A 49550-nucleotide genomic window follows, 5' to 3' on the forward strand; every position below is an offset into this window, starting at 1 on the left:
GGTCGACGTCCTCGGCTGGCGCGACGTCCCGGTGACCGCCGACCTCGTGGGGGCGGGGGGGGGGGGCGGGCGGGGCCGGGGCGCGGGGGGGGTGGGGGGCGGGCGGGGGGGGGGGGGGCGCGGCCCCCGCGGCGCCCCCCCCCCCCCCCCCCACCGCGGCGACCTCGCGCAGCGCCTGCGCCCGCGAGGTCGCCTCCCAGCTGGTGATGGCGGCCCCGTCGTCCTCGGTGGCCAGCTCGACGATGGCCAGCACCCGCGCCGCGGTCTGCAGCACCCGCGCCGCGCGCGGGGAGGTCCCCGGCGGGAGGGCGTCGCCCGCCAGCGCGCCGTCGCGCACGGCGGCGATGCGGTCGGCGGCGTCCTCGCGCCAGCGGGCCACGTCCAGCGAGGCCAGCGCCTGCGTGGCCGTCGCGAGGGCGAGCCGCAGCTCCCGCTCGGAGTCGGCCAGGCTGGTGCTCTCCGGCGCGCGGCGCGCCGCGGCCGCGCGCAGCGACCACGTCACCAGCGCGCCCGGCTCCCACGCGGAGCCGAACTCGGTGACCTCGGGCACCAGCGCCCACCGCTGCAGCTGCCCGGCGAGCTCCACGACGACGCACTCGCCGGCCTCCAGGGCGGCCACGTTGAGCGCGGCCGGCCCGGGCAGCCCGCGCGGGTCGCCCGGCACGGGCAGCGCCAGCAGCAGCACCGCGGGGCCGGCGGCCGCGGCGCCCGCGGCCAGCGCGGCCAGCAGCGCGGGCAGGTCGGGCGCGTCGGCGCCGCCGGGCACCTCGGGCCGGGCCGGCGGCGAGCCGGGCAGGGGCGGTGCGTCGTCGACGCGCACGGCGTGCGGTTCGTCGTCGCGCACGACGGCGGCCACGGCCGCCCGCAGGCCCGCGGTGCCGGTCAGCACGGCGGTCCCCCAGGCGGCCAGCCGGGCGGAGCGGGGCAGGTCCAGCACGCCGGGAAGCCTACGACGCCCGGCCCGGGGCCTCGGCGGGCCGCCGCAGCGCCCTCGCTAGGGTCGGGCTCCATGAGCGACGTGCTGGACCTGTCCGCGGTCACCGTCCGGCGGGGGAGCAGCGTGCTGCTCGACGCCGTGGACCTGCAGGTCGCCGACGGCGAGCGCTGGGTCGTGCTGGGCCCCAACGGGGCCGGCAAGTCGACGCTGCTGTCGGTGGCCGCCGGGCGGCTGTTCCCCACCTCGGGCACCGTCGGCGTCCTCGGCGAGGTCCTCGGCAGGGTGGACGTCTTCGAGCTGCGCCCGCGCATCGGGCTGGCCAGCACCGCCCTCGGCGCGGCCGTCCCGCGCGCGGAGCGGGTGCGCGACGTCGTGGTGACCGCCGCCTACGGGGTGACCGGCCGCTGGCGCGAGGAGTACGACCCCGACGACGAGGCCCGCGCGCTGGAGCTGCTGGGCCTGCTGGGGGTGGCGCACCTGGCCGAGCGGGCCTTCGGCACCCTCAGCGACGGCGAGCGCAAGCGCACCCAGATCGCCCGCGCGCTCATGACCGACCCCGAGCTGCTGCTGCTGGACGAACCCGCCGGCGGCCTGGACCTCGGCGGGCGCGAGGACCTGCTGCGCCGGCTGACGGCGCTGGCCGCCGACCCGGCCGCGCCCACGCCGGTGATGGTCACCCACCACGTCGAGGAGATCCCCGTCGGCACCACGCACGCCCTGCTGCTGCGCGGCGGGCGGGTCGTCGTCTCCGGCCCGGTCGAGCAGGCGCTCACCTCGCCGGCGCTGTCGGACGCCTTCGGCCTGGCCCTGGAGGTCGAGCGGCGCGACGGCCGCTTCAGCGCCCGCGCCGCGACGGCCTGAGGCCGCGGTCAGGGCCCGGTCAGGGCTTGAGCATCTCGGTGACGTACCCGCAGGCGTTGCCCTCGTCCACGCGGCGCGAGTAGCGCAACCGCAGGTGGTGGCCGTCGGCGGCGGACTGGAAGAACTCCAGCCGGCCGGCGTCCACGCCCCACAGCCGCCACGTCGGGGCGACGGCCCCCGGCTCCAGCCGCAGCAGGTCCCCGGCGTCGCCGAGCGCGTCCGAGAGCCACTCCTCGTCGTGCAGCGGACCGCTCTGGCGGTCCACCAGGGCGTCCGCGCGCGCCTCCGGCGACAGCCGCCCGAACGCCTCGGCCGTGCGGACCTCGTCGGCGGGGCGGACCGTCCCGCGCACCCGCACCTGCCGGCCCAGCAGCGGCCAGTGGAACACCAGCGCCGCCACCGGCACCCGCGACAGCTGCTTGCCCTTGGGGCTGGTGGTCGAACCGGAGACCCAGAACGCCGACTCGTCGACGTCCTCCAGCAGCGTCGTGCGCGCGTCCGGGCGCCCGGCCGCGTCGACCGTCGCCAGCGTCATGGCGTGCGGGGCCGGCACCCCGGCCGCGGCCGCGTCGCCCAGCCAGGCCACGAACAGCTGGACGGGGTCGTCGGGAGCGGTGTCGGGGTCGAAGCGGGGGGCCACCGTGCGCGGCCAGGTCAGGTTCCCCAGGAGGTTGCGGAGGTCGTCGCGCGTCCCGGTGCTCACGGGCCGACGGTACCCGCGCCCTCAGGGGCCCGCGTTCCAGAGGTCCCGGTAGTAGGCCGTCCGGGCCGGGTCGGGGGCCACGCCGTAGGCGTCCAGGAAGGCGTCCTCCCAGCCGGGGCCGTAGTTCCAGCCCACGCTCATCGTCGCCACCGCGAGGTCGGCCCACCGGTCGGCGACCCCCAGCGCGGACAGGTCCACGTGCCCGCACGCCTCACCCGTCGCCGGGTCCAGCAGCGTGTTCGGCGAGCAGGCGTCGCCGTGGCAGACCACCAGGCGGTCCACCGGGGGCGGCCGGCGCAGGCCGCTGACGTCGCCGACGGCCGCGGCCAGCCGCTGCTGCACCGACCAGGAGAACGGGCACCCCCGCACGGGCAGCGCCTCGTGCAGGCGGCGCAGCCCGCGCCCCAGCGCCGGCACCGCGACGTGCGGGCGCGCCCGCCAGTGCGCCAGCACCGCGTTCTCGCCGGGCAGCCCCCGCGTCAGCAGCCACGACCCGCTCGCGTGCCGGCCGGCGGCCAGGACCTGCGGCACCGGCGTCCACGACCGCGCCCACCGCAGCCGCTCCTCCTCCGCGGCCAGGTCCAGCGGCGCGCCGGCCGGTGCCCACTTGGCGAAGACGGCCCCGCCGGGCACGGGCACCCGGAAGGTGCTCCCGCCGGCCTGGTTGACCCACACCGCCTCCGGCGCCCCCACCGCCCCGGGCCGCCCGGGCGCGCCGTCGAGCTCCCGGGCCAGGACCCGCAGCAGCGGCCCGGGCACCGGCACCGGGCCGCGCGGGATCCCCCCGGGAGTGCTGGTCGCGCCCACCCCGGCACCGTAGGGCCACGGGGCACCCCCGCGTCGAACCGTTCCCCCCTCCACCTCGTGGTGGGGTCAGCGACGGAGGAGGACGCGGACCGATGACCGATGCCGACGAGGAGCTCGTGCGGGCGCTGCACGACGAGCACGCCGGTGCGCTGTGGAGCTACGTGGTCTCCCTGACCGGGGACCGCGTCAGCGCCCACGACGTCGTGCAGGAGACCCTGCTGCGCGCCTGGCGCCACCCCGAGGCCCTCGACCCCGCCCGCGGCTCCACCCGCGCGTGGCTGTTCACCGTCGCCCGCCACCTCGTCGTCGACGAGCGCCGCTCGGCGCGCTCGCGGCGCGAGACGGTGGCCGCCGACCTGCCCGAGCGCTCCGTCGTCGACGAGTCCGAGCAGGTGCTGCAGCAGTGGGTGGTGGCCCAGGCCCTGACGCGCCTGTCGCCCGAGCACCGCGCCGTGCTGCGCGAGTGCTACTTCCGCGGCCGGTCGGTGGCCGAGGCCTCCCGCGCCCTGGGCGTGCCCGAGGGCACGGTGAAGTCCCGCACCCACTACGCGCTGATGAACCTGCGGCTGGCGCTGCAGGAGATGGGGGTGAGCCGCTGATGGCGCACGAGCCGATGCCCGGGCACCTGCCCGAGCACCCGTTCGCGACGAGCGCGGGCCCCTACGTGCTGGGCGCCCTGGCCCCGGCCGAGCGGACCGCCTTCGAGGAGCACCTGCGCGGCTGCTCCTCCTGCCGCACCGCCGTGGAGCAGCTCGCCGGCCTGCCCGGGCTGCTCTCGCGCACCCCGCCCGAGGTCGTCGAGGCCCTCGCCGAGGACGACCCGGCCGCCGCCGTGCGGGAGGGGGCCGGCCTGCCCGCCACCGTGCTGCCCGCCCTGCTGCGCGCGGTGCGCCGGCGCCGCCGCTCGCGGCGGGTGGCGCTGGCGGGCGGCCTGGTGGCCGCCGGCGCCCTGGTGGCCGCCGCCGCCGGTGCGCTGGGGCCCTGGGCCGGGCCCGGCGCGCCCACCGCCGCCCCGACGGCGTCCGCGAGCCCGACGGCGTCCGCGAGCGCCGCCGCGCCGGGCGGCGGGCAACCCATGCAGCCGCTGGTGCCGGTGCCCATCAGCGCCACCGTGCAGCTGACGGAGGTGGGCTGGGGCACCAAGGTGGACCTCGTGTGCGCCTACGCCCGGGCCAGCGCCGAGCAGTCCCACCGCTACGCGCTCGTCGTCGAGGGCGTCGACGGCGGCACCGAGCAGATCGGGACCTGGACCGCCGTGCCCGGCCGCGACGCCCAGCTCAGCGGTGCCACCGCCCTGCACCCCGAGCAGATCGCCACGGTCGAGGTGCGGACCACCGAGGGGACGGCGGTGCTGCGGCTGCGGGAGACCTGAGGCCGCCGCGTACTCCGCCCGGACGCCGGTGCCTGCGCGGAGGCGGGTCAGGGGGCGGGGGCGCCCGCGGCGGCGTCCATCTCGTCGGCCACCCGCTGCACCATCGCCACGTACCAGTCGGCGTGGTTGTAGCGGAACAGCGCGCCCGCCTCGCCCGCGCGACCGGCGCCGGCGCCGGCGCCGTTGGCGCACAGGTACGCCGCCGCGGTGAACACCGCGTCCTCGGGGTCCCACGCGCTGCGCTCGCCGTCGCCGTCGCCGTCGACGGCGTACGCGGCGAACGTCGCGGGCATGAACTGCATCGGTCCCTGGGCGCCGGCCGAGGACGGCCCCACGTCCACCCCGTGCCCGCTCTCCACCTGGCCCACCGCGGCCAGCAGCGAGGTGCGCATCCCGGTGCAGGTGGCCGCCGCCCGCGGGTACAGCCCGGCGTAGTCGGCCGGCACCGAGCGCGCGTGCACGGAGGTCGTGGACGCCGTCGCGGTGCGCTCGGCGGCCGCCGCCAGCTGCGCGGCCCGCGCCTGCGCGGCCGCCAGGGCCGCCGCGGCCTCCTCCGCGGCCTGCAGCCGGGCCGCCTGCGCGTCCAGCGCCTCCACCCGCTGCCGGGCGGTGGCCAGGGCGTCCTGCAGCAGCGTCAGCTGCCCGCTCACCTCCCGCAGCCCGGCGACCGCCCCCGTCGCGGCGTCGTCGGCGGCCCGCGAGGCCGCCGCGGCGCCGGCGGCCAGCGCCTGCGCACCGGCCTGCGCGTCGGCGTCGCCGCGCCGCGCGGCGTCGACGCCGCGCACCGCCAGGGCGGGGTCGGTGCCGGTGCTCACCGAGCGCAGCAGCGCCAGTGCGTGCGAGCGGCCCAGCCCGCTGCCGGCGTCCATGTAGATCGAGCGCACCCGCTGGGTGCTGCGGGCGCGGGCGCCGGAGGCCGCGGCGGCGGTGCGGTCGGCGTCGACCTGGGCGCCGATGCTGGTGCCGACCGCCTGCGCGAGGGCCTGCTGCTGGCGCTGCAGCGCCGCCCCGGTCCGCTCCAGGTGCTCGCCGACCTCCTGCACGGCCTGCTCGGCGGCCTGCGCCTGCGCGCGCGCCTGGGCGGCCGTGGCGGGTGCGGGCTCGGCGTGCGCGGGCGCGGCGCAGAGCAGCGCACCCGCGGCGGCGCACACCAGCAGCGGGGCGGCACGGCGGTTCGCGCGGCGGATCACCCGGTGGCCATCGACCGCGCGACCGGCCACCTTGAGGTGATTGTCCTCGCAGCGGGTGACCATGCGATTACGGTTATATGCTCCGTCGTCACGGGAGCGACACGGTCCGTCCTCACACCGCGGGGACGGCCGAGGGGGGTCGCGGTGAGGGGACGGGCGTGAGCGGCAGGGCGCACCGCAGTCGATGGCACCGCCGCCTCGACGCCGTGGGCGCCGATCCCGGCCTGCTGCAGCTGGTGCTGCACCCGGTCGTCGACGTGGCCGGCGGCCGCGTCGCCGGCTACGAGGTGCTCTCCCGGTTCCCCTCCGACGTGCCCACGGAGGAGTGGTTCCGCGCCGCCCGCGCCCTCGACCGCGACGCCGACCTGGACCTGGTGGTCCTGCGCGCCGCGCTGCCGCTGCTGGAGCGCCTGCCGCACGGCACCTTCCTGACCGTCAACACCAGCCCCACCTCGCTGGCCGACCCGGCCGTCGTGAGCACCCTGCTCGAGCGCGACCTCACCGGTGTCGTGGTCGAGCTGACCGAGCACAGCGCCTGCGACCCCGCCACGCTGGTCGAGCCCCTCGCCCAGCTGCGCGAGCGGGGTGCGCTCATCGCCCTCGACGACGTCGGCACCGGCCACTCCGGCCTGCTGCGCATGGCCGTGGTGCGCCCGGAGCTGCTGAAGGTCGACCTGCAGCTGGTGCGCGGCCTCGAGCACGACCTCGTCAAGCGCTCGCTGGTGCAGCTCCTCGGCGAGTGCGCCTCCCGCCTGGACGCCTGGATCGTCGCCGAGGGCGTGGAGTCGGTCGCCGAGCTGGACGTGCTGCGCGCCATGGGCGTGCCGCTGGTGCAGGGCTACCTGCTGGCCCGGCCCGCCGCGGGCTTCGGCACCCTCGGCCCCGAGGCGCGCCGGGTGCTGGCCGACCCCGCCGCCCCGGCCGGCGGGAGCCGGCTGGCGGCGGGGGCGGGCCCGCGGCGCACGGGCGACCTGACCCGGCGCACCAAGACGGCCCGCTCGGTGGACGGGGCCGTCTCCGTCGTCGGCGAGGACCCCGGGCCCGTCGTCGTCGTCGACGCCGAGGACGTCCCGCAGCTGCTGGTGCTGCCCGGCCACCACCCCGGCGAGGCGCCGCAGGTGCGGCCGGTGGGGGTCACCCTGGCCCCCGAGACGGCCGTGCCCGAGGCGGCGGCGCGCGCCGTCGCCCGCCCGGGGCCCGGCCGCTTCGACCCGCTGGTGTGCACCGACGCGACCGGCCGCTACGTCGGGGTGGTGGGCGTGGAGGACGTCGTGCTCGACCTCGCCCAGAGCGCCCGCGGCGCGGGGGGGCGTGCCCGCACCGCCCACTGGCAGGGCAGGGTGGGAGCGTGAAGAAGTTCCGCTGCGGTGACGTCGTCCCCGGCTGCCAGCGCGAGTTCCTCGGCGCCGACCGCACCGCGATCCTCGCGCAGGTCGCCGAGCACGCCCGCGCCGACCACCACGTCGAGCCCGACCCCGCCCTGGTCCGGGCCGTCGAGGAGCACCTGCACGACGAACCCGACGGACCCGACGGACCCGACGGACCCGACGGACCCGACGGACCCGGCGGGGGGCCGCGCCGGGGCTAGTCCGCCAGCCGGGCCGGGAACCCGCCCGTGGCCACCGGCCCCCAGCGGTGCGGGGTCAGCCGCAGCAGGCACTTGCCCTGCGCGGCCATCGCCCGCCGGTATTCGTCCCAGTCCGGGTGCTCGCCGGAGATGCTGCGGAAGTACTCCACCAGCGGCTCCAGCGCCTCCGGCAGGTCCAGCACCTCCAGCTCGCCGTCGACCTGCACCCACGCGCCGCCGAAGTCGTCGGACAGGACGAGGGCGCTGCCCCGCGGCGTGCGCCGCGCGTTGACGACCTTCGCCCGCTCCGGGTAGGTCGAGACGACGATCCGGCCCTCGGCGTCCACGCCGGCCGTCACCGGCGACGTCTGGGGCGAGCCGTCGGCGCGGAACGTCGTCAGGACGACGTGGTGCCGGGGGCGCACGAAGTCGAGCAGTTCGTCGCGCTCGACGCGCCGGCTGGTGGCGATGGTCCGCGGGCTCACCCGGGCAACGCTACCGTGACCAGTCGACCGCCGACCACGGGCGACGACGCGGCGACGGTGCCGCGCGCGAGCAGCGACCAGGAGGCGACGTGCAGGTCACCGAGCAGCAGCCGGGACTGGGGACCTCCCTCAAACCCCGCCACATCACCATGATCTCCATCGCCGGCGTCATCGGGGCCGGCCTGTTCGTGGGCTCCAAGAGCGCCATCGCCGAGGCCGGGCCGGGTGTCCTGCTCTCCTACGCCTTCGCCGGGGTCCTCGTGGTCCTGGTCATGCGGATGCTCGGTGAGATGGCCACCGCCCACCCCGACACCGGGTCGTTCTCCACCTACGCCGACCGCGCCCTGGGCCGTTGGGCCGGTTTCAGCGTCGGCTGGCTGTACTGGTGGTTCTGGGTCCTCGTCATCCCCGTCGAGGCGACCGCCGCCGCGGAGATCCTGTCGCACTGGATCGGTGCGCCGCAGTGGACCTGGGCGCTGCTGGTCACCCTGGCCCTGACCGCCTCCAACCTCGCCAGCGTCGGCAACTACGGCGAGTTCGAGTTCTGGTTCGCCTCCGTCAAGGTCGTCGCGATCGTCGGGTTCATCGCGGTCGGCGCCCTGGCGATCCTCGGGGTGCTGCCGGGCAGCGACGTCAGCGGGACCCCGGGGTTCAGCCTGGGCGGAGAGGCCGGCGGCTTCCTGCCCAACGGGTTCTCCGCGGTCCTGGCCGGGATGCTGCTGACGATGTTCAGCTTCATGGGCACCGAGATCGTCACCATCGCCGCGGCCGAGTCCTCCGACCCCGAGAAGGGCGTGCGCCGGGCGGTGAACTCCGTCATCGGCCGGATCGGGCTGTTCTACATCGGTTCCATCCTCGTCGTCGTCGCCCTCGTGCCGTGGAACTCCGCGGAACTGGCCGAGGGCGGCTCGTTCCAGACGACGCTGGAGACCATCGGCATCCCCGGTGCCGCGACGATCATGGACGTCGTCATCCTTACCGCCGTCGCCAGCTGCCTGAACTCCGCGCTCTACACCGCCTCGCGGATGGCGTTCTCGCTCTCGCGCCGCGGTGACGGGCCCGCGTGGCTGTCGAAGGTGTCCGGGCGCGGCGTGCCCTACCCCGCGATCCTGGCCTCCACCGCGGTCGGCTTCCTCGCGGTCGTCGGCAACTACCTGCTGCCGGACCGGATCTTCGAGTACCTGCTGGCCACCAGCGGCGCCCTCGCGCTGGTCGTCTACGCCTTCATCGCCACCAGCCAGGTGTTCGTGCGCCGCCAGCTGGACGCGGCGGGGGAGCGGCCCGCCGTGCGCATGTGGCTGTTCCCGTGGCTGACCTACGCCAGCCTGGCCTTCATCGCCGCCGTCCTGGTCCTCATGGTCGTGCTGCCGGGCCAGCGGGTGCAGCTGCTGCTGTCCATGGTGCTGACCGCCGCGGTCGTCGCCGTCGGCGTCGTCCGCCAGCGCCGCGCACCGCGCGGACGTCCCGCGGGGGACAGACTGGACGCGTGAGCGCAGCCACGGGTCCCCGCCGCGTCGGGGTCGAGGAGGAGTTCCTGCTCGTCGACCCCGGCAGCGGCGGTGCGCGCGCCGACGCCCCCCTGGTCGTCGCCGCCGCACCCGCCGCGGCCGAGGCCGAGCTGCAGCGCCAGCAGGTGGAGACCGGCAGCACCCCGCAGCGGCGCCTGAGCGAGCTGCGCCGCGACCTGGCCGGCGCCCGGGCCCGCGTGGCCGAGGCCGCCGCCGCCGACGGCGCCCTGCTCGTCGCGGTGGGCACCCACCCGCTCGTCACCGAGCCGACGACCACCGACGCCGAGCGCTACCAGCGCATGAGCGCACGCTTCGGCCTGCTGGCCCGCGAGCAGCTCATCTGCGGCTGCCACGTCCACGTCGAGGTCCCCGACCGCGACGAGGCCGTCGCCGTCCTGGACCGCCTGCGCCCCTGGACGGCCGTGCTGCTGGCGCTGTCGGCGAACTCGCCGTTCTGGCAGGGCGTCGACGCCGGCTACGCCAGCTACCGCGCCCGGGTGTGGGGGCGCTGGCCGACCGCCGGCCCCACCCCCGCCCTGGGCGACGCCGCCGGCTACGACGCCCACGTGCGGCGGCTGCTGGACACCGGCGTCCCGCTGGACGCGGGGATGCTCTACTTCGACGTCCGGCTGTCCGCCCGCTACCCCACGGTGGAGGTGCGCGTGGCCGACGTGTGCCTGCGCGTGGAGGACGCGGTGCTGCTGGCCGGCCTCGTGCGGGCCCTGGCCGACACCGCCCTGCGCGAGGCCGCCGCCGGTGTCCCCGTCCCGGGGGTGGGAGTGGCCGAGCTGCGCCTGGCCGCCTGGCGCGCCGCGCGCGACGGGGCCGGCGGCGTCCTCGTCTCCCCGCTGGACGGGCGCCCGCACCCGGCCGCCGAGGTCGTCGGGCAGCTGCTGGCCCACGTCGGCGACGCGCTGCGCGACAACGGCGACGAGGAGCTCGTGCACGCCGGCGCCGCCGCCGTCCTGGCCCGCGGCACCGGCGCCGACTGGCAGCGGCGCGCCCTCGACGAGCACGGCCCCGTCGGCATGCTGACCCGCGCGGCCGCGCTCACCCGCGAGCCCTAGCCGAGCGGAGCGCCCGCCGCGCGGGACGCGTCGCGCGGTGGGTGCACGCGGCGCGGCCGGTGTGCTCGGATGGGGCCGTGGACCTCGACGGGCCGCTCCGGCACCGCCTCACCGCAGCGGGCCTGTTCGCCCTCGGCGTGCTGTTCGCCGTGCTCGGGGTCCCCGACACCTACACCGACGTCCCGCCCTGGCTGCCCGACGGGCGCGGCTGGCCCCTGCTGCCGCTGGCCGTCGCCTGCGCCGCGAGCCTGAGCGCGCCGCGGCGGCCGCTGAGCAGCGCCGCCGCCGCCTCCGCCGCCTTCGCCGTCGACGTCGCCCTCGGCGGCTCCGTCGCCGTGCTCCTCGCCCTGGGCGACGTGCTCTTCCGCTCCTGGGCCGCCGCCGGCGCTGCCGGCCGCCGCCGCCTGGAGACCGCCGCCACGGCCGTCGTCGTCGCCGGCACCGCCACCGCCGCCGTCCTCGGCGGCTCCGTGCAGGGGGTCGTCGGGATCGCCCTGTGGCTGGTGGCCGTCCTCGGCGTGCCGCTCTGGTGGGCGCGCGACGTCGCCCGCGGTGGCGAGCTCGCGCGCCTGGCGGCCGAGCAGCGCCGCCGCGCCGAGCGCGCCGCGATGGCCCGCGACCTGCACGACGTCGTCGCCGGGCACGTGTCCGCCATCGCCCTGCAGTCCGAGGCCGCGCTCGGCGCCGCGCGCACCGACCCCGGCGCCGCCGCCCGGGTCCTGCCCGGCATCCGGGCCGCCAGCGTCGAGGCGCTGGAGGAGATGCGCACGATGATCCGGCTGATGCGCGAGGAGGCTCCCGGTGGCGGCTCCGCGGGTGCCGCCGGTGCGGGCGCGGAGGGGGTGGCCACCGCCCCCGGCCTGGAGGCGGTGCCGGCCGCCGTCGCCCTGGCCCGCGCGGGCGGTCTGGACGTCGCCCTCGTGCAGGAGCCCGCCCCCGCCGCGCCGGCGCGGGTGCCCGCCCTGGTCGGCCAGACCGCGCACCGCATCCTCACCGAGGCCCTCACCAACGCCCGCAAGCACGCCGCCCCCGGCGCCGTCACCGTGCACCTGGGCGAGCGCGGCGGCGCCCTGCGGCTGAGCGTGGACTCGCCCCTGGGCCCGCCGCCCGTCCCCGAGGCCGGCGGTGCGGGCCCGGGCCGCGCTGCGGGTCACGGGCTGCAGAGCATGCGCGAGCGCGCCGAGGCCCTCGGCGGCCGCTTCGAGGCAGGCCCGGCCGGCGGGCGCTGGCGCGTGGAGGTGGTGCTCCCCGCCACCGCCTCCACCGCCTCCACCACCTCGACCACCTCGACGACCGCCTCGGCCGGCCGGGGTGCGCCCCGCGACCTGGAGACCGCACCGTGACCCCACCCGCCGTCCGCGTCCTGCTCGCCGACGACCACGCCGCCGTGCGCGCCGGGCTGCGGATGCTCCTGGAGGCCGCCGAGGGCGTCAGCGTCGTCGGCGAGGCCGCGGACGGCGCCACCGCCGTCACCCAGGCGCGCGCCCTGGCCCCCGACGTCGTCGTCATGGACCTGCGCATGCCCGGCACCGACGGCATCGCCGCCACCCGCGAGATCGTCGCGGCGGGCCTGGGCGACGTCCTGGTCCTGACGACCTTCGACCTCGACGACCTCGTCCTGGGCGCCCTGCGCGCCGGTGCCGCCGGCTTCCTGCTCAAGACCGCGGACGGGCCGACGCTGGTGGACGCGGTGCGCCGCGTCGCCGCGGGCGAGGGCGTCGTCGCCCCCGAGGTCGTCCGCACCCTGCTCGGCGCCGTCGCCGCCGTCACCCCGCCCGCGCCGGTCCCGGACCTGTCCGGGCTGACCGCCCGCGAGGTCGAGGTCCTGCGCTGCCTGGGCGAGGGCCTGTCCAACGCCGACCTCGCCCGCCGCCTGGCGATCTCCCCGCTCACCGCCAAGACCCACGTCAGCCGCCTGCTGGCCAAGCTGGGGCTGTCCTCGCGCACCCGGGCCGCCCTGCTGGCCCGCGACGCCGGGCTGGTGTGACGCCGCGGCGCCGCGGCGCCGGGTCGCCGGGGCGCCGGGGTGCGGTGGACTGACCGCGTGCACCGCGACCCCGCCCCCGCCGGCACCGAGTCCGTCTGGGACCACCCCCGCCCGCCGCGCGTCGAGGCGGCCACCCGCCGGGTGCGCATCGCCGCGCGCACCCCCGACGGCGGGCTGCTGCCCGTCGCCGACGTGCCCGCCGACCCCGCGCACCCGCGGGCCTGGCGGGTGCTGGAGACCAGCCACCCGCCCACGTACTACGTCGCCGCCGACACCGTCGACGCCCGGCTGCTGGCGCCCGCCGGGGGCGGCAGCTGGTGCGAGTGGAAGGGCCGGGCCGCCTACCGGGACCTGCGCACCCCCGACGGCGCGCCGCTGGTGGCCGCGGCCGCCTGGACCTACCCCGAGCCCACCGACGGCTACGCCGTCCTCGCCGGCGCCCTGGCCTTCTACCCCGGCCGCCTGGTCTGCCACCTCGACGACGAGCGCGTGCGCGCCCAGCCCGGCGACTTCTACGGCGGCTGGATCACCGACGAGCTGCGCGGACCGTTCAAGGGCGACCCCGGAACGCTGCACTGGTAGCCCGTCCGGGGCAGCTCTCAGCGTCCTGCAAGGCGCCCCCGGCCAGCCTGCCCTCCGGCAGCAGGAGGGCACGGAGGGACGAGGTGGCCGCGCATGAGCGTCCTGGAGAGCGCACCCCGCAGGGCGGGCACCCCGCACGGGGGCCACCGCGGCGACGTGGAGGGGCTGCGCGCCGTCGCCATCGGCCTCGTGCTGCTCTTCCACGCCGGCGTCCCCTTCGCCGGGGGCGGGCTCGTCGGCGTCGACGCCTTCTTCGTCGTCTCCGGCTTCCTCATCACCGGTCTGCTGCTGCGCGAGGTGCGGCGCACCGGCACCCTGGCGCTGCCGGCCTTCTACGCGCGCCGCGCCCGGCGCATCGTCCCCAGCGCCGCCGCCGTCCTGCTCGCCGCGCTGGCCGCGACGGCCCTGCTGGCCCCCGAGCGGCTGGCCCCCACCGCCGCCGCCGTGCTCGCGGCCGCGCTGCAGGTGGCCAACTGGTTCCTGCTCACCGGCGGCGCGCAGGCGCTGGACCCCCAGCTCGCCCACACCCCGGTGACGCACTTCTGGTCCCTGGCGGTGGAGGAGCAGTTCTACCTGGCCTGGCCGCTGCTGGTGCTGCTGGTGGCCCGCCGCGCCCAGCGCCGCGGCGGCGACGTGCGGCGCGGGCTGCTCGTGGCGCTGACGGCCCTGACGGTGCTCTCGCTCGCCACGAGCGTGCTGGTCAGCCCGCGCGCGGAGCTGCTGGCCTACCTGGGCACCGGCACCCGCGCCTGGCAGTTCGGCGTCGGCGGGCTGCTCGCGCTGCTGGCCCCCGAGCTGGCCCGCGCCGCCCGCCGCCCCGCGCTGCTGCGCGCCGGCGGCTGGGCGGGGGCGGTGCTGCTGCCGACCTCGGCGGTGTGGGCCGGGGCGGTGACCTACCCCGGCTGGGCGGCGCTGGTGCCGACGCTGGCGACCGCCGCGGTCATCGCCTCCGGCGCCGCGGGCCCGGGCGCCGGCGTGGGGCGGCTGCTGAGCCTGCCGCCGGTGCGCTGGGTGGGCCGGCTGTCCTACACCTGGTACCTGTGGCACGTGCCGGCGACCTGGATCGCCGTGGAGCTGGCCCCCGGTCTGGACCGCTGGCCGTTCCTGCTGCTCGTGGAGCTGCTGGCCGCCGCTCCGGCGCTGGCCACCTCGCTGCTGGTGGAGCGCCCGCTGCGCCACGGCCGGGCGGTCGCCTCGACCCGCGCCGGCCTGCTGCTGGGGGCGCTCGCGACGGCGCTCGTGGTGCTCGGTGCGCTGCTCGCGCTGTCGGCTGCGCTGCTCGCGCTGTCGGCCTAGCGCGCCCGCCGGTGCGGCGCGGTGCGGCGGGGGCGGGTCCTAAGCTTCCCGGGTGCGGGTGCTGCTGGTCGAGGACGAGGTCCTGCTGGCGCGGACGGTGCGCCGCGGGCTGGTGGCCGAGGGCTTCTCCGTCGACCTCGCCCACGACGGCGACGAGGGGTTCTTCCTCGCCCGCGAGCACCGCTACGACGTCCTCGTCGTCGACCTCATGCTGCCGGGCCGCAACGGCTACGAGGTCTGCCGCGACCTGCGCGCGGCGGGGGTGTGGACCCCGGTGCTCGTGCTCACCGCCAAGGACGGCGAGTACGACCAGGTCGACGCCTTCGACCTCGGCGCCGACGACTACCTCACCAAGCCGTTCTCCTTCCCGGTCCTCGTGGCGCGGCTGCGCGCGCTGCAGCGGCGCGGCGCGCCCGAGCGACCGGTCGTCCTGCGCGCCGGCGACCTGGAGCTGGACCCCGGCTCGCGGCGGGTCGTGCGCGCCGGCACCCCCGTCGAGCTGACGGCCCGCGAGTTCGCGCTGCTGGAGTTCCTCATGCGCCACCCCGACGAGGTCGTCGCCAAGGCGCAGATCCTGGAGTCGGTGTGGGACCCGCACGTGCAGAACGACCCCAACGTCGTGGAGGTGTACGTGCGCTACCTGCGCCGCAAGATCGACGTGCCGTTCGCCCGGCACGCCATCCAGACCGTGCGCGGCGCCGGCTACCGGCTCGCCGCCGACGGCGGCTGAACGCCCCTCGGTCCCCGCGGCGCCCCCTCGGCGCTCCCGTCCGCCCCCGCCTCGTCGTCCTCGGCGGCCGTGGCGCCCAGCGGCAGCACCAGCCGGACCAGCGCGCCACCGCCGGGCCGCGGCAGGGCCCGCACGGACCCGCCGTGGGCGGCGGCGATCTCGGCGACGATCGCCAGGCCCAGCCCGGTGCCGCCCGAGGCGCGGTCGCGGCTGGCGTCCAGGCGCACGAACCGCTCGAACACCCGCTCCCGCTCGGCCTCGGGGATGCCCGGACCGTCGTCGGCCACCTCCAGCAGCGCCGCGCCGTCCTCCAGCGCCGTCCGCAGCTCCACGGTGCCCGCCGCGTGCCGCGCGGCGTTGTCGGTGAGGTTGCGCACCAGCCGCGACAGCTGCCGGCGGTCCCCGCGCACCCGCACCGGCACCGTGCGCGCGCGCACCCGCACCGCCCCCAGCGCCCGCAGCCGCGCCGCCTCGGCCTCCAGCACCTCGTCGAGGTCGACGTCGGCGTCCTCGCGGGCCAGCCGGCCCTCGTCGGCGCGGGCCAGCAGCAGCAGGTCGGCCACCAGCGCCTCCACCCGGCCGGCCTCCGAGCGCACGAGCTCGGTGAACTCCCGCGGTGCCCCGGCGTCGGCGGACCACACCTCCGCGGCCGCGCGCAGCGTCGCCACCGGGCTGCGCAGCTCGTGGCTGGCGTCGGCGACGAACCGCCGCTGGCTGCGCTGGGAGGACTCCAGGCGCGAGAGCATCTCGTTCATCGTCAGCGCCAGCCGCGTCACCTCGTCGCGCCCTTCCGGCACCGGCACCCGCCCGTCCAGCCCCGCGGACGTGATGCCCTCGACGGTGCGCCGGATCGCCTCCACCGGCCGCAGCGAGCGGCCCGTGAACGTCCAGGTCGCCGCCGCGATCGCCGCGAGCAGCAGCGGCGCGCCGACGGCCAGCACCAGCGCCGCCTGGCGCAGCGCGGCGTCCTCCTCGGCGGTGCTCTCGGCGGCCACCACCCGGAAGTCGCGGTCGTCGACCCGCGCCCCCACCACGGTCACCACCCAGCGGCCGTCGCCGAGCGCGGGCAGCTCCCGCTCCTCCTGCACCAGCTCGCCCACCGCGGGCCGGGTCGCGCTCAGCGCGTCGAGACCGGCCAGCGCCGCGCTGCGGGCCACCACGCGCCCGTCGGCGTCCAGGACCTGCACGTGCGAGCCGCGGTCGTCGTCGGCGCCCACCGCCGCCTCCAGCGCGGCCCGCTGGGCCGACTCCGGGCCCTCCAGGCCCGCGTCGAGCACCTCCGCGCTCACCGACAGCCGCACCAGCCGCGCCTGCACCGCGCCCGAGATCTCCGCCGCGTCGTACAGGGACCCGCGCAGCGCCGCGAGCCCGACGACGCCGCCGGCGACGACCAGCACGGCCAGCAGCGCGGTCGCCGCGAGCGTCGAGCGCACCCGCACCCCGGCCCGCCGCCACCGGCTGCGCAGCGGGTGGGGGGCGGGGCCGGGCACCGGACCAGTGTGCCGGGCCCGCCCCCGCCGCCGCGCACGTCCCGTGGGGCGCACGCCCGGCGGCGCCCACCGGCCGGGTGGACCTGCAGCGCGCTGCAGGTCGTAGCGTCCCCGCCATGAGCATGGAGTCGGTCGCCTGGTCCTCGCTGTGGCGGACGATGTCCGCCCCCGACCAGCAGCCCTTCCGCCCGGGCACCGTCCGGCGCGTCCTCGCCCTCGCCCGCCAGCGCCGCGCGCTGCTGGGCCTGTTCGTCACCGGCAGCACCGTCCTGGCGGTCCTGGCCGTGGCCACCCCCGTGCTCGCCGGGCGCGTGATCGACGCGGTCGGCACCGGCGACTCCCGCCGCGTCGTCCTGCTGGCCGTCCTCATCGCCGTCGTCGCCCTCGCCGAGGCGGGGCTGGGGCTGGTGGTGCGCTGGTGGTCGGCGCGGCTGGGGGAGGACCTCATCCTCGACCTGCGCACCCGCGTCTTCGACCACGTGCAGCGGATGCCCGTCGCCTTCTTCACCCGCACCCGCACCGGCGCCCTCGTCAGCCGCCTCAACAACGACGTCCTGGGCGCGCAGCGCGCCTTCAGCGACACCCTGTCCGGCGTCGTCAGCAACGTCGTCGCCGTCGTGCTCACCGCGGTCGTCATGGTGGGCATCTCCTGGCGCATCACCCTGCTCGCGCTCGTGCTGCTGCCGGTCTTCGTGCTGCCCGCCCGGCGCATGGGCCGCCACCTCGCCCGGCTCTCGCGCCGGGCCGCGCAGCTGGACGCGGCCATGCTCAACCAGACCACCGAGCGCTTCTCCGCCCCCGGCGCCACCCTCGTCAAGCTCTTCGGCCGCCCCGACGAGGAGTCCGCCGCCTTCGCCCGCGCCGCCCGCGCCGTCCGCGACATCGGCGTCACCCGGGCCGTGCGGCAGTCGGTGTTCATCACCGCGCTCACCCTCGTCTCCGCGCTGGCCCTCGCGATCGTCTACGGCGTCGGGGGGACGGCCGCCGTCACCGGCACGCTGGACGCCGGCAGCATCGTGACGCTCGCGCTGCTGCTGACCCGCCTGTACGCGCCGCTGACGGCGCTGGCCAACGCCCGCGTCGACATCACGAGCGCGCTGGTGAGCTTCGACCGCGTCTTCGAGGTCCTCGACCTCGTCCCGCTGGTGCAGGAGGCCCCCGACGCGCGCGCGGTCCCGGCGGGCCCGGTCGGCGTGGAGTTCGACCACGTCGACTTCGCCTACCCCGCCGCCTCCGACGTCTCGCTGGCCTCCCTGGAGGACGTCGCCACCCTGGACGCGCGCGGCGGCGTGCAGGTGCTGCACGACGTCTCCTTCCGCGTCGAGCCCGGTCAGGTCGTCGCGATCGTCGGCTCCTCCGGCGCCGGCAAGTCCACGATGGCGCAGCTGCTGGCGCGCCTGTACGACGTCACCGGCGGCGCCGTGCGCATCGGCGGGGTCGACGTGCGCGAGCTGCAGGCCGAGGCGCTGCGCCGGACCGTCGGCGTCGTCACCCAGGACGGGCACCTCTTCCACGAGTCCCTGCGCGCCAACCTGCGCCTGGCCCGCCCCGACGCCGGCGACGAGGAGCTGCTCGACGCCCTGCGCCGCGCCCGCCTCGGCGAGCTCGTGGCCGCCCTGCCCGACGGCCTCGACACCGTCGTCGGCGAGCGCGGCTACCGCTTCTCCGGCGGGGAGCGCCAGCGCCTGACCATCGCCCGGCTGCTGCTGGCCCACCCGCGCGTCGTCGTCCTCGACGAGGCCACCGCCCACCTGGACTCCGCCTCCGAGGCCGCCGTGCAGGCCGCGCTCGACGAGGCGCTGGCCGGCCGCACCGCCATCGTCATCGCCCACCGGCTCACCACCGTGCGCGACGCCGACCTCATCCTCGTCGTCGAGGCCGGCCGGATCGTCGAGCGCGGCACGCACGAGGAGCTGCTGGCCCGCGAGGGCCGCTACGCGCAGCTGCACCGCCTGGGGCGCACGGCACCGCGTGGTTGAATGCGCACCGGTCCACCGGCGGGCCGCCCACGCCACCAGGAGCGCACCTCGTGTCCCACCCGTACGCGCCGTCGGCGCCCCCGCTTCGTGCGCCGGCCGGTCGTGGCCTCGCCGTAGCCGCCATGGTCCTCGGCATCGTCGCCGTCCTCGGCTGCTACGTTCCGATCCTGAACGTCGGCAGCATCCTGATCGCTGTCGTGGGGCTGGTGCTCGGCATCGTCTCGCTCGCGCGGAGTCGTGCGGGGCGCGGTATGGCGATCACCGGTGTCGCCCTCTCGGCGATCGCCGTGGTCGTCGCGGTCCTGGTCAACCTCGCCCTCGGCGCGGCTGTCGAGAACGCGGATCCAGCCAGACCCGACGTGAGCGGCGGCGCAGGCGCGCCGGCACCCGGACCGACCATCGCTACTGCCCCAGGCGACGACGCCCTGGCCATCGGTGCACCGGCCCAGGTGGGCGACTACACGGTGACCGTCAGTGCGGTGAACCAGGACGCGACCCAGGTCATCGCCGACGCCAACCGGTTCAACACCGCCGCCACCGGCCGCTACGTGCTCGTCGACCTCACTGCGACGTACACCGGGACCGCGGCCGAAGCCAACCCGTGGATCGACCTCCGGGCGACGTACCAGGCCACCGACGCTCGCAACTACGACCAATCCTCGTGCTCGGTGGTAGTGCCGCAATCGGCCTTCGACCAACCGGGCCTGCGCACCGGCGGAACGGCCACCTACCAGGTGTGCTTCGACGTCCCTGCCACTGCCATCGCCGGGAGCGTGGTGTCGGTCGAGCAGATTCTCAACTTCGAGGACGACGCCGTCGTCTGGCGAGCCGGCTGACCCGTCCGGGTGCCACCGGGTGCGGGCGGGCGCGGGCGGGGCGGGTGCGCTGCTGCAATGGTCCGGTGTCCTGGCAGCACCCGTCCCCGACCGCAGCGCGCCCGCCGGCGCCGCCCCGGCCGGCGCCCGCGTCGACGGCGCTGGGCGTCGTGGCCCTCGTCACGGGCCTCCTGGCGCTGCTGACCTCGGTGCCGCTGCCGCTGCTGGACCTGCTCTCGGTCCCGCTGGGCGTCACCGCCGTGGCCACCGGGGTCCTCGCGCTGGCCCTGCGCCACGGCGGCCGGGGCCTGGCCGTCGCCGGTCTGGTGACGGGCGCGCTCGGTCTGCTCGCCGACCTCGTGCGGGCGCTCGTGGGCGTGGGGCTGCTCGGGCTCGCCGCGCTGGGCGCGGCCGCCGGCGGCCCGGGCGGCTCCACCGGCACCGATGCCGGTGAGCACGCGTGGGGCGAGCAGGTGCGCCTGGACGAGTACGACGTCGCGGTCTCGGGGGCGCGCACCGCCCCGGAGCTGGGCGGGCTGCTGCTCGTGGAGCTGGACGTGCGGTTCGTGGGCGACGGCGGGCGCGGCGGCAGCGGGGACCTGTACGAGGACCTGTACGGCTACCTGCTGGGGGCCGACGGGGAGGAGTACTGGGCGACGGACTGCCTGGTGCAGCTGCCGGCGGACCCGCGCGACATGGCCGACCTGGCGCCGGGCGGCAGCGCCACGTTCCAGATGTGCTTCGAGGTCCCGCCGGCCGCGGCGCCCTCCGACCCCGAGACCGGGGAGGTCGCCGGCGTGCGGGTGCAGGTCGTCGACGAGTCCGCGGGGACGGGTTCCTGGGCGACGTGGGCCGACGCGGGCACCCCGGGCGGGGCGGGACCCGCCGGCCCGAGCGTGTGAGCCCGGGCCGGCGCGCCCTGCGCTGGCCCGCCCTCAGACGCCGGCGGGCTCGGCCCCGGCCGCGGCCTCCGGCGCGGCCTCCAGCGCGGCGTCCCGGGCGGCGTCCCGGGCGGCCACGCGGGAGGCGTGGGTGGGCGGGTCGCTGGGCACGCCGGGGGACCGGCGCGCCTCGAACTCCCGGCGCAGCACCGGCACGACGTGCTCGCCGAGCAGGTCCAGCTGCTCGAGCACCGTCTTCAGCGGCAGACCGGCGTGGTCCATGAGGAACAGCTGGCGCTGGTAGTCGCCGAAGAACTCCTGGAAGGTCAGCGTCTTCTCGACGACCTGCTCGGGGCTGCCGACGGTCAGCGGCGTGGTGCGGGTGAACTCCTCCAGCGACGGCCCGTGGCCGTAGACCGGGGCGTTGTCGAAGTAGGGCCGGAACTCGCGCACCGCGTCCTGGGAGTTGCGGCGCATGAAGACCTGCCCGCCGAGGCCGACGACCGCCTGCTCGGGGGTGCCGTGGCCGTAGTGGGCGTAGCGCTCCCGGTAGAGCCCGATGAGCCGGGCGTAGTGCTCCTTGGGCCAGAAGATGTTGTTGGCGAAGTACCCGTCGCCGAAGTAGGCGGCGATCTCGGCGACCTCGGGGGTGCGGATGGAGCCGTGCCAGACGAACGGCGCCACGCCGTCCAGCGGCCGCGGGGTGGAGGTGAAGCCCTGCAGCGGGGCGCGGAAGCGGCCCTCCCAGTCGACGACGTCCTCGTCCCACAGCCGGCGCAGCAGCTGGTAGTTCTCCACCGTCAGCTCGACGCTCTTGGTGATGTCCTGCCCGAACCACGGGTACACGGCGCCGGTGTTGCCGCGGCCGAGCATGAGGTCGGTGCGCCCGCCGGACAGGTGCTGCAGCATGGCGAAGTCCTCGGCGATCTTCACCGGGTCGTTGGTGGTGATGAGCGTCGTCGACGTCGACAGCAGCAGCCTGCTGGTGCGGCCGGCGAGGTAGCCGAGCATCGTGGTGGGGGAGCTGGGCACGAAGGGCCGGTTGTGGTGCTCACCGGTGGCGAAGACGTCGAGCCCGACCTGCTCGGCGTGCTCGGCGATGGTGGTCATCGCCCGGATGCGCTCGGCCTCCGTGGGCGTCCGGCCCGTGGTGGGGTCGGGCGTGACGTCGCCGACGGTGAAGATCCCGAACTGCATGACCGCCTCCTCGAGGGTGCGCGCACCTGCGCGCACTTAGTTGAAGAGTACAGCACATGGATCTGTTCCCGGCCGAGGGCGGTCCTCCTCGTCGCCCCCTCTGGATCGACGCTGCGTCACTAGGTAGTTGCGCGTTGTACAAGAGTTCGGATTCCGCCACGGGACAACGGAATCCGCTGGCATACTCGCCGCCGTCGAGAAGGAGGGCCGGCCGCTCGGGATCCGGCCCCTGCAGGATGGAGGCAACCGGTGCCGGTCACGTTCGGCGATCACTAGCGGCGTCCTCGACGTCGAGGGCGTCGCGGCCGACCCGTCGGCGACCGGATCCGGCACGACGTGCAGGGTGGTCGTCGTGGTGCCGTCCCACGACGAGGAGCACCAGATCGCAGCCACGATCTCGTCGCTGCTGGAGCAGTCCAGGCGTCCTGACGACATCGTCGTCGTCTGCGACAACTGCAGCGACCGCACGGCCGAGGTCGCCGCGCGCTTCCCGGTCCGGGTCATCGAGACGGTCGGCAACCGCGCCAAGAAGGCCGGGGCCCTCAACCAGGCGCTCGACCAGCTGCTGCCCGAGATGGATGCTGCGGACGCCGTGCTCGTGATGGACGCCGACTCCGTCCTCGACGCCTCCTTCCTCGAAGTCGCCGTGGAGCGGCTCTGCCGGGGCGACGTGAGCGCCGTGGGGGGCACCTTCACCGGTCAGCCCGGTGGTGGACTCGTGGGCACCTTCCAGCGCAACGAGTACGCGCGCTACGCCCGCGACGTGGGGAGGCTGAAGGGCAGGGTGCTCGTCCTCACCGGGACCGCCACGGTCTTCCGGGTCTCGGTGCTGCGCGAGGTGCGCCAAGCCAGGGGGGAGGGCCGGCTGCCCGGGGGCGCCGCCCAGATCTACGACACGCGCGTGCTCACCGAGGACAACGAGCTCACGCTGGCTCTGCTGCACCTCGGTCACGGCATCATCTCCCCCAAGGGCTGCCGGCTGACGACGGAGGTCATGCCCACCTGGCGGGCGCTGGCGCGCCAGCGGCTGCGATGGAAGCGCGGGGCCCTGGAGAACCTCACCGACTACGGCTGGACGCCGATCACGCGTCGCTACTGGGGGCGGCAGCTGCTCTCCCTCATCGGGGTCGTCGTCACCTTCACCTACGTCGCGAGCATCGTCTGGTCGCTGGTGGTGGACCACGGCCTGCACCTGCACCCCCTGTGGGTCGCGGTGACGGGCATCTTCATCGCCGAACGCGTCGTCACGGTGCGCAGCAGAGGCCCGCTGCAGATGGCGATCGCTTCGCTCCTCCTCGTCGAGATGGTGTTCGACGTCTTCCTCCAGGCCGTCCAGGCCAAGGCGTTCCTGGACGCCGCTCTCCGACGTGAAAGGACGTGGTGATCATGTACGACAAGGGCATCGCAGCCATCGGTGGAGGCGCCGCGGCGGGAACGCTCGCCTTCACCGGCTTCGACGTCGTCTGGTACCTGCTCGGGGGCTTCGCGCTCATCGCCGCGGGCCTCGCCCTGCTGAGGACGCTGCCGCGCAAGCAGGCCTGAGCGTCGTCGCCGCGGGTGCCCGGTGATCCGCCGCGGGGAGCGGTGCATCACCCGTACGGAGCAACCAGGCTCGGCACGTCCCGGTCGATGACCGGGACATGCCGGCTCGTCGCCACGTCCTCTCCTGGCTCGCCGGGTGTGGTGTTGCAGCAGTCCTGCCGCCGTTGCTGACCCCGGACGAGGCGAGAGCGGCCGGGCCGCTCGCGCTCGCGCACCGCGTCCGCTTCGGCGCCCACGTGGAGGGCATGGTCGCCGACCCGGCCGCGCTCGGCCGCTGGGAGCAGCAAGCAGGACGGCGATCGGCGATCGCCTCCTACTTCTACGGCTACGGGGACGAGTTCCCCGCAGCAGTCGAGAGGGCCTTCGCCGACGACGGCCGCCGCGACGTCCTGCTCTCCTGGGACATGGGTCCCACGCGCTTCAGCGAGTGGACCGCCGGCGCGCACGACGACTACCTGCTGCGCATCGCCGCGCACGCGCGCAGCTACCCCTACGACGTCCACGTCCGCCCCTGGCCGGAGATGAACGGCGACTGGCAGGACTTCCAGCCGACCGCCACCGGCACCAGGCCGCGAGGTGGCACCCCGGCCGAGTTCGTGGCCGCGTGGCGGCACGTCACGACGACCGTGCGGAGGGCGGGCGGGACGAACGTCAAGTGGGTCTTCAACCCGACTGCCGACACCTACGCCGAGACCACGGACGTCCGGACCATCTGGCCCGGCGCCGCCCACGTGGACGTCCTGGGTCTCGACGGCTACAACTGGGGTGACGGGGGCCGCCTGGAGTGGCGTGAGTTCGAGGACATCTTCGCCGAGCAGTACGGGCGTCTCACCGCGCTGCACCCTTCGGCTCCCGTGTGGATCTGCGAGTACGGGTGCAAGGAGCCCGGTGTGGACGACGGGGCCCCGGCCGACCCCCGGCACACCAAGGCGCAGTGGCTGCGGGGGATGCTCACCAGTCGGCGGTTCGAGCGCCTGGAAGCCGTCGTGAGCTTCGAGGTGAGGAAGGAGCGCGACTGGCGCACCACGTCGTCGCCCGAGGCGATGCAGGTGTGGCGGGAGTCCCAGCTGACCCCTGCACCCCTCGCCACCGTGCCCCGTCGGTCACGGTCCGTGGCGGTCCGTGGCCCGCGCTGAGCCGGTCCCCGCCAGCCGGGACCTGCGGTGGCCGTAGGCCAGGTAGACCACGAGGCCGATCGCCATCCAGATCCCCAGCCGCTCCCAGCTGACGGCCGGCAGGAAGCCCATGAGCACGATCGAGGCGACCGCCGAGAGCACGGGCAGCACCGGCACGCCGGGCACCCGGAAGGCCCGCGGCAGGTCGGGGCGGCTGCGGCGCAGCACCACGACGCCGATCGAGACGAGCACGAAGGCGAAAAGCGTGCCGATGTTCACCATCTGGGCGAGCTCGCCGATCGGCACGAAGGCCGCCACGAAGGCCACCACGACGCCGGTGACGACGGTGATCCGCACCGGCACGCCGGTGCGCTCGTCGACGCGCGAGAACCACGGCGGGATGAGGCGGTCCCGGCTCATGGCGAAGAGCACGCGGTTCTGCCCCAGCATGAGGATCATCATGACCGTCAGCAGGCCCGCGACCGTCCCGACGCTGATGAGCGTGGCGACGACGTCGGCGCCCACCGCCCGGAAGGCGTTCGCCAGCGGCGCCTCCACGCTGATCCGCTCGTAGCTGACCATGCCCGTCACCACGAGCGAGACGAGCACGTAGAGCAGCGTGCAGATCGCCAGCGACCCGAGGATGCCGCGGGGCACGTCCCGCTGCGGGTCCTTCGTCTCCTCCGCGGCCGTGGCCACGATGTCGAAGCCGATGAAGGCGAAGAAGACCAGCGCGGCCGCGGTGAGGACGCCGCCGACCCCGAAGGTGCCCAGCGGCACGCCCAGGTCGGCCCACAGCGACGGCGGTGCGGGCTCGGCCGCGGCGCTGGGCGCGCCGGAGGGCGGCACGAAGGGCGACCAGTTGGCGACCCGCACGAAGAAGAGGCCCGCGACGACGACGATGCCGACGACCGTCAGCTTGATCGCGACGACGACGGCGTTGACGCGCGAGGAGGTCTTGGTGCCCGCGCACAGCACCGCCGTGAGCACGAGGACGACCGCGGCCGCCAGCAGGTTGGGCTCGGTCAGGCTCGGGGAGGCCGAGTACAGCCAGGCCGGCAGCTGCAGCCCCAGCGTCTCGCGCAGCAGGTCGGCGGCGTAGCTGGACCAGCCGACCGCCACCGTCGAGGCGCCCAGGGCCATCTCGAGGATGAGGTCCCAGCCGATGGTCCAGGCGACGACCTCGCCGAGGCTGGCGTAGGAGAAGGTGTAGGCCGAGCCCGCCACCGGCACCGTGGAGGCGAACTCGGCGTAGCAGAGCGCCGCCAGCGCGCAGACGACCCCCGCGACGACGAACGACAGCGCCACCGCGGGCCCCGCCCGGGTGCCGGCGGCCTCACCGGTGAGGACGAAGATCCCCGTCCCGATGATGACGCCCACGCCGAAGACCGTCAGGTCCCAGGCGCCCAGCGACTTGCGCAGGCGGGAGCCCGGCTCGTCCGTCGTCGCGATGGCGTCCTCGACGCTCTTGGTCCGGAACATCGACACGGACGCCGAGAGTAGGGGGATCAGGCCGTGCGGGCCACCCGGATGATCTTGCGCCGCAACCAGACCTTGCGCCCGCCGCCCATGTAGAGGACGACGCGCGCCAGCTCCCAGCGGCCGTACTCGGCGTGATCGGTCAGCAGCTTGCGGGCGTCGGACCTCGACGTGGCCCGGGGCAGCGTCAGCACGCGGTACTCGTACTGCTCCCCGGGCAGCGGGGTCCCGCCGCTCCTCGTCTTCGCAACCATCCCCTCCATCATCCACCCACCGGGACCGTTCTGCCGCGCGCGCCACGATCTCCGCTACGGTCGGAGCATGACGTCCGATCCGCGTGCGGCACTCGCCCGACTCGTGGCCGCGCTCGAGGACCACCTCGCGGCCGCCGCCAACCGCCGCGACGAGGCGGACCCCGTCGTGGCCGACGCCTACCAGCGCGTCGCCGACGCCTTCGAGGCCTACGAGGAGGCGCTCTACGACGCCTACGACGAGGTCACGCCGTTCGTCCTCTACGACGACGACGAGGGCGACGACGAGGACGACGAGGACGACGACACCGACGAGGGCGACGACGAGGACGACGAGGACGACGAGGACCTCGACGACGACGAGGACACCGACGACGAGGACCTCGACGACGCGCCCGGGCAGCCGGAGCGGGCGGGGGACGACCGCCGCGTGTGAGGGTTCCGTGCGGCGCGGGTGACGGACGGCGATCGCCGCCCGCGCTGCCGCTAGGGTCCGCGACGTGCTCACCAGCCGGCCGTCCCCCGACCCGACCCGCCGCTCCCGCGGAGGTGCCCGCGCGTGAGCATGGGCATCGGCGAGGGCGCGTTCCTCGGTCTCGTGCAGGGGCTCACCGAGTTCCTGCCCATCTCCTCCAGCGGGCACCTGGCCGTCGTCGGCACCCTCGTCGGCGCCGACGACCCGGGTGCGGCGTTCACCGCCATCTCCCAGCTGGGCACCGAGGCCGCCGTCATCCTGTACTTCCGCAAGGACATCGCGCGCATCGTCAGCCGCTGGACGCTGGCCCTGCTCGGGCGCGTGCCGCGCGACGACCCGGACGCCCGGATGGGGTGGCTGGTCATCCTCGGGACCATCCCCATCGGCCTGCTCGGCCTCTTCTTCAAGGACGCGATCGAGACGACCCTGCGCGGCTTCGTCGTCATCGCCACGACCCTGTGGGTCTTCGCCCTCGTCCTGGGCGCCGCGGACCGGTGGGGCCGCAAGCAGCGCACGCTGGACCAGCTGACGTGGAAGCACGGCCTGCTCTTCGGCCTCGCGCAGTCGCTGGCCCTCATCCCGGGCGTGTCGCGCTCGGGCGGCACCATCACCGCCGGCCTGCTGCTCGGCTACACCCGCGAGGCCGCCGCGCGGTACTCGTTCCTGCTGGCCATCCCGGCCGTCGTGCTCTCGGGCTTCTACCAGGTCTACGACGAGCTGAGCGCCGGCGCGGCGATCTCCTGGAGCGCCACGGCGGTCGCCACCGTCGTCGCCTTCGTCGTCGGCTACGTCGTCATCGCCTGGCTGATGCGCTTCATCTCCACGCACAGCTACGCGCCGTTCGTCGTCTACCGCATCGCGGCCGCCGTGGTGGTCTACGCGCTGGTGGCCGCCGGGACGCTGCCCGCCCTCAACGGCACCGACTTCGGCTGAGCCGCCGGCCCGCCCGTCCGGCCCGCCCGGCTCCGGGTGGCCTCAGAGCCACCCGGAGCGCTTGAACCAGCGGTAGAGCACGGCGCTGGTGGCGACCATCAGCAGCACGCACGCGGGGTAGCCCAGGCGCCAGCCGAGCTCGGGCATGTGCTCGAAGTTCATCCCGTACACGCCGGCGATGAGGGTGGGGGCGGCGATCATCGCCGCCCACGCCGAGATCTTGCGCATGTCGTCGTTCTGGCGGACCGACACCTGCGCCAGGTGGGCGTTGAGGATGTCGGTGAGCATCCGGTCGTAGCCCTCGACGTGCTCCACGGTGCGCTGGAGGTTGTCCACGACGTCGCGCAGCACGAACATCGCCTGCTGCTCGGGGCTCTCCGGCCCGCTGCCGTCCGCGCCCAGCAGGTCCCGCAGCGGTGCCACCAGCGGGGCGGCGGCCCGGCGCACCTCCAGCACCTCCCGCTTGAGCGAGTAGATCCGCTGCGCGTCGGAGCTGCGGGTGGGGGAGAAGACCTGCTCCTCCACCTCGTCGACGTCCCGCTCCAGCTCGGCGTCGATGCGGGTGTAGTCGCCGACCGCCTGCTCCAGGACGGCGCGCATGACGGCCGCCGGCCCCAGCCGCAGCAGGTGCGGATCCGCCTCGACGCGTTCGCGCACCCGCTCCAGCGACCCGTCCTGCCCGCGGCGCACGGTCACCACGAACCGGTCGCCGACGAAGAGCATGACCTCGCCGGTCTCCACCGCGGACCGGGCGTCGTCGTAGGTGAGGACCTTCACGACGAGGAAGAGCGTGGACCCGTAGTGCTCGAGCTTGGGCCGCTGGTGACCGGTGACCGCGTCCTCCACGGCGAGGCGGTGCAGGTGCAGCGCCGAGGCGATGCCGCTGAACTCCCCGGCGGTGGGGTCCGCCACCTCCAGCCAGAGGAAGCCGTCCGCCGCCGCCCGGCGGCGCTCCAGCGCGGAGGCGAGGTCGTCCACCTCCTCCCGCCGGCCGTCGCGGTAGGAGGCCACGTCCACGATCACGCCGCCATCGTGCCCGCGGCGGCCCGGCAGTGCCCGCCGTCTCCGGAGACGCCCCGAGGAAGTTCAGTTATCGGAGCCTTAGAGTGCCGACCCGGACCCGCGGGACGGCACCGGCCGCGGACCTCCCTACCCTGACCGGGTGCCCACGCTCCTGCTCGTCCGCCACGGCCGCAGCACCGCCAACACCGCGGGGGTGCTCGCCGGCTGGACGCCCGGGGTGCACCTCGACGACACCGGCCGGGAGCAGGCGGCCGCGCTGGGACGGCGGCTGGCGGCGGTGCCGCTGGCCGCGCTCGTCGTCTCGCCGCTGGAGCGCTGCCAGGAGACCGCCGCCGGGATCGGCGCGGTGGACGGCCCCGACGGGCCCCGTCCGGCGCCGCTGACCGACGAGCGGCTGGGGGAGTGCAAGTACGGCGACTGGACGGGGCGCGAGATCCGCGCCCTCACCAAGGAGCCGCTGTGGCGCACGGTGCAGCAGCACCCCTCGGCCGCGGTCTTCCCCGGCCCGGGGGGCGAGGGTCTCGCGCAGATGCAGCACCGGGCCGTCAGCGCGGTCCGCGAGCACGACGCCCGGGTCGCCGCCGAGCACGGCGAGGACGCGGTGTGGGTCGCCGTCAGCCACGGCGACGTCATCAAGGCGGTGCTGGCCGACGCCCTCGGCATGCACCTGGACCTCTTCCAGCGCGTCTCCGCCGACCCCTGCTCGGTCTCGGTCGTGCGCTACGCGCCGCTGCGCCCGTTCGTGCTGCGGATGAACGACACCGGCGGCGACCTGTCGGGCCTCGCGCCGCCCCGCCGGCGCCGGCGCGCCCGGCGCGCCGTGCCCAGCTCCGACGCCGTCGTCGGCGGCGGGACCGGCGCGGCGTAGGGTCGGGACATGCCCGTCTTCGAGTACGACCCGCCGGAGCGCTTCGTGGCGGGCACCGTCGGCGAACCGGGTTCGCGCACCTTCTTCCTGCAGGCGCGCACCGGTGTCCGCCTGACCTCCGTGGCGCTGGAGAAGGCGCAGGTCTCCGCCCTCGCCGAGCGCGTCGGCGAGCTGCTCGACGAGGTCGTGCGCCGCTCCGCCGGCCAGGCGCCGGTGCCGGCGCTGCCGCCGGCCGGCAGCGAGGACAACGCCCCGCTGGAGTCGCCCATCGAGGAGGAGTTCCGCGTCGGCACCATGAGCCTGGCGTGGGACGGGGAGCGCGACGTCGTCGTCATCGAGTGCTTCGAGGTCTCCGACAGCGACGCCGAGCCGGAGGTGCCCGACCCGTCCAGCGCGAGCAACCTGCTGCGCGTCTCCCTCGACGGCGCCGCCGCCCGGGCCTTCGCCGCCCGGGCGCTGGCCCTGGTGGCGGCCGGGCGCCCGCCGTGCCCGTTCTGCGCCGGCCCGCTGGACGCGCAGGGCCACGTCTGCCCCCGGGCGAACGGGTACCGGCGCTGAACGGCAGCTTCGCCGGCGTCGGCGAGCAGGAGGCGCTGGCCGGCCTGGCCTCCGGCGAGCTGCACGTGCGGGGCCGGCTGGCCGACGCCTCGAACGCCACCCTGTACTCGGTGGTCCGCGACGGGGAGCAGGGGCTGGCCTGCGTCTACAAGCCCGTCGCCGGGGAGCGCCCGCTGTGGGACTTCCCCGACGACACCCTGGCCCGCCGCGAGGTCGCCTCGTACGCGGTCTCCGCGACGACCGGCTGGCACGTGGTCCCGCCCACCGTCTTCCGCGACGGCCCGCTGGGGCCGGGCAGCGTGCAGCTGTGGCTGCAGCAGGACGGCGCCGACCCGGCGGACGCCGACGAGGTGGTGCTGCCCTCGCCCGGGGCCGGTCTCATCGACATCGTGCCCCCGCGGCGCATCGAGCCGGGCTGGCACACCGTGCTGGAGGCCGAGGACGGCGCCGGCCGTCCCGTCGCCCTCGTGCACGCCGACGACCTGCGGCTGCGGCGCATCGCCGTCCTCGACGTCGTCCTCAACAACGCCGACCGCAAGGGCGGGCACGTCCTGCCCGGCTGGTCGGGTGCCGTGCACGGGGTGGACCACGGGCTGACCTTCCACGAGGAGCCCAAGCTGCGCACGGTGCTGTGGGGGTTCGCCGGCACCCGGCTGCTCGCCGAGGAGCGCGAGGTCCTCGCGCGGCTGGCCAGCGACCTCGACGGCGCGCTGGGCGAGCTGCTGGGGGAGCTGCTGACCGTGGAGGAGGCCGTGGCCACGGCCGAGCGGGTGGACCGCCTGCTGTCGGCGGACCGGCTGCCGCGCCCGCGCGGGCACCGCACCATCCCCTGGCCCCCGTTCTGAACCCCGGCGCGACCCGCGTTCGCCGCCGCGGCGGCGCCGGGTAGGTTCGGCGCGTGCGTTCCTGGCCCGCTCCCGATCCCACCAGCCTCCCCGGGAACGGGGCCCTGCCGGGGCGCGGTCCCCGCGTGCGGCTGCACGACACCGCCGCCGGCGCCCTCGTGCCGGTCGGGCCCGACAGCGGCACGGCCAGCCTGTACGTCTGCGGCATCACGCCCTACGACGCCACCCACCTGGGGCACGCGAACACCTACGTCGCCTTCGACCTGCTGGGGCGCGCCTGGCGCGACGCCGGTCTGGACGTGCGGTACGTGCAGAACGTCACCGACGTCGACGACCCGCTGCTGGAGCGGGCGGAGGCCACCGGGGTCGACTGGCGCGAGCTCGCGCACTCCCAGGTCGAGCTGTTCCGCGAGGACATGAGCGCCCTCTCGGTGGTCCCGCCGGAGCGCTACCTCGGCGTCGTCGAGGCGGTCGACCTCGTCTCCGGCGCCGTGCGCGAGCTGCTGGCCGCGGGCGCGGCCTACCGCGTGCCCGGCACCGGCGGCGGCCCGGACGGCGACGTCTACTTCCCCGTGGCGGCCGACCCGTCGTTCGGCTCCGTCGGCGGCTACGACCGCGCCACGATGCTCGCGCTGTCCGCCGAGCGCGGCGGCGACCCGCAGCGGCCCGGCAAGCGCGATCCGCTGGACCCGCTGCTGTGGCGGGTGCAGCGGCCCGGGGAACCGGCGTGGGAGGCCGGCGAGCTGGGCCGCGGCCGCCCCGGCTGGCACATCGAGTGCACCGCGATCGCCCTGGAGCACCTGGGGATGCCCGTCGACGTGCAGGGCGGTGGCAGCGACCTGGTCTTCCCGCACCACGAGATGGGCGCCGCGCACGCGCACCTGCTGCGCCCGGCCTCCCGGCCCTTCGCCCGCGCCTACGCGCACTCGGGCATGGTCGCCCTCGACGGCGAGAAGATGAGCAAGTCCAAGGGGAACCTGGTGCTCGTCTCCAGGCTGCGGGCCGCCGGCGTGGACCCGGCGGTCGTGCGGCTGGCGATCGTCTCCCACCACTGGCGCAGCGACTGGGAGTGGACCGACGAGGTGCTGCGGCAGGCCCGGGAGCGCTTCGCGCGCTGGAGCGCGGCCGTCGGGCAGCCCTCGGGGCCGTCGGCGGAGGGGCTGCTGGCCGCGGTCCGCGAGCGCCTGGCCGACGACCTCGACGCCCCCGGTGCCGTCGCGGCCGTCGACGCCTGGGTGCAGGCGCAGTCGGCCACCGGCGGCGACGACACCGCCGCCCCGGAGCTGGTGCGGCGCACGGTGACGGCGCTGCTGGGCGTCAGCCTGCGCTGAGGCGCCCGGCGGGCGCCTCGTCGGCCGGCCCGGCCTCGAGGCCGTCGACGGGCGGGGTGCCCTCCTGCGCCTGCTCCAGCACGCGCAGGGCGTTGCCGTGGGCCAGGGCGTCCAGGTCGGGGCGCGACCAGCCGCGCTCGGCGAGCGCGGCCAGCAGCACCGGGTAGCCGGAGACGTCCTCCAGCCCGGCGGGCAGCTCGTCGGTGCCGTCGTAGTCGCCGCCCAGGCCGACGTGCCGCGGCCCCGCGACCTCGCGGGCGTGCTCGACGTGGGCGACGACGTCGGCCACGGACGCGCGGGGCCGGGGGTGGCGCCGCAGCCAGTCCGCGAACGCGCCGAGGGCGCCGGGCTCGCCGGTGGGCAGGTAGGGCCAGCCGCCCAGCCCGAGCCGGTCCTGCTCGGCGGCCGCGGCGGCCCGGTGGTCCGCGCACGCCTGGGAGACGAAGGCCGGCACGAACGCGACCATGAGCACCCCGCCGTTGGCCGGCAGGCGCTCCAGCACGTCGTCGGGGACGTTGCGGGGGTGGTCGGTGACGGCCCGGCAGGAGGAGTGCGAGAAGAGCACCGGGCGGGTGGTGACGTCCAGCGCGTCGCGCATCGTGCGCTCGTGGACGTGGGAGAGGTCCACGAGCATGCCGGTGCGGTTCATCTCCGCGACGACCTCGCGCCCGAACGCGGTGAGGCCGAAGTCGACGGGTTCCCCCGTCGCCGACGCCGCCCAGGGGGTGTTGTCGTTGTGCGTGAGCGTCATGTAGGCCACGCCCGCGCGGCGCAGCTGGCGCAGCACGCCCAGCGAGCCGGCGATGCAGTGCCCGCCCTCGGCGCCGGGCAGCGAGGCGACGAGGCCGTCGGCCATCGCCTCGCGCACCCGGCGGGCGGTGGGCGCCCAGCGGAAGACGTCCGGGTGCGCGGCGACGAGGCGGTGCACGACGTCGACCTGCTCCAGGACCGCCACGACGGCCTCGGGCGGCGGTGTCGAGGACGGCACGTACACCGACCAGAACTGCGCACCGACACCGCCGGCCCGCAGCCGCGGCACGTCGGTCTGGGTGCGCGGCTGACCGGCGAGCAGACCGGCGGCGGCCACGTCGGAGCCGAAGAGCTCCCGCAGCTCCCACGGCAGGTCGTTGTGCCCGTCGAAGACCCGGTGCCCGCCGGGCACCGGGTGCCCGGGGTGCGCGCTCACTGCTGGTGCTGCTGCAGCTGCGCCTGCACGACCCCCGCGAGGTGCTGCAGCTGCCCGGGGCCGAGCTGGCGGACCTCCCCCTCCAGGCGCCGCACCACGTGCGGGTCCTCCAGCAGCCGCTCGGAGCTCTGCAGCAGCACGGTGCCCGCGCCGGTGAAGTCGTACTGGCGCTCCTCGCCGGAGCGGGTGCCGAACAGGGCCCCGCGGGCGGCGCCGAGGAAGTGCTCCATCCAGCCGGCGTCGAAGTGCTGGGAGGGGGCCGGGCAGTCGGCCCAGCCCACGAGGGCCTCGGGGTCCACCCGCACCGGCGGCTCCACGAAGATGACCGGTCCCGAGGAGCTGGCCAGGAACTTGCCCGTCCCGATGAGGGTGAGGAAGCCCGGGATGATCGACTCCTTCAGCTCCAGCCCGGCGTCGAAGGCCAGCAGGTTCGCCGCGCGCACGGTGAGGTTGCCGTCGTCGAGGTCGTAGGAGTTGATGTCGTAGCCGCGGTCGCCGAGCAGGACGTGGCCCTGGCCGTTGGCCACCACCCAGTCCCGGCTGTACAGCGGGGAGGAGAAGTGCGAGGCGACCATGCCGGTCAGCGACGTCGCCGTCAGCGGCTCGAAGCGGATGGTGCCGCCGCCCAGCGGGTAGTAGGCGATCATCCGGCCGGTCTGCACGAACAGCGGCCCGGTCAGGCGCACGCAGTACGCGTACGGGTTGCCCGGCAGGTTGTCGTGGTCGGGCAGGGTCTGCGGGTCGAGGGGCTGGACGCTCACAACTTCTCCTCGCTGGCCTGGACGTGGACCGTGCCCTCGCCGGACACCTTCAGCTGCACGCCCTCCCCGGAACCGCGGCCGACGGCGTCGCGCCAGGAGAGGGCGGTGACGACGTCGATGCGCAGGTCGCCGACGTGCGCGACGTAGGCCTGCGGGTCGACGAAGACCTGGCGGCCCCCGCCCACCCGCAGCGCGAACGTGCCGCCGTGCGAGAGCACCGCGACCGATCCGCGCCCGGACAGCTGGGTGGTGAACAGCCCCTGACCGGTGACGGCGCCGCGCACCGCGCCGCGCAGGCCGCCCTGCTGGCCCAGGAAGACCACCGAGGACGACATCGAGGCGTCGTGGGCGAGCAGGCGGTCCGCCTCCACCGACAGCGGCTGCGAGCCGTCGAGGTCGACGATCGTCACGTGGTGGCCGCGGAAGCCGTAGTGCACGGCGCCGCTGCCCTCGGCGACCATGAGCGCGACCGCCTCGCCCTGCATCCCGCGCGCCAGGCTCGCCGCCAGCCCGCCGCCGTAGGCGCCGGCGCCCGGGCCGCCCACGACGGGGGAGAAGCGGACGTCGCCGGTGGAGGCGAGCATCGCCCCGCGCCGGGCCAGGACCTCCTGGCCGGGGCGCACCTCGGCCAGGACGACCTTGGAGGTCACCTTCGTGAAGGTCATCAGCGCTCCTCGGGCTGGACGTAGACGACCCCGGAACCCTCGAAGCGCAGCGAGAACGCCTCGCCGGAGTCCTCCCCGAGCAGGTTGCGCCAGGAGACGTCGGTGATGAAGGACTGCCGCAGGTCGCCCACGCAGCCGATGTAGGCGTCCGGGTCGACGACCAGCGGGGTCTGCGGGCCCACGCGCAGGGCGATGGGCGGGCCGCCCAGCGACAGCAGCGCCACCTGGCCGTGGCCGCTCACCGTCGTGGTGAACAGCCCCTGACCGCTGGAGGCGCCCTGCAGGCCGGTGAACGCCACGTCGGTGCGCAGCCCCTCCGACAGGCACAGCAGCCCCTCGGACTCCGCCTTGAGGGTGTCGCCGGCCAGGTCGAGGACGAGGACGTGACCGGCCTCCACGGCGAGGTGGACGCTGCCGCGGCCGGTGATCTCCATCAGCGACAGCGACTCCCCGCTCAGCCGCTGCTTGAAGGCGGCCCGCAGGCCACCACCGCCGCCGGTGCCCGCGTTCTTGAACTGCACCTCGCCCTCGTAGGCGACCATCGAGCCGGTCTGCGCACGCACGGCGGAGCCCTTGCCGCCGTCGAGCTCGACGACGAGGACCCTCGGGGACTCCAGACGCCACGCCATGCGATCAACCTAGCGGGGACCCGCCGCGCGCGACGGGCTCCTGCGCGCAGCGGCCCGCCGGCACGTCGGGCGGGGGCTCAGCCGCGGCGGGGCGGGTCGTCCCGGCGGCGCAGGTAGCGCTCGAACTCGCGCGCGATGGCCTCGCCGGAGGCCTCCGGCAGGTCGGCGGTGTCCTTGGCCTCCTCCAGCTGCTGCACGTACTCGGCGATCTCGGAGTCCTCGCTGGCCAGCTCGTCCACGCCGCGCTCCCAGGCGCGGGCGTCCTCGGGCAGGTCGCCCATCGGCACCGTCACGTCGAGCAGCTCCTCGATGCGGTGCAGCAGCGCGAGCGTCCCCTTCGGCGAGGGCGGCTGGCCCACGTAGTGCGGCACCGCCGCCCACAGCGAGACCGAGGGCATGCCGGCGCCGGAGACGGCGTCGGCGACGACGCCGACGATGCCGGTGGGCCCCTCGTAGCGGGAGGGCTCGATCTGCAGCCGCTCCACGAGCTCGGGGTCGTCGCTGCTGGAGGTCACGGGCAGCGGGCGGGTGTGCGGGACGTCGGCCAGCAGGGCGCCCAGGGTCAGCACCATCGAGGCCCCGGCCGTGCGGGCGTGCTCGACGACCTCGCCCGCGTAGGTGCGCCAGCGCATCGACGGCTCGATGCCGCGCACCAGCAGCACGTCGCGCGGGGAGTCCGGCAGCACCGCGTAGGAGATGCGCGTCGTGGGCCAGGTCAGCACGCGCTTGCCGTCCTCGTCGAAGGAGACGGTCGGGCGGTTGACCTGGAAGTCGTGGTAGAGCTCCGGGTCGAACTCGGCGAGGTCGACGGCGTTCCAGACCTCGTGCAGGTGGGCCACCGCCTGGCTGGCGGCCTCGCCCGCGTCGTTCCACCCTTCGAAGGCCGCGATCACCACGGGATCGCGCAGGACGACCGGCGGTCGCTGCTGGGGGTCGGCAGGCTGCTCAGGCACGGGTCAACCCTAGACTCCGGTGCCGATGACGCCCGACGGCACGACCCCCACGGCCTCCCCGTCCACCTCCGCGCCCGGCCCAGCGGCCCGCGAGCACCCGCTGCCGGCGGCGGTGCTGTGGGACATGGACGGCACGCTGGTCGACACCGAGCCGCACTGGATCGCCGCCGAGACGGCGCTGGTGACCCGCCACGGGGCGAGCTGGGACCACGAGCAGGCGCTGCAGCTGGTGGGCAGCGCGCTGCCGGAGTCCGGGCGGGTGCTGGCCGAGCACCTGCGGGCCGCCGTCGGGGTCCACGTGGACCCCGCGGAGGTGGTCGAGGAGCTGCTGGACGCCGTCGTGGCCGCGGTCAGCGCGGGCGTGGTGTGGCGGCCGGGGGCGCTGGCGCTGCTGCGGGCGCTGGGCGCGGCCGGGGTGCCGTGCGCGCTGGTGACCATGTCGTACCGCAACCTGGCGACGACGGTGGCGGGCATGGTGCCGGGCGCGTTCTCGGTCGTCGTCTCCGGCGACGAGGTGGAGCGCGGCAAGCCGGCGCCGGACCCGTACCTGCGCGCCGCGCAGCTGCTGGGCGTGAGCGCGCAGCGGTGCGTGGCCATCGAGGACTCCCCGACGGGGGTGGCCTCGGCCGAGGCCGCGGGCTGCCGGGTGCTCGCCTGCCCGCACATGGTGCCGATCCCGCCGGCCCCCGGCCGCAGCCGGGTGGCCTCGCTGGCGCAGGTGGACCTGGACGTGCTGGCCCGGGTGGCGGGCGGTCAGCCGGTGGACTCCGTGGGCGCTCCCGACCCGGTGGGCTCCGCGGACCCGGTGGACCCGGCGGGCGGCTGAGCGGCCGCGGAGGGCTCCGCGCGCGGCAGCGGCCGCGGCGGCAGCGGCGGCGGGGTGCCGCCGAAGGAGGGGCACAGGGCCTTGTGGTCGCACCAGGAGCACAGCCGCCCCGGCCGGGGCTGCCAGTCGCCGGTGGCGCGGTTGCGCTCGATCGCCTCCCACAGGGCGCGGACCTTGCGCTCGGTGGCCAGCAGGTCCGCCTCGTCGGGGGCCAGGCGCAGCACGTCGCCGGAGCCGAGGTAGACCAGCTGCAGCTGCCGGGGCACCACCCCGTGCAGCCGCCACAGCACCAGCGCGTAGAAGCGCATCTGGAACAGGGCCTTGGACTCGCGGGCCTCCGAGGGGGCGCGCCCGGTCTTGTAGTCGACCACGCGCAGCTCGCCGGTGGGGGCCACGTCGAGGCGGTCGACGATGCCGCGCAGCAGCAGCCCGTCGCCCAGCGGCACCTGCACGCGCACCTCCCGCCCGGCCGGCTCCAGGCGGGTGGGGTCCTCCAGCTCGAACCAGCGCTCCAGCAGCTTCTCGGCGCTGGTCAGCCAGCGCGCCAGCGCGGCGGCGTCGGTGCCGTCCTCGAAGAGGGCACCCACCCGCGGTTCGCGCTCCAGCAGCGCGCGCCACTGCGGGTCGACCATGGAGCGGGCCTGCTCGCGGGTGCGCTGGTCGGCGGGCAGGTCGAACAGGCGCTCCAGCACGGCGTGGACGAGGGTGCCGCGCACGGCGGCCTCGCTGGGCGCCTCGGGCAGGCGGTCGATGGTGCGGAAGCGGTACAGCAGCGGGCACTGCATGAAGTCCGCGGCGCGCGAGGGCGACAGCGACCCGCCGCTCGGCGCGGGGGCCTCCGGCTCCTCGCCGACGGCGGGGCCGGTGCCGGGGGCGGGACCGGTGCCGGGTGCGGCGGTCGGGGCGGTGCTCGTGCTCACGCGTTCGACGATAGGTCGCTCCTCGGACACCCGCCGGACACCCGGGCGGTCGGGGACCGCGCGGCCGCGCGGGGCCCGGCGGGCGGCCGGGGACCCGGGCCCGCCCGGCGCCTCCTAGGATCAGGTGGTGCCCGACCCGCGAGTGGACGCCGCATGAGCGGCGGGATCCGCCTGGGACGCCCCTTCGGCGTCCCCCTCCTGCTGGCCCCCTCCTGGTTCCTGTTCGCCGCGCTCATCGTGTGGATCTTCGCCCCGGTGGTGCAGGTGCGGGTGCCCGGGGCGGCCTCGTACCTCGTCGCCTTCTCCTACGCGGTGCTGCTGCTGGTCTCCGTCCTGCTGCACGAGGTGGCGCACGCGCTGGCCGCCCAGCGCTCGGGCCTGCGCGTGACCGGGATCGTGCTCAACGTCTGGGGCGGCTTCACCGCCCACGAGGGCAGCACCGGCCCGGGGCGCAGCGCGCTCATCGCCGTCGTCGGCCCCGTCGTCAACGTCGTCATCGCGCTGGCCGCGCACGGCGCGGGGGAGGCGGTGCGCGCCCAGCCGGGCGACGCCGGCGTCGTCGGCCTGCTGCTGGGCGCGCTGACCCTGTCCAACGCGCTGCTGGCCGCCTTCAACCTGCTGCCGGGGCTGCCGCTGGACGGCGGCCACGCGCTGGAGGCGCTGGTCTGGAAGCTGCGCGGTGACCGCCTGGCCGGCACCGTCGCGGCCGGCTGGAGCGGGCGGGTGCTCGCCGTCGTCGTCTTCCTGCTGGCCCTGGGCGGTCCGCGGCTGCTGGGCTGGCAGAGCTCGCTGACCGACGTCGTGTGGGCCGGTCTGGTGGGGGCGCTGCTGTGGCAGGGCGCCTCGCAGGCGCTGCAGCAGGCCCGCGAGCTGCGCCGCGTGCCGCTGCTGTCGGCGCGCGCGCTGCAGCGGCCGGCGATCGGGGTGAACGCCCGCGCCACCGTCGAGGAGGTCGTGCGCTCGGCGCGGGCGGCCATCGACGCCGGCGCCGCGGCCGGCTCCAGCCGCGACCTGGAAGTCGTGCTCGTCACCGACGACGGCCTGCCGGTGGCGGTGGTGGACACCGCCGCGCTGCGCCGGGTGCCCCAGGAGCGGCGCACCTCGCTGGGCGCCGGGGCCACCGCCCGGGCGCTGCCGCCGCGCTCGTGGCTGCCGGAGGACCTCAGCGGCCGGCAGCTGGTGGAGGCGGTCAGCGCCCAGCCCGGCGAGCACGTCGTGGTGGACGCCGCCGGCCGGGTGCGCGGGCTGCTGCACACCGGTGACGTGGTGGCCGCCGTCCGCTCACCCCGCTGACCGCCCACCCGCCACCGCCCGCCACCCGCCCCGCGCGGGCGCGGCGGCCCCGAGCACCTCGTGAACCCCTGACGGAAGGACGTCCGTGACCACCCCCACCCCCCCGCCGACGGGTGCCAGCACCCGCCGTGGACCGCTGCGCGAGGGCGAGCGCGTGCAGCTCACCGACCCCCGCGGGCGGATGCACACCATCACCCTGACCCCCGGCAAGGAGTTCCACACCCACCGCGGCAGGTTCGTGCACGACGACCTCATCGGCCGTCCGGACGCGACGACGATCACCAACTCGGCGGGCGTGGAGTACCTCGTGCTGCGGCCGCTGCTGGCCGACTTCGTGCTCTCGATGCCGCGCGGCGCGGCCGTGGTCTACCCCAAGGACGCCGGGCAGGTCGTGCAGATGGCCGACCTGTTCCCCGGCGCCGTCGTCATCGAGGCCGGGGTCGGCTCGGGCGCGCTGACGATGTCGCTGCTGCGCGCGGTGGGCGACGCGGGGCGGGTGCACTCCTTCGAGCGGCGCGAGGACTTCGCCGACGTCGCCCGCGGCAACGTGGAGACGTTCTTCGGCGGCCCGCACCCGGCGTGGACGCTGCAGGTGGGCGACCTGGTCGAGTCGCTGCCGGGCAGCGGGCTGTCGGCGGCCGACGGCACCGGCGCCGACCGGGCCGTGCTCGACATGCTCGCGCCGTGGGAGTGCCTGGACGCGGTGGCCGACGCCCTCGCGCCCGGCGGGGTCCTCATCTGCTACGTCGCCACGGCCACGCAGCTGTCGCGGGTGGCGGAGGCGGCCCGCGAGTCGGGGCGCTGGACCGAGCCGGAGGCGTGGGAGTCGATGGTGCGCGGCTGGCACCTGGAGGGCCTGGCGGTGCGCCCGCAGCACCGCATGGTCGGGCACACCGGCTTCCTCATCACCACCCGCCGGCTGGCCGACGGGGTGCGCCCGCCGCTGCGCAAGCGCCGGCCCGCGCCGGGGGCGTACCCCACCGACTCCCCGGAGGCCGCCGAGGCGGCCGGGGTGGAGGTGCTGGACGGCACCGAGTTCGGCGACCGGCCGGTCTCGGACCGCAAGGTGCGCAAGGCCGCGCGCGAGGCCGCCCGCGGGGCGCAGGCCTCCGCGGCCGCCGGGCAGCAGGAGGCGGCGGGCGGGCCCGAGGAGGGCTGAGGCGCCCCGCGACCCGGCTCAGCCCGGTCCGGCGCCGGTGGCCACCGGCCGGGCCGGGTCGGCGACCCACTCCGACCACGACCCCGGGTACAGCACGGCGGGGACCCCGGCGACCTCCAGGGCCAGCAGCAGGTGCGCCGCGGTGATCCCGCTGCCGCAGTAGGCGCCCACGGCCGGGCCGGTGCCCGCCTCGCCGGTGCCCGCGTCGCCGGTGCCCACGCCGAGGCGGGCGAAGTGCTCGCGCAGCCGCTGCGGCGGCAGGAAGCGGCCGTCGGCGCCGAGGACGCCGGTGGTGGGGGCGTTGAGCGCGCCGGGCACGTGACCGGCGACGGGGTCGACGGGTTCGCTCTCGCCGCGGTAGCGCTCGGGGGAGCGCGCGTCCAGCAGCACCCCCGAGCGCGCCAGCGCCGCGGCCGCGGCGGCGTCCAGGACGGGCAGCGCTCCCGGGTGGACCTCGACGTCGCCGGGGACCGGGCGCGGCGCCTCGGTGCTCACGGCCGCGCCGGCGGCCCGCCAGGCGGCCAGCCCGCCGTCGAGGACGGCGACGTCGGCCAGGCCCGCCCAGCGCAGCACCCACCAGGCGCGGGCGGCGCTGGTGCCCGGCCCGGCGTCGTAGGCGACGACCCGGCTGCCGGCCGAGACTCCCGCCGCGCGCAAGGTGCGCTGCAGGGCGCCCGCCTCCGGCAGCGGGTGGCGGCCCTCCCCGGGGCCGCGCGGGCGCGAGAGCTGGGTGTCGAGGTCGACGTAGACGGCCCCGGGCAGGTGGCCGCGGGCGTGCTCGGCGGCGCCGGGCGGGCCGCCCAGGCTCCAGCGCACGTCGAGCAGGACGGGCGGGCGGGGGCCGGCGAGCTCGGCCTGCAGGTCGGGCACGGACACCAGGGGGCCAGGCACCGGGGCACCCTAGCCGCCGTAGCATCGCCGGGTGCTGCGCTGGTCCTCGGTCCCCTTCCTGCGCCGCGTGGAACCCTTCGTGCTCGCCGTCCTGGGCGCCGTGGCGGTCGCGGCCGCGCTGCCCGCCGGCGGCGCCGTCGCGACGGGGCTGTCGCGGGGGACCACGCTCGGGGTGGCGGTGCTGTTCCTGCTCTACGGGGCGCGGACGGAACCGGTGCAGGCGCTCGCGGGGCTGCGCGCCTGGCGGCTGCAGGGCGCGGTCGCCGCCACCACCTACCTGCTCTTCCCGCTGCTGGGGCTGCTGCTCGCGCTGAGCGCCGGGCGGGTGCTGGCCGACGGGCTCGCGGCCGGGCTGCTGTTCCTGGCGGTGCTGCCCTCCACGGTGCAGTCGTGCGTGGCGTTCACCGCGCTCGCCGGCGGTGACGTGCCGGCCGCGGTGGTCGGTGCGACCGTCTCCAACCTCGCCGGCACCGTCCTGACCCCGCTGCTGGCCGCGCTGCTGCTCGGCTCCTCCGGTGCGGGCCCGGACGCGGCGGCCCTCGGGCGCATCGTGCTGCAGCTGCTGGTGCCGTTCCTGCTGGGCCTGGTGGCGGGCCGGTGGGTGGGCGGCCGGGTGCGCGCGCACCGCCGGGGGCTGGCGCTGCTGGAGCGCGGGGTGATCGTCGCGGTCGTCTACGCGGCCTTCAGCAGCGGGGTGCGCCAGGGCGTGTGGGAGCAGGTCGGTGCGGGGGAGGTCCTCGTGGTCCTGGGCTGCGCGGCGCTGCTGCTGGCGCTCGTGCTCAGCGCCGCCTGGTGGGTGCCGCGCTGGTGGGGCGCCCCGCGCGCGGACCGGGTGGTGGTGGCGTTCTGCGGCTCGACCAAGTCGCTGGCCACCGGCCTGCCGATGGCGACGGTGCTCTTCCCGGCGCACGTGGTCGGCCTGGTGGCGCTACCGGTCGTCCTCTACCACCCGCTCCAGATCACGGTCTGCTCCTTCCTCGCCGCCCGCCTCGGCCGCGCGCCCGTCGTCCCCTCCGCCCCGCCCGCCGTCCGCCCCGTCGTCCCGCCGTTCCAGGGGTGAGGCGCCGAACTCCACGTGCACCCGCTCGAACCCCTTGTGCCGCTGGGCCTGCGCGAGGCGGGTGTAGGCGCGCTGGTCGCCCTCGGTGAGGGAGACGGCGTCGGTGAAGGGCGTCAGCAGCGCCCGCGGGTACAGCCGCCGCACCCGCACGACGTCCACCTCGACGCAGAGCACCGCGACGCAGGAGGAGACGAAGAGGAAGGCGATGACGCCCAGGACGGCCGTGAAGACCTGGTTGGAGACGCTGGAGCGCTCGCTGACCAGGCCGACGAGGTTGCCGCCGAAGCGCTGCAGGAACTGCCACAGCACGCCCATGAGCACCGCGCCGGGCAGCACGGTGCGCAGGGGCGGGCGGTGGGCGGCCGCCAGCCGGAACGCCATCGTGAAGCCGAGGGCGGCCAGGGCGGTGTAGCCAGCGCGCGTCATCCACTGCAGCAGCGTCCCCTGGGCGCCGATGAGGTCGGCGAGCACGATGTTCAGCACCGTCGTGCCGACGACGAACAGACCCGCGGTGACGATGAGCAGCAGGCTGCGCAGCCGCGAGGCGAAGGGGTTCGGGCGCTCGTTGCGCGGCACCCCCCAGGCGGTGTTCACGGCGTTCTGCAGGGCCAGGCCGATGCCCAGGGCGCCGTAGAGGGCGCCGACGATGCCGATGACCAGCCCGGTGCCGCCACCGCCCAGGCTGCCGGGGGTGCCGATCTCGTCGCGGATGACGGGGATCTGGGTGGCGGCGGACTCCAGGATCGCCTGCTGCGCGCCGGGGTTGCCGGCCAGGACGTAGCCCAGGACCGTGGACAGCAGCAGCAGCAGGGGCACCAGGCTCAGCAGGCCGTAGTAGGTGATGATCGCGGCCAGGTAGGGGCCCTGGTCCTCGTAGAACTTGTAGACCACCGCCAGCGGGTAGCTCACCAGCGGGTGGCGCCGCTGGAAGCCGTCGACGCGCGAGACCCAGGACACGGACCGCATCTCCCACTGCTCGGCGCCAGGCGCTGGAAGGGTAGCGGCGTCCTCGCGGGCCGGCGCGCCGAGGGCCGTCCTCAGGCGGTGCCGGGCCTGCGGCGGTGCAGGCCCCGCGGCGGGGCCGGGTGCCGGAGGGGCCGCGGGGCGTGCGCGGTGCGCCAGGAGCGTTCCAGGGCCCGTGCGATCGGGCGCCGGCGGAGCAGCGCGGGCGGCAGGCACCGGGCCAGGACCACCACCTCCCGCCCGAGGTGGCCGTCGCGGGCGGCGCGGGCCACCAGCGCGGCGGTCGCGCGCAGCGCGCTCGGCAGCGGCCGGCGCAACCAGCACACGAGGAGCGCGTCGCGCTCGCGCACCGCCCGGCGGGCGGGGTCGGGCGGACCGGGCGGGCCGTGCGGGGCCTCGACGTCCTCCAGGTAGCACTGCTGCCAGCCGGCGGTGGCCAGGTCCAGCGACAGCAGGTCCTCCCCGCCGGAGCCGACCAGTTCGTCGAAGCCGCCGACCTGCTCGAAGGCGGCGGCCCGCAGCACGCCGGCGCGGGCGGTGAAGCCGAGGACGGGCGGTCCGGGCAGGGCCGGGTCGTGCCCCAGCGGGGCGGCCGCCATCGCCAGCGAGGCGCGGTCGGTCTCGCCGGAGGGCACGAGGGTGGCGCGGGCGGCGACGAGCCCGAGGGCGGGGTGCGCCTCGAAGGCGGCGACGGCGCGCGGCAGCGCCTGCGGGGCCCACCAGGAGTCGTCGTCGCTGAAGGCGACGTAGCGGGTGCGGGCGCGGCGCACGCCCTCGTTGCGGGCCAGGGCGCCGCGGTCCTCCGGCAGCCGCACCAGCTCCAGCTGCCGGTGGTGGCCGAACTCGGCCTCGACCATCTCCGGGCTGCCGTCGCAGGAGCCGTTGTCGACGACGACGACCGGCGGCCGGCCGGGCAGGTCCACCAGGTGCGACAGGCTGTGGCGCAGCCGATCGCGGTGGTCCGCCGTCGCGACGACGACGGTCACGTCGAGGAGGTCGGGCACGCGGCCATCCTGCTGGCGCGGCCCCGGGTCCGCAGCGGGAGCCCGCGGCGGGGCGCCCCGTCGCCTCAGCGCGGCACCCGCGCGGCCACGAGGTCGAGGGTGCGCTGCCACACCCGGGTGCGCGGGTCGACGACGCTGAAGTGGTCGCCGTCCTCCTCCAGCACCGCCACGTCGTCGCCGGCCGCGCGGGCCGCGGCCGCGTAGCGGCGCGAGGCGTCGAGCAGGTCCGGGTCGTCGCCGCGGCAGCAGACGACGGCGAGGGGGGAGCCCAGCGGCAGCCGCCGCAGCGGCGAGGAGGCCGCGTACACCTGCGGCAGCTGGGCGGGGGAGCCGCCCAGGGCCAGGGCGACGGCGCCCTCGCTGAGGTGGCGGTCGTGGATGCTCTCCAGGTCCAGGCAGCCGGCCAGCGACACCGTCAGCGCCGGCCGCACGGGCGCGGCGGGGCTGGCGGCGAGGTCGGCGGCGAGGCCGGCGGCGAGGTCGGCGGCGAGGCGGACGACGAGCTGGCCGCCGGCGGAGTGGCCCAGCAGGACCACGCGCCCCAGGTCCAGCGGGGCCTCCAGGCCGGCGACGGCCTGCAGCGCGGCCGCCACGTCCGCGGTGGTCGCCTCCCAGTCGTGCTCGTCGGGGCGGCGGTACTCGACGTTGACGGCGGCCCAGCCGCGGTCGGCCAGGTCCACGGCGACGGCGTCCATGAGGTCGCTGGCCCACCGCGAGCGCCAGTAGCCGCCGTGGACGAGCACGGCGACGGGGAACGGCCCGCTGCCGGCGTCGCGGGGCAGGCGCAGCTCCAGGCGCTGGTCCGGGTGCGGGCCGTAGGCCGAGGTGGCGGCCGGGCGGGTGCGGTGGTGGTGCCAGGCGTCGACGCCGAAGCGCAGGCCGCCCAGCCCGCGCGAGCGCACGTGCCGGCGCACGGCGGCGGACGGGTCGTGCGGGCGGGCGTCGACGTCCACGCGCACGACGCTGCGCACCGCGGCGCGCGCGTCCCAGGCGCCGAGGACGTCGTCGAAGGGGGTGGCGTCCGCTGGCAGCACGAGCGGCTCCCCCTCGGCGGCGGCGGCGCGCACGGCGCGCTCGAAGTCGGCGGCGGTGCGGGTGCGCACGAGCTCGCCCGTGCAGCCGTGCGCGGCCAGGGCCCGCTGCAGCAGCTCGTCGGCGGTCTGCGAGCCGGTCAGGACGCCGGGACCGGCGACCGCCGTCAGGTGCCCGCCCGCGGGGGCGGCCGGGGCGGCGGCGGGAGCGGTGCTCACGTGCCGATCTCCGTGCGGACCGCGTACAGCTCGGGGAAGAACGTCAGCTCCAGCGCCTTGGCCAGGAAGCCGACGCCGGAGGAGCCGCCGGTGCCGCGCTTGAACCCGATGGTGCGCTCGACGGTCTTCAGGTGCCGGAAGCGCCACAGCTGGAAGGCGTCCTCCAGGTCCACCAGCTCCTCGCAGGCCTCGTACTCCTCCCAGAAGTCCTCGGCCCGCTCGTAGATCCGCCGCAGCACCGGCACGAGGGCGGGGGTGGAGACGTGGGCGAGGCTGACGTCGCGCTCCAGCAGCTCGGCAGGCACGGCGTGGCCGCGGCGGGCCAGCAGCCGCAGGAACTCGTCGTACAGGCTGGGCGCGCGCAGCAGCTGCTCCAGCTCGGCGTGCGCGGCCGGGTCGTGGGCGAAGACGTCGAGCATCGCCGCGTTCTTGTTGCCCAGGGCGAACTCGACGGCGCGGTACTGGTGGCTCTGGAAGCCCGAGGAGCTGGCCAGGGAGCCGCGGAACTGCGAGTACTCGGTGGGGGTGAGGGTGGCCAGCACCGACCACTGCTCGGTGAGGGTGCGCTGGACGTGCTTGACGCGGGCGATGTTCTTCAGCGCCGGCTTCAGCCGGTCGGCGGCCAGCGCCGCCGTCGCGGCGCGCAGCTCGTGCAGCACCAGCTTCAGCCACAGCTCGCTGGTCTGGTGCTGGACGATGAACAGCAGCTCGTCGTGGTGCTCGGGCACGCTGAGCGGGTGCTGGGCGCTCAGCAGCTCGTCCAGGTGCAGGTAGGCGCCGTAGGACATCTCGCGGGTGAAGTCGGTGACCACGCCCGCCTCCACGGCGCGGACGTTCTCCGCCGCCCCCTGCGCCGGTCCCGGCGCCGGCCGCCCGCTCACCGGGCGCTCCCGGCCACCAGCGCGCGCAGGGCGAGGAAGCCGTCGAGGACCTCGCCGAAGGCGGTGGACAGCGGCGCCAGGCCGATGCGGATGCCGTCGGGGGCGCGGAAGTCGGGGAGCACCCCCTGCCGCCACAGCGCGTCGGTGGCGGCGCGGAAGTCCGCGCCCGAGGTGCCCTCGCGCAGGGTCAGGTGCCCGCCGCGGCGCTGCGCCTCGCGGGGGGTGGCCACCTGCACGCCCAGCGGGACCAGCAGGGCGTCGGCCACCTCCAGGGCGTAGGAGGTCAGCAGCAGCGACTTGGCGCGCACGGCCGCGATCCCGACGCGCTCCAGCTGCTCGGCGCCCACCCGCACCGGCACCATGCCCAGGATCGGCGGGGTGCCGGAGACCAGCTGGCGCACCCCCGGCCCGGGCTCGTAGCCGGCGCCCATCGCGAAGGGGTCGGCGTGCCCCATCCAGCCCTGGACCGGCTGGCGCAGCACGCCGTGGTGGCGGGCGGCGAGGTAGGCGAAGGCCGGGGCGCCGGGGCCGCCGTTGAGGTACTTGTACGTGCAGCCCACCGCCAGGTCCACCCCCCAGGCGTCCAGGGCCAGCTCGACGGAGCCGGTGGAGTGGCTGAGGTCCCACAGCACCAGGGCGCCGGCGTCGTGGACGGCGCGGGTGATCGCCTGCGCGTCGGCCAGGTGCCCGGAGCGGTAGGCGACGTGGCTGAAGGTGGCCAGCGCGGTGCGGGGGCCGAGCGCGGCGCGCACCTGCTCCACCTGCACGCCGGCGGCCGGGTCGGTCTCGATCCAGCGCAGCCGCAGGCCGCGCTCGGCGGCCACGCCCTCGAGCACGAAGCGGTCGGTGGGGAAGTCGTCGGTGTCGCACACGACCTCGTCGCGGCCGGTGGCGGCCGCCGCGTCCACCGCGGCGCGCACCAGCTTGTAGAAGAGCACCGTCGTGGAGTCGGCGACGACGGTCTGCCCGGGGGCCGCGCCGAGGGCGGCGCGGCCGATCAGGTCGCCCAGCTCGGTCGGCCAGTCCATCCAGCCGCCCGCCGCCGCACCGCTGCCGGCGAGCGCGGTGGTGGCGTCGGTGCCGGCGGCGCTGCCGGGGCCGGCGGTCCAGCCGCGGATGAGCTGCCCGCCCCACTGCTCGCGCACGAAGGCCTCGACCGCGTCGGCGGTGGCCTTCAGCGGGCGGCCGAGGGAGTTGCCGTCCAGGTAGGCGCTCACCCCGGGCGCGGCCTCCAGCAGGAACCGCTCGCGCTCGGGCGCCAGCGGGTCCTCGGCGTCCAGCCGGGCGGCCCGCCGCCGCAGCGCCGCCACGGCGTCCCGGGTGGTGTCCTCGCGGTCGGGAGCGGCGGTGTCGGGCATGGCGGGAGTGTAGGGACACCCGGAGGTCACGAACCGAACACCGAGCGGAGTCGGTCGGCAACGCGCCGACACCGATCCACCGCGCGATGTCCGGCGTGCGGGTTAGGGTCGAGCGCATCCACCGCCCGTCCGGCACGACCGGCCGAGCACAGAGGGGAGATGCGCCATGACGGAGCCCCAGCGCCGCTTCGGTGGCGGAGGTGAGCGGGACGCCCGCCACCTCGCCGCGCTCGAGGAGCAGCTCGGAGCCGCCCGGACCCGACTCGCCCAGGTCAGCGCCCAGAACGACCGCCTCGCCACCACGCTGCGGGAGGCGCGCGACCAGATCGTCTCGCTGAAGGCGGAGGTGGACCGGCTCGGTCAACCCCCCGCCCAGTACGCCACGTTCCTGCAGGCAGCCGACGACGGCAGCGCGGACATCGTCTCCGCCGGCCGGCGCATGCGGGTCGCGGTCAGCCCGGCCGTCGACCTCGGCGCGCTGCGCCCGGGCCAGGACGTCATGGTCAACGAGGCGATGAACGTCGTGGCGGCCTTCGACTACGAGCGCACCGGCGAGCTGGCCACGGTCAAGGAGCTGCTGGAGGACGGGCGGGCGCTCGTGCTCGCCCGCGCCGACGAGGAGCGCGTGGTCCGCCTGGCCGGGCCGCTGGCGGACGGGCCGCTGCGGGTGGGCGACTCCCTGACGATCGACACCCGCTCCGGCTTCGCCTTCGAGCGCATCCCCAAGGCCGAGGTCGAGGAGCTGGTCCTCGAGGAGGTCCCGGACATCGACTACGAGGACATCGGCGGCCTGGGCCCGCAGATCGAGGCCATCCGCGACGCCGTCGAGCTGCCCTTCCTGCACGCGGACCTGTTCCGCGAGCACGGGCTGCGCCCGCCCAAGGGCATCCTGCTGTACGGCCCGCCCGGCTGCGGCAAGACGCTCATCGCCAAGGCCGTCGCGAACTCCCTGGCCAAGAAGGCCGCCGAGCTGCGCGGGCAGACGCAGGCCAAGAGCTACTTCCTCAACATCAAGGGCCCGGAGCTGCTCAACAAGTACGTCGGCGAGACCGAGCGGCACATCCGGCTGATCTTCGCCCGCGCCCGCGAGAAGGCCAGCGGCGGCACCCCCGTCGTCGTCTTCTTCGACGAGATGGAGTCGCTGTTCCGCACCCGCGGCTCCGGCGTCAGCTCCGACGTGGAGACGACGATCGTGCCGCAGCTGCTCAGCGAGCTGGACGGCGTGGAGCGGCTGGAGAACGTCATCGTCATCGGCGCCTCCAACCGCGAGGACATGATCGACCCGGCGATCCTGCGCCCGGGCCGCCTGGACGTGAAGATCAAGATCGAGCGCCCGGACGCCGAGAGCGCCGGCCAGATCTTCGCCAAGTACCTCACCGCCGACCTGCCGCTGCACGCCGACGACCTGGCGGTCAACGGGGGCAGCGCGCAGGCCGCCGTCGACGCGATGATCCAGGCCACGGTGGAGCGCATGTACACCGAGAGCCCGGAGAACGAGTTCCTCGAGGTCACCTACGCCGGCGGTGACAAGGAGGTCCTGTACTACAAGGACTTCAACTCCGGCGCGATGATCCAGAACATCGTCGACCGCGCCAAGAAGATGGCCATCAAGGACCTGCTGACCCTGCAGCAGCGGGGTCTGCGCGTCGAGCACCTCATGAGCGCGTGCGTCGACGAGTTCAAGGAGAACGAGGACCTGCCCAACACCACCAACCCCGACGACTGGGCCCGCATCTCCGGCAAGAAGGGCGAGCGGATCGTCTTCATCCGCACCCTCATGCAGGGCAAGAAGGGCACCGAGGCGGGACGCTCCATCGACACCGTCGCCAACACCGGCCAGTACCTGTGAGCGCAGGCCGGCGCCGCTGAGGCGCCGG

Annotated in this window: 50 protein-coding genes and 1 pseudogene; 29 read left to right on the top strand and 22 right to left on the bottom strand. The window is 76.3% G+C overall.

Translation table 11 applies throughout. The features are described 5' to 3' along the window. Nucleotides 1–937: Rv1486c family protein (locus ACRYM2_RS09835; protein ID WP_432521856.1), on the bottom strand; the 937-nt coding region annotated here is incomplete at its 3' end. 72 nt (nucleotides 938–1009) lie between these two features. Between ACRYM2_RS09835 and ACRYM2_RS09840 the strand changes: the two genes are divergently transcribed. After that, the gene (locus ACRYM2_RS09840; protein ID WP_432521857.1) at nucleotides 1010–1798 is read left to right on the top strand and encodes an ABC transporter ATP-binding protein; all 789 of its coding nucleotides are present in this window, start codon (nucleotides 1010–1012) and stop codon (nucleotides 1796–1798) included. A gap of 19 nt (nucleotides 1799–1817) precedes the next feature. Here ACRYM2_RS09840 and ACRYM2_RS09845 read toward each other — a convergent pair whose 3' ends face one another. After that, nucleotides 1818–2501: a pyridoxine/pyridoxamine 5'-phosphate oxidase gene (locus tag ACRYM2_RS09845; protein WP_432521859.1), complete on the bottom strand. Its 684-nt coding sequence runs from the start codon at nucleotides 2499–2501 to the stop codon at nucleotides 1818–1820. A 21-nt stretch (nucleotides 2502–2522) separates the two neighbouring features. After that, on the bottom strand, nucleotides 2523–3308 hold the full coding sequence (locus ACRYM2_RS09850) for a phosphotransferase (RefSeq protein ID WP_432521861.1): 786 nt from the start codon (nucleotides 3306–3308) through the stop codon (nucleotides 2523–2525). Between the two features lie 92 nt (nucleotides 3309–3400). On the opposite strand from ACRYM2_RS09850, the gene ACRYM2_RS09855 reads away from it, so the two are divergent. Together ACRYM2_RS09855 and ACRYM2_RS09860 are read left to right on the top strand one after the other, a co-directional pair. Then, complete coding sequence (locus ACRYM2_RS09855; protein ID WP_432521863.1) at nucleotides 3401–3907, top strand: sigma-70 family RNA polymerase sigma factor; 507 nt, start codon at nucleotides 3401–3403, stop codon at nucleotides 3905–3907. Then, nucleotides 3907–4680, top strand: a complete 774-nt coding sequence (locus ACRYM2_RS09860; protein WP_432521864.1) for a zf-HC2 domain-containing protein — start codon at nucleotides 3907–3909, stop codon at nucleotides 4678–4680. The genes ACRYM2_RS09855 and ACRYM2_RS09860 overlap by 1 nt, the downstream gene beginning before the upstream one ends. 47 nt (nucleotides 4681–4727) lie before the next feature. Here the strand turns inward: ACRYM2_RS09860 and ACRYM2_RS09865 are convergent, their stop codons facing one another. Continuing rightward, nucleotides 4728–5933, bottom strand: coding sequence for a lytic transglycosylase domain-containing protein (locus tag ACRYM2_RS09865; RefSeq protein ID WP_432521866.1), 1206 nt, complete (start codon nucleotides 5931–5933; stop codon nucleotides 4728–4730). Nucleotides 5934–6028: 95 nt separating this feature from the next. On the opposite strand from ACRYM2_RS09865, the gene ACRYM2_RS09870 reads away from it, so the two are divergent. Together ACRYM2_RS09870 and ACRYM2_RS09875 are read left to right on the top strand one after the other, a co-directional pair. Continuing rightward, nucleotides 6029–7222: an EAL domain-containing protein gene (locus tag ACRYM2_RS09870; RefSeq protein ID WP_432521868.1), complete on the top strand. Its 1194-nt coding sequence runs from the start codon at nucleotides 6029–6031 to the stop codon at nucleotides 7220–7222. Continuing rightward, complete coding sequence (locus ACRYM2_RS09875; protein WP_432521870.1) at nucleotides 7219–7458, top strand: DUF1059 domain-containing protein; 240 nt, start codon at nucleotides 7219–7221, stop codon at nucleotides 7456–7458. The genes ACRYM2_RS09870 and ACRYM2_RS09875 overlap by 4 nt, the downstream gene beginning before the upstream one ends. Here ACRYM2_RS09875 and ACRYM2_RS09880 read toward each other — a convergent pair. Next, on the bottom strand, nucleotides 7455–7922 hold the full coding sequence (locus tag ACRYM2_RS09880) for a PPOX class F420-dependent oxidoreductase (protein ID WP_432521872.1): 468 nt from the start codon (nucleotides 7920–7922) through the stop codon (nucleotides 7455–7457). The two genes, ACRYM2_RS09875 and ACRYM2_RS09880, sit on opposite strands and share 4 nt — an antisense overlap. A gap of 149 nt (nucleotides 7923–8071) precedes the next feature. On the opposite strand from ACRYM2_RS09880, the gene ACRYM2_RS09885 reads away from it, so the two are divergent. The 7 genes from ACRYM2_RS09885 to ACRYM2_RS09915 all read left to right on the top strand — a co-directional run bounded on the left by ACRYM2_RS09885 (nucleotide 8072) and on the right by ACRYM2_RS09915 (nucleotide 15092). Then, nucleotides 8072–9412 (top strand): amino acid permease, encoded by a 1341-nt coding sequence (locus ACRYM2_RS09885; RefSeq protein ID WP_432521933.1) that lies wholly within the window; start codon nucleotides 8072–8074, stop codon nucleotides 9410–9412. Then, entirely contained in the window at nucleotides 9409–10497 is a 1089-nt protein-coding gene (locus tag ACRYM2_RS09890; protein ID WP_432521874.1) for a carboxylate-amine ligase, read from the top strand. The genes ACRYM2_RS09885 and ACRYM2_RS09890 overlap by 4 nt, the downstream gene beginning before the upstream one ends. Nucleotides 10498–10574: 77 nt before the next feature. Continuing rightward, nucleotides 10575–11840, top strand: a complete 1266-nt coding sequence (locus tag ACRYM2_RS09895) for a sensor histidine kinase (protein ID WP_432521876.1) — start codon at nucleotides 10575–10577, stop codon at nucleotides 11838–11840. Further along, the gene (locus tag ACRYM2_RS09900) at nucleotides 11837–12484 is read left to right on the top strand and encodes a response regulator (protein ID WP_432521878.1); all 648 of its coding nucleotides are present in this window, start codon (nucleotides 11837–11839) and stop codon (nucleotides 12482–12484) included. Before ACRYM2_RS09895 ends, ACRYM2_RS09900 begins: the two co-directional genes overlap by 4 nt. A gap of 57 nt (nucleotides 12485–12541) precedes the next feature. Next, nucleotides 12542–13066, top strand: coding sequence for a DUF427 domain-containing protein (locus tag ACRYM2_RS09905; protein WP_432521880.1), 525 nt, complete (start codon nucleotides 12542–12544; stop codon nucleotides 13064–13066). A 93-nt stretch (nucleotides 13067–13159) separates the two neighbouring features. Beyond that, a complete protein-coding gene (locus ACRYM2_RS09910; protein WP_432521882.1) occupies nucleotides 13160–14362 on the top strand; it encodes an acyltransferase family protein in 1203 nt (400 codons plus the stop codon). A 52-nt stretch (nucleotides 14363–14414) separates the two neighbouring features. Further along, nucleotides 14415–15092 carry a response regulator transcription factor gene (locus ACRYM2_RS09915; RefSeq protein WP_432521883.1) on the top strand — a complete coding sequence of 226 codons (678 nt, stop codon included), beginning with the start codon at nucleotides 14415–14417 and terminating at the stop codon, nucleotides 15090–15092. On the opposite strand, the gene ACRYM2_RS09920 is transcribed toward ACRYM2_RS09915, so the two are convergent. Continuing rightward, nucleotides 15065–16582: a sensor histidine kinase gene (locus ACRYM2_RS09920; RefSeq protein ID WP_432521885.1), complete on the bottom strand. Its 1518-nt coding sequence runs from the start codon at nucleotides 16580–16582 to the stop codon at nucleotides 15065–15067. The two genes, ACRYM2_RS09915 and ACRYM2_RS09920, sit on opposite strands and share 28 nt — an antisense overlap. Before the next feature lie 116 nt (nucleotides 16583–16698). Between ACRYM2_RS09920 and ACRYM2_RS09925 the strand changes: the two genes are divergently transcribed. The 3 genes from ACRYM2_RS09925 to ACRYM2_RS09935 all read left to right on the top strand — a co-directional run bounded on the left by ACRYM2_RS09925 (nucleotide 16699) and on the right by ACRYM2_RS09935 (nucleotide 20278). Further along, nucleotides 16699–18561 (top strand): ABC transporter ATP-binding protein, encoded by a 1863-nt coding sequence (locus ACRYM2_RS09925; protein ID WP_432521886.1) that lies wholly within the window; start codon nucleotides 16699–16701, stop codon nucleotides 18559–18561. Nucleotides 18562–18611: 50 nt separating this feature from the next. Next, nucleotides 18612–19397: a DUF4190 domain-containing protein gene (locus tag ACRYM2_RS09930; protein ID WP_432521888.1), complete on the top strand. Its 786-nt coding sequence runs from the start codon at nucleotides 18612–18614 to the stop codon at nucleotides 19395–19397. Between the two features lie 65 nt (nucleotides 19398–19462). Next, nucleotides 19463–20278, top strand: coding sequence for a DUF4190 domain-containing protein (locus tag ACRYM2_RS09935; protein ID WP_432521890.1), 816 nt, complete (start codon nucleotides 19463–19465; stop codon nucleotides 20276–20278). 33 nt (nucleotides 20279–20311) lie between these two features. Here the strand turns inward: ACRYM2_RS09935 and ACRYM2_RS09940 are convergent, their stop codons facing one another. Then, entirely contained in the window at nucleotides 20312–21454 is a 1143-nt protein-coding gene (locus tag ACRYM2_RS09940) for an LLM class flavin-dependent oxidoreductase (RefSeq protein ID WP_432521935.1), read from the bottom strand. A 352-nt stretch (nucleotides 21455–21806) separates the two neighbouring features. On the opposite strand from ACRYM2_RS09940, the gene ACRYM2_RS09945 reads away from it, so the two are divergent. From ACRYM2_RS09945 to ACRYM2_RS09955, 3 genes are all read left to right on the top strand, one after another. Then, nucleotides 21807–22838, top strand: coding sequence for a glycosyltransferase family 2 protein (locus ACRYM2_RS09945; protein WP_432521891.1), 1032 nt, complete (start codon nucleotides 21807–21809; stop codon nucleotides 22836–22838). Further along, nucleotides 22835–22996 carry a hypothetical protein gene (locus ACRYM2_RS09950; RefSeq protein ID WP_432521892.1) on the top strand — a complete coding sequence of 54 codons (162 nt, stop codon included), beginning with the start codon at nucleotides 22835–22837 and terminating at the stop codon, nucleotides 22994–22996. The genes ACRYM2_RS09945 and ACRYM2_RS09950 overlap by 4 nt, the downstream gene beginning before the upstream one ends. Before the next feature lie 98 nt (nucleotides 22997–23094). Beyond that, a complete protein-coding gene (locus ACRYM2_RS09955) occupies nucleotides 23095–24132 on the top strand; it encodes a glycoside hydrolase family 26 protein (RefSeq protein WP_432521893.1) in 1038 nt (345 codons plus the stop codon). Here the strand turns inward: ACRYM2_RS09955 and ACRYM2_RS09960 are convergent. Further along, nucleotides 24100–25593 carry an amino acid permease gene (locus ACRYM2_RS09960; RefSeq protein ID WP_432521937.1) on the bottom strand — a complete coding sequence of 498 codons (1494 nt, stop codon included), beginning with the start codon at nucleotides 25591–25593 and terminating at the stop codon, nucleotides 24100–24102. The two genes, ACRYM2_RS09955 and ACRYM2_RS09960, sit on opposite strands and share 33 nt — an antisense overlap. A 26-nt stretch (nucleotides 25594–25619) precedes the next feature. Further along, the gene (locus ACRYM2_RS09965) at nucleotides 25620–25844 is read right to left on the bottom strand and encodes a DUF5703 family protein (RefSeq protein WP_166614838.1); all 225 of its coding nucleotides are present in this window, start codon (nucleotides 25842–25844) and stop codon (nucleotides 25620–25622) included. Between the two features lie 67 nt (nucleotides 25845–25911). On the opposite strand from ACRYM2_RS09965, the gene ACRYM2_RS09970 reads away from it, so the two are divergent. Further along, nucleotides 25912–26277 (top strand): primosomal protein, encoded by a 366-nt coding sequence (locus tag ACRYM2_RS09970; RefSeq protein WP_432521895.1) that lies wholly within the window; start codon nucleotides 25912–25914, stop codon nucleotides 26275–26277. A gap of 129 nt (nucleotides 26278–26406) precedes the next feature. Next, nucleotides 26407–27249: an undecaprenyl-diphosphate phosphatase gene (locus ACRYM2_RS09975; protein WP_432521939.1), complete on the top strand. Its 843-nt coding sequence runs from the start codon at nucleotides 26407–26409 to the stop codon at nucleotides 27247–27249. Between the two features lie 42 nt (nucleotides 27250–27291). Here ACRYM2_RS09975 and corA read toward each other — a convergent pair whose 3' ends face one another. Next, nucleotides 27292–28272, bottom strand: a complete 981-nt coding sequence (corA, locus tag ACRYM2_RS09980; protein WP_432521897.1) for a magnesium/cobalt transporter CorA — start codon at nucleotides 28270–28272, stop codon at nucleotides 27292–27294. 139 nt (nucleotides 28273–28411) lie between these two features. Here corA and ACRYM2_RS09985 point away from each other — a divergent pair, with 139 nt between their 5' ends. The 4 genes from ACRYM2_RS09985 to mshC are packed head-to-tail and all read left to right on the top strand — an operon-like array spanning nucleotide 28412 to nucleotide 31874. Continuing rightward, nucleotides 28412–29140 (top strand): histidine phosphatase family protein, encoded by a 729-nt coding sequence (locus ACRYM2_RS09985; protein ID WP_432521899.1) that lies wholly within the window; start codon nucleotides 28412–28414, stop codon nucleotides 29138–29140. 9 nt (nucleotides 29141–29149) lie between these two features. Beyond that, nucleotides 29150–29698, top strand: a complete 549-nt coding sequence (locus tag ACRYM2_RS09990) for a DUF3090 domain-containing protein (RefSeq protein ID WP_432521901.1) — start codon at nucleotides 29150–29152, stop codon at nucleotides 29696–29698. Continuing rightward, complete coding sequence (locus tag ACRYM2_RS09995) at nucleotides 29668–30543, top strand: SCO1664 family protein (protein ID WP_432521941.1); 876 nt, start codon at nucleotides 29668–29670, stop codon at nucleotides 30541–30543. The genes ACRYM2_RS09990 and ACRYM2_RS09995 overlap by 31 nt, the downstream gene beginning before the upstream one ends. Nucleotides 30544–30596: 53 nt before the next feature. Then, nucleotides 30597–31874: a cysteine--1-D-myo-inosityl 2-amino-2-deoxy-alpha-D-glucopyranoside ligase gene (gene mshC / locus ACRYM2_RS10000; RefSeq protein WP_432521903.1), complete on the top strand. Its 1278-nt coding sequence runs from the start codon at nucleotides 30597–30599 to the stop codon at nucleotides 31872–31874. Here mshC and ACRYM2_RS10005 read toward each other — a convergent pair. From ACRYM2_RS10005 to ACRYM2_RS10025, 5 genes are all read right to left on the bottom strand, one after another. Then, the gene (locus tag ACRYM2_RS10005) at nucleotides 31861–33060 is read right to left on the bottom strand and encodes a dipeptidase (RefSeq protein ID WP_432521905.1); all 1200 of its coding nucleotides are present in this window, start codon (nucleotides 33058–33060) and stop codon (nucleotides 31861–31863) included. The two genes, mshC and ACRYM2_RS10005, sit on opposite strands and share 14 nt — an antisense overlap. Continuing rightward, nucleotides 33057–33821: an AIM24 family protein gene (locus ACRYM2_RS10010; protein WP_432521906.1), complete on the bottom strand. Its 765-nt coding sequence runs from the start codon at nucleotides 33819–33821 to the stop codon at nucleotides 33057–33059. Before ACRYM2_RS10010 ends, ACRYM2_RS10005 begins: the two co-directional genes overlap by 4 nt. Then, nucleotides 33818–34486 carry an AIM24 family protein gene (locus tag ACRYM2_RS10015; RefSeq protein WP_432521908.1) on the bottom strand — a complete coding sequence of 223 codons (669 nt, stop codon included), beginning with the start codon at nucleotides 34484–34486 and terminating at the stop codon, nucleotides 33818–33820. Before ACRYM2_RS10015 ends, ACRYM2_RS10010 begins: the two co-directional genes overlap by 4 nt. Then, complete coding sequence (locus ACRYM2_RS10020; protein WP_432521909.1) at nucleotides 34486–35115, bottom strand: AIM24 family protein; 630 nt, start codon at nucleotides 35113–35115, stop codon at nucleotides 34486–34488. The genes ACRYM2_RS10015 and ACRYM2_RS10020 overlap by 1 nt, the downstream gene beginning before the upstream one ends. Before the next feature lie 77 nt (nucleotides 35116–35192). Next, nucleotides 35193–36068 carry a PAC2 family protein gene (locus tag ACRYM2_RS10025; RefSeq protein ID WP_432521911.1) on the bottom strand — a complete coding sequence of 292 codons (876 nt, stop codon included), beginning with the start codon at nucleotides 36066–36068 and terminating at the stop codon, nucleotides 35193–35195. A 25-nt stretch (nucleotides 36069–36093) separates the two neighbouring features. On the opposite strand from ACRYM2_RS10025, the gene ACRYM2_RS10030 reads away from it, so the two are divergent. Continuing rightward, nucleotides 36094–36894 carry an HAD family hydrolase gene (locus tag ACRYM2_RS10030; protein ID WP_432521943.1) on the top strand — a complete coding sequence of 267 codons (801 nt, stop codon included), beginning with the start codon at nucleotides 36094–36096 and terminating at the stop codon, nucleotides 36892–36894. On the opposite strand, the gene ACRYM2_RS10035 is transcribed toward ACRYM2_RS10030, so the two are convergent. Further along, on the bottom strand, nucleotides 36822–37814 hold the full coding sequence (locus ACRYM2_RS10035; protein WP_432521912.1) for a RecB family exonuclease: 993 nt from the start codon (nucleotides 37812–37814) through the stop codon (nucleotides 36822–36824). The two genes, ACRYM2_RS10030 and ACRYM2_RS10035, sit on opposite strands and share 73 nt — an antisense overlap. Nucleotides 37815–37967: 153 nt before the next feature. Here ACRYM2_RS10035 and ACRYM2_RS10040 point away from each other — a divergent pair, with 153 nt between their 5' ends. Together ACRYM2_RS10040 and ACRYM2_RS10045 are read left to right on the top strand one after the other, a co-directional pair. Then, a complete protein-coding gene (locus ACRYM2_RS10040) occupies nucleotides 37968–39107 on the top strand; it encodes a site-2 protease family protein (protein ID WP_432521914.1) in 1140 nt (379 codons plus the stop codon). An 85-nt stretch (nucleotides 39108–39192) separates the two neighbouring features. Then, the gene (locus ACRYM2_RS10045) at nucleotides 39193–40266 is read left to right on the top strand and encodes a tRNA (adenine-N1)-methyltransferase (RefSeq protein WP_432521916.1); all 1074 of its coding nucleotides are present in this window, start codon (nucleotides 39193–39195) and stop codon (nucleotides 40264–40266) included. An 18-nt stretch (nucleotides 40267–40284) separates the two neighbouring features. Here ACRYM2_RS10045 and ACRYM2_RS10050 read toward each other — a convergent pair whose 3' ends face one another. Next, nucleotides 40285–41157, bottom strand: a complete 873-nt coding sequence (locus ACRYM2_RS10050) for a sulfurtransferase (protein ID WP_432521918.1) — start codon at nucleotides 41155–41157, stop codon at nucleotides 40285–40287. 100 nt (nucleotides 41158–41257) lie between these two features. On the opposite strand from ACRYM2_RS10050, the pseudogene ACRYM2_RS10055 reads away from it, so the two are divergent. Further along, nucleotides 41258–42091: pseudogene (locus ACRYM2_RS10055) on the top strand (bile acid:sodium symporter); the annotation flags it as partial. Here the strand turns inward: ACRYM2_RS10055 and ACRYM2_RS10060 are convergent. The 5 genes from ACRYM2_RS10060 to ACRYM2_RS10080 all read right to left on the bottom strand — a co-directional run bounded on the left by ACRYM2_RS10060 (nucleotide 42086) and on the right by ACRYM2_RS10080 (nucleotide 47673). Next, the gene (locus ACRYM2_RS10060) at nucleotides 42086–43174 is read right to left on the bottom strand and encodes a YihY/virulence factor BrkB family protein (RefSeq protein WP_432521921.1); all 1089 of its coding nucleotides are present in this window, start codon (nucleotides 43172–43174) and stop codon (nucleotides 42086–42088) included. The pseudogene ACRYM2_RS10055 and the gene ACRYM2_RS10060 overlap by 6 nt on opposite strands. An 80-nt stretch (nucleotides 43175–43254) precedes the next feature. Next, a complete protein-coding gene (locus ACRYM2_RS10065; protein WP_432521923.1) occupies nucleotides 43255–44184 on the bottom strand; it encodes a glycosyltransferase family 2 protein in 930 nt (309 codons plus the stop codon). Between the two features lie 65 nt (nucleotides 44185–44249). Beyond that, a complete protein-coding gene (locus tag ACRYM2_RS10070) occupies nucleotides 44250–45434 on the bottom strand; it encodes an alpha/beta hydrolase (RefSeq protein WP_432521925.1) in 1185 nt (394 codons plus the stop codon). After that, nucleotides 45431–46315 (bottom strand): tryptophan 2,3-dioxygenase, encoded by an 885-nt coding sequence (gene kynA / locus ACRYM2_RS10075; protein ID WP_432521927.1) that lies wholly within the window; start codon nucleotides 46313–46315, stop codon nucleotides 45431–45433. Before kynA ends, ACRYM2_RS10070 begins: the two co-directional genes overlap by 4 nt. Continuing rightward, nucleotides 46312–47673 (bottom strand): kynureninase, encoded by a 1362-nt coding sequence (locus ACRYM2_RS10080; RefSeq protein WP_432521929.1) that lies wholly within the window; start codon nucleotides 47671–47673, stop codon nucleotides 46312–46314. Before ACRYM2_RS10080 ends, kynA begins: the two co-directional genes overlap by 4 nt. 166 nt (nucleotides 47674–47839) lie before the next feature. Between ACRYM2_RS10080 and arc the strand changes: the two genes are divergently transcribed. After that, the gene (arc, locus tag ACRYM2_RS10085) at nucleotides 47840–49522 is read left to right on the top strand and encodes a proteasome ATPase (protein WP_432521931.1); all 1683 of its coding nucleotides are present in this window, start codon (nucleotides 47840–47842) and stop codon (nucleotides 49520–49522) included. Nucleotides 49523–49550 lie beyond the last annotated feature (28 nt).

The sequence above is a fragment of the Kineococcus aridisoli genome, assembly GCF_050871885.1.
Lineage (GTDB): Bacteria > Actinomycetota > Actinomycetes > Actinomycetales > Kineococcaceae > Kineococcus.

Bases quoted from the DNA above. Each gene is read 5' to 3' on its own strand.
- ACRYM2_RS10015 (WP_432521908.1), bottom strand. From the start codon at position 34,486: ATGACCTTCACGAAGGTGACCTCCAAGGTCGTCCTGGCCGAGGTGCGC.
- ACRYM2_RS09865 (WP_432521866.1), bottom strand. From the start codon at position 5,933: ATGGTCACCCGCTGCGAGGACAATCACCTCAAGGTGGCCGGTCGCGCG.
- ACRYM2_RS09970 (WP_432521895.1), top strand. From the start codon at position 25,912: ATGACGTCCGATCCGCGTGCGGCACTCGCCCGACTCGTGGCCGCGCTC.
- ACRYM2_RS09885 (WP_432521933.1), top strand. From the start codon at position 8,072: ATGATCTCCATCGCCGGCGTCATCGGGGCCGGCCTGTTCGTGGGCTCC.
- ACRYM2_RS09940 (WP_432521935.1), bottom strand. From the start codon at position 21,454: ATGCAGTTCGGGATCTTCACCGTCGGCGACGTCACGCCCGACCCCACC.
- ACRYM2_RS09975 (WP_432521939.1), top strand. From the start codon at position 26,407: ATGGGCATCGGCGAGGGCGCGTTCCTCGGTCTCGTGCAGGGGCTCACC.
- ACRYM2_RS10040 (WP_432521914.1), top strand. From the start codon at position 37,968: ATGAGCGGCGGGATCCGCCTGGGACGCCCCTTCGGCGTCCCCCTCCTG.
- ACRYM2_RS09910 (WP_432521882.1), top strand. From the start codon at position 13,160: ATGAGCGTCCTGGAGAGCGCACCCCGCAGGGCGGGCACCCCGCACGGG.
- ACRYM2_RS09965 (WP_166614838.1), bottom strand. From the start codon at position 25,844: ATGGTTGCGAAGACGAGGAGCGGCGGGACCCCGCTGCCCGGGGAGCAG.
- ACRYM2_RS10020 (WP_432521909.1), bottom strand. From the start codon at position 35,115: ATGGCGTGGCGTCTGGAGTCCCCGAGGGTCCTCGTCGTCGAGCTCGAC.
- ACRYM2_RS10080 (WP_432521929.1), bottom strand. From the start codon at position 47,673: ATGCCCGACACCGCCGCTCCCGACCGCGAGGACACCACCCGGGACGCC.
- ACRYM2_RS09860 (WP_432521864.1), top strand. From the start codon at position 3,907: ATGGCGCACGAGCCGATGCCCGGGCACCTGCCCGAGCACCCGTTCGCG.
- arc (WP_432521931.1), top strand. From the start codon at position 47,840: ATGACGGAGCCCCAGCGCCGCTTCGGTGGCGGAGGTGAGCGGGACGCC.
- ACRYM2_RS09960 (WP_432521937.1), bottom strand. From the start codon at position 25,593: ATGTTCCGGACCAAGAGCGTCGAGGACGCCATCGCGACGACGGACGAG.
- ACRYM2_RS09955 (WP_432521893.1), top strand. From the start codon at position 23,095: ATGCCGGCTCGTCGCCACGTCCTCTCCTGGCTCGCCGGGTGTGGTGTT.
- ACRYM2_RS09855 (WP_432521863.1), top strand. From the start codon at position 3,401: ATGACCGATGCCGACGAGGAGCTCGTGCGGGCGCTGCACGACGAGCAC.
- ACRYM2_RS09840 (WP_432521857.1), top strand. From the start codon at position 1,010: ATGAGCGACGTGCTGGACCTGTCCGCGGTCACCGTCCGGCGGGGGAGC.
- ACRYM2_RS10030 (WP_432521943.1), top strand. From the start codon at position 36,094: ATGACGCCCGACGGCACGACCCCCACGGCCTCCCCGTCCACCTCCGCG.
- ACRYM2_RS09990 (WP_432521901.1), top strand. From the start codon at position 29,150: ATGCCCGTCTTCGAGTACGACCCGCCGGAGCGCTTCGTGGCGGGCACC.
- ACRYM2_RS09925 (WP_432521886.1), top strand. From the start codon at position 16,699: ATGAGCATGGAGTCGGTCGCCTGGTCCTCGCTGTGGCGGACGATGTCC.